General features: G+C 57.6%; 52 protein-coding genes and 1 pseudogene (1 of these 53 running past the window's edge). 32 read left to right on the top strand and 21 right to left on the bottom strand.

From position 1 onward, the window contains the following. Positions 1 to 147: 147 nt before the first annotated feature. On the bottom strand, positions 148 to 1,158 hold the full coding sequence (locus Q1B13_RS08450; RefSeq protein WP_298934123.1) for a LacI family DNA-binding transcriptional regulator: 1,011 nt from the start codon (positions 1,156 to 1,158) through the stop codon (positions 148 to 150). A 212-nt stretch (positions 1,159 to 1,370) separates the two neighbouring features. On the opposite strand from Q1B13_RS08450, the gene Q1B13_RS08445 reads away from it, so the two are divergent. The 7 genes from Q1B13_RS08445 (at position 1,371) to Q1B13_RS08415 (ending at position 7,844) form a co-directional block, all read left to right on the top strand. Continuing rightward, positions 1,371 to 2,639: an ABC transporter substrate-binding protein gene (locus Q1B13_RS08445; protein ID WP_299079433.1), complete on the top strand. Its 1,269-nt coding sequence runs from the start codon at positions 1,371 to 1,373 to the stop codon at positions 2,637 to 2,639. A gap of 76 nt (positions 2,640 to 2,715) precedes the next feature. Further along, positions 2,716 to 3,561, top strand: a complete 846-nt coding sequence (locus Q1B13_RS08440; RefSeq protein ID WP_299079430.1) for a carbohydrate ABC transporter permease — start codon at positions 2,716 to 2,718, stop codon at positions 3,559 to 3,561. Further along, positions 3,558 to 4,394, top strand: a complete 837-nt coding sequence (locus tag Q1B13_RS08435; RefSeq protein WP_170411550.1) for a carbohydrate ABC transporter permease — start codon at positions 3,558 to 3,560, stop codon at positions 4,392 to 4,394. Before Q1B13_RS08440 ends, Q1B13_RS08435 begins: the two co-directional genes overlap by 4 nt. 23 nt (positions 4,395 to 4,417) lie before the next feature. Next, complete coding sequence (locus tag Q1B13_RS08430) at positions 4,418 to 5,458, top strand: ABC transporter ATP-binding protein (RefSeq protein ID WP_298934130.1); 1,041 nt, start codon at positions 4,418 to 4,420, stop codon at positions 5,456 to 5,458. 12 nt (positions 5,459 to 5,470) lie between these two features. Next, positions 5,471 to 6,748 (top strand): trehalase family glycosidase, encoded by a 1,278-nt coding sequence (locus Q1B13_RS08425; protein ID WP_298934132.1) that lies wholly within the window; start codon positions 5,471 to 5,473, stop codon positions 6,746 to 6,748. Beyond that, positions 6,745 to 7,431, top strand: coding sequence for a D-lyxose/D-mannose family sugar isomerase (locus tag Q1B13_RS08420; RefSeq protein ID WP_299079418.1), 687 nt, complete (start codon positions 6,745 to 6,747; stop codon positions 7,429 to 7,431). The genes Q1B13_RS08425 and Q1B13_RS08420 overlap by 4 nt, the downstream gene beginning before the upstream one ends. Continuing rightward, positions 7,419 to 7,844 (top strand): N-acetyltransferase, encoded by a 426-nt coding sequence (locus tag Q1B13_RS08415; RefSeq protein ID WP_299079415.1) that lies wholly within the window; start codon positions 7,419 to 7,421, stop codon positions 7,842 to 7,844. Before Q1B13_RS08420 ends, Q1B13_RS08415 begins: the two co-directional genes overlap by 13 nt. A 58-nt stretch (positions 7,845 to 7,902) precedes the next feature. On the opposite strand, the pseudogene Q1B13_RS08410 reads toward Q1B13_RS08415, so the two are convergent. Continuing rightward, positions 7,903 to 8,082, bottom strand: a pseudogene (locus Q1B13_RS08410) (DDE-type integrase/transposase/recombinase); the annotation flags it as partial. A 59-nt stretch (positions 8,083 to 8,141) separates the two neighbouring features. Here Q1B13_RS08410 and Q1B13_RS08405 point away from each other — a divergent pair. The 5 genes from Q1B13_RS08405 to Q1B13_RS08385 all read left to right on the top strand — a co-directional run bounded on the left by Q1B13_RS08405 (position 8,142) and on the right by Q1B13_RS08385 (position 12,770). Beyond that, positions 8,142 to 8,438, top strand: a complete 297-nt coding sequence (locus tag Q1B13_RS08405; protein WP_299079412.1) for an FtsX-like permease family protein — start codon at positions 8,142 to 8,144, stop codon at positions 8,436 to 8,438. Positions 8,439 to 8,449: 11 nt separating this feature from the next. Beyond that, on the top strand, positions 8,450 to 9,199 hold the full coding sequence (locus Q1B13_RS08400) for a L,D-transpeptidase family protein (RefSeq protein ID WP_299079409.1): 750 nt from the start codon (positions 8,450 to 8,452) through the stop codon (positions 9,197 to 9,199). Positions 9,200 to 9,241: 42 nt separating this feature from the next. Continuing rightward, complete coding sequence (locus tag Q1B13_RS08395; protein WP_299079406.1) at positions 9,242 to 10,546, top strand: ferredoxin reductase family protein; 1,305 nt, start codon at positions 9,242 to 9,244, stop codon at positions 10,544 to 10,546. 151 nt (positions 10,547 to 10,697) lie between these two features. Beyond that, entirely contained in the window at positions 10,698 to 12,101 is a 1,404-nt protein-coding gene (locus Q1B13_RS08390) for a DASS family sodium-coupled anion symporter (RefSeq protein ID WP_299079403.1), read from the top strand. 174 nt (positions 12,102 to 12,275) lie between these two features. Further along, positions 12,276 to 12,770, top strand: coding sequence for a hypothetical protein (locus Q1B13_RS08385; protein WP_299079400.1), 495 nt, complete (start codon positions 12,276 to 12,278; stop codon positions 12,768 to 12,770). Between the two features lie 911 nt (positions 12,771 to 13,681). Here the strand turns inward: Q1B13_RS08385 and Q1B13_RS08380 are convergent. Next, the gene (locus tag Q1B13_RS08380) at positions 13,682 to 13,843 is read right to left on the bottom strand and encodes a hypothetical protein (protein ID WP_299799768.1); all 162 of its coding nucleotides are present in this window, start codon (positions 13,841 to 13,843) and stop codon (positions 13,682 to 13,684) included. A 375-nt stretch (positions 13,844 to 14,218) separates the two neighbouring features. Between Q1B13_RS08380 and Q1B13_RS08375 the strand changes: the two genes are divergently transcribed. Continuing rightward, on the top strand, positions 14,219 to 14,404 hold the full coding sequence (locus Q1B13_RS08375) for a hypothetical protein (protein WP_299799767.1): 186 nt from the start codon (positions 14,219 to 14,221) through the stop codon (positions 14,402 to 14,404). A 92-nt stretch (positions 14,405 to 14,496) separates the two neighbouring features. On the opposite strand, the gene Q1B13_RS08370 is transcribed toward Q1B13_RS08375, so the two are convergent. The 5 genes from Q1B13_RS08370 to Q1B13_RS08350 are packed head-to-tail and all read right to left on the bottom strand — an operon-like array spanning position 14,497 to position 18,703. Beyond that, complete coding sequence (locus Q1B13_RS08370) at positions 14,497 to 15,039, bottom strand: DUF3833 domain-containing protein (RefSeq protein WP_299079397.1); 543 nt, start codon at positions 15,037 to 15,039, stop codon at positions 14,497 to 14,499. Beyond that, positions 15,036 to 15,653: a DUF3833 domain-containing protein gene (locus Q1B13_RS08365; protein WP_299079394.1), complete on the bottom strand. Its 618-nt coding sequence runs from the start codon at positions 15,651 to 15,653 to the stop codon at positions 15,036 to 15,038. The genes Q1B13_RS08370 and Q1B13_RS08365 overlap by 4 nt, the downstream gene beginning before the upstream one ends. Next, positions 15,650 to 16,873: an MFS transporter gene (locus Q1B13_RS08360; RefSeq protein ID WP_299079529.1), complete on the bottom strand. Its 1,224-nt coding sequence runs from the start codon at positions 16,871 to 16,873 to the stop codon at positions 15,650 to 15,652. Before Q1B13_RS08360 ends, Q1B13_RS08365 begins: the two co-directional genes overlap by 4 nt. Continuing rightward, entirely contained in the window at positions 16,873 to 17,418 is a 546-nt protein-coding gene (locus tag Q1B13_RS08355; protein ID WP_299079391.1) for a hypothetical protein, read from the bottom strand. Before Q1B13_RS08355 ends, Q1B13_RS08360 begins: the two co-directional genes overlap by 1 nt. Then, on the bottom strand, positions 17,372 to 18,703 hold the full coding sequence (locus tag Q1B13_RS08350) for an NAD(P)/FAD-dependent oxidoreductase (protein ID WP_299079389.1): 1,332 nt from the start codon (positions 18,701 to 18,703) through the stop codon (positions 17,372 to 17,374). The genes Q1B13_RS08355 and Q1B13_RS08350 overlap by 47 nt, the downstream gene beginning before the upstream one ends. Before the next feature lie 230 nt (positions 18,704 to 18,933). Here Q1B13_RS08350 and Q1B13_RS08345 point away from each other — a divergent pair, with 230 nt between their 5' ends. Then, a complete protein-coding gene (locus Q1B13_RS08345) occupies positions 18,934 to 19,659 on the top strand; it encodes an SDR family oxidoreductase (RefSeq protein WP_299079386.1) in 726 nt (241 codons plus the stop codon). 60 nt (positions 19,660 to 19,719) lie between these two features. Here the strand turns inward: Q1B13_RS08345 and Q1B13_RS08340 are convergent, their stop codons facing one another. Next, a complete protein-coding gene (locus tag Q1B13_RS08340; protein WP_299079382.1) occupies positions 19,720 to 20,007 on the bottom strand; it encodes an I78 family peptidase inhibitor in 288 nt (95 codons plus the stop codon). Positions 20,008 to 20,136: 129 nt separating this feature from the next. Between Q1B13_RS08340 and Q1B13_RS08335 the strand changes: the two genes are divergently transcribed. Beyond that, entirely contained in the window at positions 20,137 to 21,249 is a 1,113-nt protein-coding gene (locus Q1B13_RS08335; RefSeq protein ID WP_299079379.1) for an S-(hydroxymethyl)glutathione dehydrogenase/class III alcohol dehydrogenase, read from the top strand. A 78-nt stretch (positions 21,250 to 21,327) separates the two neighbouring features. Here the strand turns inward: Q1B13_RS08335 and Q1B13_RS08330 are convergent, their stop codons facing one another. Both Q1B13_RS08330 and Q1B13_RS08325 read right to left on the bottom strand, forming a co-directional pair. Next, on the bottom strand, positions 21,328 to 22,263 hold the full coding sequence (locus Q1B13_RS08330) for a DMT family transporter (RefSeq protein WP_298934164.1): 936 nt from the start codon (positions 22,261 to 22,263) through the stop codon (positions 21,328 to 21,330). 155 nt (positions 22,264 to 22,418) lie between these two features. Then, positions 22,419 to 22,832, bottom strand: a complete 414-nt coding sequence (locus tag Q1B13_RS08325) for a group III truncated hemoglobin (RefSeq protein WP_298934166.1) — start codon at positions 22,830 to 22,832, stop codon at positions 22,419 to 22,421. A gap of 234 nt (positions 22,833 to 23,066) precedes the next feature. Between Q1B13_RS08325 and Q1B13_RS08320 the strand changes: the two genes are divergently transcribed. After that, on the top strand, positions 23,067 to 23,534 hold the full coding sequence (locus Q1B13_RS08320) for a DUF1203 domain-containing protein (protein ID WP_299079376.1): 468 nt from the start codon (positions 23,067 to 23,069) through the stop codon (positions 23,532 to 23,534). Here the strand turns inward: Q1B13_RS08320 and Q1B13_RS08315 are convergent. Beyond that, on the bottom strand, positions 23,531 to 24,523 hold the full coding sequence (locus tag Q1B13_RS08315; protein ID WP_299079373.1) for an ABC transporter ATP-binding protein: 993 nt from the start codon (positions 24,521 to 24,523) through the stop codon (positions 23,531 to 23,533). The two genes, Q1B13_RS08320 and Q1B13_RS08315, sit on opposite strands and share 4 nt — an antisense overlap. Before the next feature lie 89 nt (positions 24,524 to 24,612). Here Q1B13_RS08315 and Q1B13_RS08310 point away from each other — a divergent pair, with 89 nt between their 5' ends. The 3 genes from Q1B13_RS08310 to polA all read left to right on the top strand — a co-directional run bounded on the left by Q1B13_RS08310 (position 24,613) and on the right by polA (position 28,199). After that, positions 24,613 to 24,789 carry a zinc-finger domain-containing protein gene (locus Q1B13_RS08310; RefSeq protein ID WP_299079370.1) on the top strand — a complete coding sequence of 59 codons (177 nt, stop codon included), beginning with the start codon at positions 24,613 to 24,615 and terminating at the stop codon, positions 24,787 to 24,789. A gap of 70 nt (positions 24,790 to 24,859) precedes the next feature. Continuing rightward, positions 24,860 to 25,330: a hypothetical protein gene (locus Q1B13_RS08305; protein ID WP_299079367.1), complete on the top strand. Its 471-nt coding sequence runs from the start codon at positions 24,860 to 24,862 to the stop codon at positions 25,328 to 25,330. Between the two features lie 70 nt (positions 25,331 to 25,400). Continuing rightward, complete coding sequence (polA, locus tag Q1B13_RS08300) at positions 25,401 to 28,199, top strand: DNA polymerase I (RefSeq protein ID WP_299079364.1); 2,799 nt, start codon at positions 25,401 to 25,403, stop codon at positions 28,197 to 28,199. Positions 28,200 to 28,244: 45 nt separating this feature from the next. On the opposite strand, the gene Q1B13_RS08295 is transcribed toward polA, so the two are convergent. Both Q1B13_RS08295 and Q1B13_RS08290 read right to left on the bottom strand, forming a co-directional pair. Next, on the bottom strand, positions 28,245 to 28,475 hold the full coding sequence (locus tag Q1B13_RS08295) for a DUF2798 domain-containing protein (protein WP_298934178.1): 231 nt from the start codon (positions 28,473 to 28,475) through the stop codon (positions 28,245 to 28,247). 74 nt (positions 28,476 to 28,549) lie between these two features. Beyond that, on the bottom strand, positions 28,550 to 28,963 hold the full coding sequence (locus Q1B13_RS08290) for a TIM barrel protein (protein ID WP_299079361.1): 414 nt from the start codon (positions 28,961 to 28,963) through the stop codon (positions 28,550 to 28,552). Between the two features lie 180 nt (positions 28,964 to 29,143). On the opposite strand from Q1B13_RS08290, the gene Q1B13_RS08285 reads away from it, so the two are divergent. Beyond that, the gene (locus tag Q1B13_RS08285) at positions 29,144 to 30,082 is read left to right on the top strand and encodes a DMT family transporter (protein ID WP_299079358.1); all 939 of its coding nucleotides are present in this window, start codon (positions 29,144 to 29,146) and stop codon (positions 30,080 to 30,082) included. Here the strand turns inward: Q1B13_RS08285 and Q1B13_RS08280 are convergent. After that, entirely contained in the window at positions 30,079 to 30,657 is a 579-nt protein-coding gene (locus tag Q1B13_RS08280) for a DUF1285 domain-containing protein (protein WP_299079355.1), read from the bottom strand. The genes Q1B13_RS08285 and Q1B13_RS08280 overlap by 4 nt on opposite strands. Positions 30,658 to 30,721: 64 nt before the next feature. On the opposite strand from Q1B13_RS08280, the gene Q1B13_RS08275 reads away from it, so the two are divergent. From Q1B13_RS08275 to Q1B13_RS08260, 4 genes are read left to right on the top strand one after another with little or no spacing between them, the layout of a single operon-like run. Beyond that, positions 30,722 to 31,729 (top strand): MoxR family ATPase, encoded by a 1,008-nt coding sequence (locus tag Q1B13_RS08275; protein ID WP_299079353.1) that lies wholly within the window; start codon positions 30,722 to 30,724, stop codon positions 31,727 to 31,729. Continuing rightward, positions 31,726 to 32,601: a DUF58 domain-containing protein gene (locus Q1B13_RS08270; RefSeq protein WP_299079350.1), complete on the top strand. Its 876-nt coding sequence runs from the start codon at positions 31,726 to 31,728 to the stop codon at positions 32,599 to 32,601. The genes Q1B13_RS08275 and Q1B13_RS08270 overlap by 4 nt, the downstream gene beginning before the upstream one ends. Beyond that, entirely contained in the window at positions 32,598 to 35,360 is a 2,763-nt protein-coding gene (locus Q1B13_RS08265) for a DUF4159 domain-containing protein (protein ID WP_299079347.1), read from the top strand. Before Q1B13_RS08270 ends, Q1B13_RS08265 begins: the two co-directional genes overlap by 4 nt. Further along, complete coding sequence (locus Q1B13_RS08260; RefSeq protein WP_299079344.1) at positions 35,357 to 37,399, top strand: hypothetical protein; 2,043 nt, start codon at positions 35,357 to 35,359, stop codon at positions 37,397 to 37,399. Before Q1B13_RS08265 ends, Q1B13_RS08260 begins: the two co-directional genes overlap by 4 nt. A gap of 9 nt (positions 37,400 to 37,408) precedes the next feature. Here the strand turns inward: Q1B13_RS08260 and pbpC are convergent, their stop codons facing one another. From pbpC to Q1B13_RS08245, 3 genes are read right to left on the bottom strand one after another with little or no spacing between them, the layout of a single operon-like run. Beyond that, positions 37,409 to 39,445 (bottom strand): penicillin-binding protein 1C, encoded by a 2,037-nt coding sequence (gene pbpC, locus Q1B13_RS08255; RefSeq protein ID WP_299079341.1) that lies wholly within the window; start codon positions 39,443 to 39,445, stop codon positions 37,409 to 37,411. After that, positions 39,438 to 40,001: a putative glycolipid-binding domain-containing protein gene (locus Q1B13_RS08250; protein ID WP_299079338.1), complete on the bottom strand. Its 564-nt coding sequence runs from the start codon at positions 39,999 to 40,001 to the stop codon at positions 39,438 to 39,440. Before Q1B13_RS08250 ends, pbpC begins: the two co-directional genes overlap by 8 nt. Continuing rightward, positions 39,998 to 45,424 carry an alpha-2-macroglobulin family protein gene (locus Q1B13_RS08245; RefSeq protein ID WP_299079336.1) on the bottom strand — a complete coding sequence of 1,809 codons (5,427 nt, stop codon included), beginning with the start codon at positions 45,422 to 45,424 and terminating at the stop codon, positions 39,998 to 40,000. Before Q1B13_RS08245 ends, Q1B13_RS08250 begins: the two co-directional genes overlap by 4 nt. A gap of 116 nt (positions 45,425 to 45,540) precedes the next feature. On the opposite strand from Q1B13_RS08245, the gene Q1B13_RS08240 reads away from it, so the two are divergent. Beyond that, positions 45,541 to 47,754, top strand: a complete 2,214-nt coding sequence (locus tag Q1B13_RS08240; protein ID WP_299079333.1) for a response regulator — start codon at positions 45,541 to 45,543, stop codon at positions 47,752 to 47,754. Positions 47,755 to 47,763: 9 nt separating this feature from the next. Continuing rightward, positions 47,764 to 48,225 carry a VOC family protein gene (locus tag Q1B13_RS08235; RefSeq protein ID WP_299079331.1) on the top strand — a complete coding sequence of 154 codons (462 nt, stop codon included), beginning with the start codon at positions 47,764 to 47,766 and terminating at the stop codon, positions 48,223 to 48,225. On the opposite strand, the gene yaaA is transcribed toward Q1B13_RS08235, so the two are convergent. From yaaA to Q1B13_RS08220, 3 genes are all read right to left on the bottom strand, one after another. After that, a complete protein-coding gene (gene yaaA, locus Q1B13_RS08230) occupies positions 48,216 to 48,986 on the bottom strand; it encodes a peroxide stress protein YaaA (protein WP_299079328.1) in 771 nt (256 codons plus the stop codon). The genes Q1B13_RS08235 and yaaA overlap by 10 nt on opposite strands. A gap of 33 nt (positions 48,987 to 49,019) precedes the next feature. Further along, positions 49,020 to 51,059 carry a DNA helicase RecQ gene (recQ, locus tag Q1B13_RS08225; protein ID WP_299079325.1) on the bottom strand — a complete coding sequence of 680 codons (2,040 nt, stop codon included), beginning with the start codon at positions 51,057 to 51,059 and terminating at the stop codon, positions 49,020 to 49,022. A gap of 90 nt (positions 51,060 to 51,149) precedes the next feature. Beyond that, entirely contained in the window at positions 51,150 to 51,434 is a 285-nt protein-coding gene (locus Q1B13_RS08220) for a YggT family protein (RefSeq protein WP_367180703.1), read from the bottom strand. Positions 51,435 to 51,569: 135 nt separating this feature from the next. Here Q1B13_RS08220 and Q1B13_RS08215 point away from each other — a divergent pair, with 135 nt between their 5' ends. The 6 genes from Q1B13_RS08215 to Q1B13_RS08190 all read left to right on the top strand — a co-directional run. After that, positions 51,570 to 52,937, top strand: a complete 1,368-nt coding sequence (locus tag Q1B13_RS08215) for an MFS transporter (RefSeq protein ID WP_299079323.1) — start codon at positions 51,570 to 51,572, stop codon at positions 52,935 to 52,937. After that, positions 52,934 to 53,797: a penicillin-insensitive murein endopeptidase gene (gene mepA, locus Q1B13_RS08210; protein ID WP_299079321.1), complete on the top strand. Its 864-nt coding sequence runs from the start codon at positions 52,934 to 52,936 to the stop codon at positions 53,795 to 53,797. The genes Q1B13_RS08215 and mepA overlap by 4 nt, the downstream gene beginning before the upstream one ends. Beyond that, positions 53,770 to 54,654, top strand: coding sequence for an esterase-like activity of phytase family protein (locus Q1B13_RS08205; RefSeq protein ID WP_299079319.1), 885 nt, complete (start codon positions 53,770 to 53,772; stop codon positions 54,652 to 54,654). The genes mepA and Q1B13_RS08205 overlap by 28 nt, the downstream gene beginning before the upstream one ends. Positions 54,655 to 54,750: 96 nt before the next feature. Next, positions 54,751 to 55,395, top strand: a complete 645-nt coding sequence (locus Q1B13_RS08200) for a queuosine precursor transporter (protein ID WP_299079316.1) — start codon at positions 54,751 to 54,753, stop codon at positions 55,393 to 55,395. Positions 55,396 to 55,658: 263 nt separating this feature from the next. Further along, positions 55,659 to 56,078, top strand: a complete 420-nt coding sequence (gene arfB, locus Q1B13_RS08195; RefSeq protein WP_299079313.1) for an alternative ribosome rescue aminoacyl-tRNA hydrolase ArfB — start codon at positions 55,659 to 55,661, stop codon at positions 56,076 to 56,078. 60 nt (positions 56,079 to 56,138) lie between these two features. Continuing rightward, positions 56,139 to 56,579: the 5' portion of an SDR family oxidoreductase gene (locus Q1B13_RS08190; protein ID WP_299079310.1), read on the top strand. Its footprint extends 306 nt past the window's final position; the window shows 441 of its 747 coding nt (coding positions 1–441); it begins with the start codon at positions 56,139 to 56,141; the stop codon falls past the right edge of the window.

Here is a 56,579-nt window from a genome sequence, read left to right as displayed (position 1 = left end):
AAACGATGTTTAGTTTCCAAGTTTCCAAGTTTCCAAGTTTCCAAGTTTCCAACTTGCCAAAAAGCAAAATAGCTCTTTGTTCTAGACACGCAAAGATCAGAGATTTGTTGTGACCAGAGACATGGGCAATTTCTGAGCCGGAACGACTTAGTGATCAGGCGCGACTCCTGATGTTCCCCGAACTTTCAGGGTCGCAGAATACTCAACATGTCGAATCGGGAGATCTGGTGTTCGCATTCGGTCCAGAAGGATCTCGGCCAGTCTTGCGCCCAACTTCTTAGGGTTAACTGCCAAGGTTGTCAGGCCAGGAGTTGAAACGGCGGCATCTTCAATGTCATCGAAACCCACTACCGAAAAATCATGCCCTGGTTTCAAACCGGACTGGATCAAGCCGAAGCATGCGCCAAGCGCCACAACGTCTCCGTTGCATACAACGCCCGTCACCTCGGGGTGTTGATGGCGGAGTGCCGCAATGGCATCAACACCGGCGCGCTTGTTTTCATCGCATGGCCAGACAATTGGCTGCGCGGCACCCAGTTGCTTTAGAGTGTCAAGATAGCCAGCAATGCGTTCCTCACGAACGGACGATTGCTCGGTGCCGCCCAAATACGCGATGTGCCTGTGCCCCAAGTCAATCAGGTGCTGCGTGGCTTGTGCGAGAGCTTCGGTGTTGAGTATACCGACATGGTCAAGAGACAGTGACACTTTTCGCATGAATGTCACGGCGGGAACACCGTGAGCATTCAGGAGCTCCATAGATACTTCGCTTGTGTCGAGTGCCGGAACCCAGATCAAACCACGGCGACCGAATCTGATGCAAGCTTCCAGAAGGCGGTCCTGGCGCTGAAGATCTCCTTGTGCATCGAGGATTGATACCATGAAACCTTCGGTCTCGAGCAAGTCGACGGCGCCACTGACAACTTCTGCGTTAAACGGATTAGCCAATTTGTTAATGATGAAACCGATTTCGCGATTGTCACCCGAACGCATTGTGGCCGCTGCTTGATTTGGGACGTAGCGCAGACGCTTGGCTGCGCTCAGGACTTTCTGACGTGTCTTCTCTGAAATTCGGCCGGTGTCACGCATAACTTGGCTGACGGTTGGAACCGACACGCCCGCTTCTTTGGCAACGCTGGATAAGGTGGGTTTTTTCGTCATGGGTCACTGTTGAGGTATAACGTTTGCATAAGATCGCAAGTGATTTTGCAAATGACAAGCAAATTATGGCGAATACTTGACGGCAACATACTTGACTCAAGATACAACGATATATCATATTAACTGCATTCGCCCGCGGACTGACCCAAAGGTGTCGGCGAGGGAGAGAGGTTGCCTGTTTCTTTGTCAGCCTCAGACATAGGGAGGAAAACATGTCTATTCATTCGAAGCTAGCGGGAGCCGTGTCCGGTGTGGCCATGCTTGTCGGCGCTGTCGCCGTCCAAGCTGAAACTCTGTTCTGGTCAACCCAGGCCCGGCCTGCCGAAGAAGCGCAGGCTATGCGGACCGAGGTTCTTGGTGGCTTCGATGGCGGAGTGGATTACCAGCCGAACGAAGATGGCCCTTGGCTGACCCGTTTGCAAGCTGAACTACAAGCGGGCTCGGGCAGTATTGACTTGCTGGGTTCTTTGCACGGCAACTTCTCGGCGATGAACCCTGATGACCTAATGGATCTCAGTGATCTTGGCGTCATGTCGGCCTCAGACACTTTCAATGATCTGGCCAAATTGGGAACTGACAGCCTGCACTACATGCCGTGGATGCAAGCGAGCTACATCATGGCCGCCAACACTGAAGCGCTGCAGTACCTGCCTGAAGGCGCGGACATCAATGCACTGACGTATGACCAGTTGATCGCGTGGGCGGCGAATGTGGAAGAAGCAACTGGACAGAAGAAATTCGGCTTTCCTGCAGGTCCCAAGGGCCTGAAACACCGCTTCTTCCAGGGCTACCTCTACCCGTCCTACACTGACGGTGTTGTGCGGACATTTGCATCGCCCGAGGCCGTGACTGCATGGGAGAAGTTCAAAGAGCTTTGGAGCCATACGAACCCCGCATCGACCAACTTCTCATTCATGCAAGAGCAGCTGTTGAACGGCGATGCCTGGATTGTCTTTGACCACACCTCGCGTCTTGCGCAGGCGTTTAATGAGCGCCCCGACGATTTCGTCGCCTTCCCAGCGCCTGCTGGTCCGACCGGCCGCGGCTTCATGCCTGTTCTGGCAGGTGTTGCCATACCGCGGACCGCGCCAGATGCTGAAGGTGCCAAAGCATTGCTGACTTATCTGATGCAACCCGAAACGCAGATCGCGACCCTTAAAGCCACAAACTTCTTCCCTGTGGTTGAAGTCGAACTGCCAGACGATCTGCCGCCTTCGGTCAAAGCCGCCGGTGAAGCGGTTGCCACGATGAGCGGATCACCAGATGCTAATCCTGGCCTGCTGCCTGCAGGTCTGGGTAGCATGGGTGGGGATTTCAATCGTGTTTACGTAGATTCGTTCGAACGCATTGTTTTGGCTGGTCAGCCTATTGAGCAGGTTCTGGAAGATCAAAAGAAACAGCTGGAAAAGATCATGAACGAAACTGGCGCGCCTTGCTGGGCACCAGATGCACCTTCGGAAGGTGCTTGCCCGGTCGAGTAAGACCTTCCCTGACTGCCGGGCTACCGAAGCGGTGGCCCGGTTCCCCAGCAAAATCCCAACTCAAAGGAGCGGTCCGATGGAAGCGCGGCTATTGCCTTACTTTCTGATCCTCCCGGTGACGCTATTTCTCTGCCTGTTTTTCCTCTACCCGTTTGCGCTGGTTGCGCAGCAGGCTTTTGGAACAGGGAACGGCTTTTCACTGGATAACTTTCGCGAAGTTGTGAGCTACTGGAAGTTCCCGATTTCTATGAAGAACACCTTTCTTCTGGCCGCGGCCGTGGTGCCGATTCAGTTGGCGCTGTCACTTCTGATGGCCACGATGGTCACGAAGATGCAAAAGGGCCGCGATCTGGTTCTGTATATTTGGACCATTCCGCTGGGTATCTCTGATCTAGCAGCCGGTATCATCTGGCTGGCGATCTTCGAGCAGTCGGGTTTTCTGAACTCGATGATGGTCGGGCTTGGTGTCACCGACCAACCTGTAAGTTTGCTGAGCTATCAAACTCCCTGGATTGTGTTCCTGGCGATCATGTTGGCCGAGATTTGGCGCGCTACAGCGATAATGCTTGTGATCCTTGTGGCGGGCATCGGCCTGATCCCCAAGGAATACTACGAGGCTGCGGATGTGTTTGGGGCCTCGCGCTGGAAACAGTTCACCCGGATCACCCTGCCGCTTTTGCGCCCGTCGCTGCAAACGGCCCTGGTCCTGCGCGTCATCCTGGCCTTCGAGGTCTTCGCCGTGGTTGCTGCTCTTGGAGGCACGATCTTCCCGGTACTAATGGGCGAAATTTACGCCTATCAGTTTGACCTGCAAAATGGTGGGGCAGCAGCAGCGCTGGCGATCATCGTTCTGATTATCTCGATCGTCTTCACTCTGATCATCATGCGCGCTCTGCGCGTCCCGAAAGGAGCTACGATATGACGGCTGTAGCAGACGTTGTAGCCCCTGACACCCGCAAGGCGGGTAGGGGGCTCTACCGAGCAGGAGTGATCTTGTTGTGTGCCTGGGTGATCATACCGCTTTACCTGCTGTTCGTGAACACAATGTCCTCACCGGATACGGTGAACAGTTTCCCCAAGAGCTTCATCCCGGAGTTCAATATGGGATCCCTGGAATTCTTTATGGGGTTCCAGGGGATGCTGAGGGCGCTGTGGAACTCGGTTGTGGTGGCTTTGATGACGATGGTGATGTCCATCGCCATCGGAGCGCCCGCGGGCTACGCCCTATCGCGGTTCGACTTCCGTGGGAAAGAGCTGTTCCGGCTGCTGATCCTGCTGACCCGGGCCTTTCCGCTGCCCTTGCTGGCACTACCCCTTGCGGTTCTCTTTATCCGCACAGGTCTGGATGACACGGCCTTCGGTCTGGCGCTGGTCCACACGACCCTGGCGATCCCATTCGCGGTGCTCATCACCTTTTCGCTCTTCTCTGGTATCCCGCTGGAGCTTGAGGAAGCAGCGTGGACGCTGGGCTGCACACGGCTGACCGCCTTCACCAAAGTGATCTTGCCTCTGGTACTGCCTGGGATCACGGCCTCGGCGATCTTCGCCTTCGTCATTTCGTGGAACGAGGTGTTCGCGGCCGCCGTGCTGACCATCGAGAACCGCACGTTGCCCGCATTCCTGTTGCAAACCCTGGGCGAGGCCCCTTTGCACCTGAAATTTGCGGGCGGCTTCATCCTCGTGGTGCCTGCGCTGATCTTTATCTTCGCTGTGCGCAAATACCTCTTTGCCATGTGGGGCATTGCCAACCGCTGAACGGTGGCTGAAAGGAAACTGTTATGGCTGAAATACAGATCAAAAACGTTGCCAAGAATTTTGGGTCTTATCAGGCTCTGCACGACATTAACCTGACCATCGCAGATCAGGAATTCATGGTCCTTCTGGGGGCATCGGGCTGCGGTAAATCCACGCTTCTGCGCATCATCGCAGGGCTTGAGACAGCAACGACCGGCGAAATCTGGATCGGAGGCCGCCGGGTGGATCACCTGTCACCCAAGGATCGCGGCATCTCGATGGTGTTCCAGAACTATGCGGTGTTTCCGCACCTGACAGTGTTTGAAAACATCGGCTTTGGTTTGCGGATGCAAAAACTGCCGGATGATGAGGTCAAACGCCGGGTCGAACGCACCGCAGGGTTAATGCATATTGAGCAGCTTCTGAAGCGCTATTCGGGAGAATTGTCAGGCGGTCAACGTCAACGGGTCGCTGTTGCCCGTGCATTGGCAATGGAGCCGGACGTGATCCTGATGGATGAACCGTTATCGAACCTTGACGCATTGTTGCGGATGGAGATGCGGGCCGAGCTGAAGGGTGTTCTGGCAGAAAGCAAGACTACCGCCATCTATGTGACCCACGATCAGGTCGAAGCTATGTCCATGGCCGACCGGATCAGCGTTATGCATCAGGGCAAAATTGTTCAGGCAGCCTCGCCCATCGAGGTGTACAGGGATCCAGCGGCCGAGTTTGTGGCCAGTTTCATCGGCAATCCGCCTATGAATTTCCTTCCCGCTGAAGCTGCGGGCTCTGGTCGCTGGACAGTTGCCGGGCAGAACCTTGACGGTCCTGCAAATGGCAAGGATCTGAAATGGGCTATTCGCCCGGAAGATTTGAGCATTGCGGATCAGGGGTTTGGAGCACGAGCCAAGGTTGTTGAGCCTTTGGGCGCACATTTGCTGGTGACTTGCGATGTAGACGGACACCAGTTCCGCGCAGTCCTGGACAGTGAGCTCAGCGTGAAACCTGGTGACGTACTTACCCTGGCACCGCAAGAGGGACGGGGGCGTTGGTTTGACCCCGAAACCACTCTGGCCGTCGCTTAAGGGAGAAACAGGATGAGCCAAGCTCTGATCGACCAGGCCCGAGGCGTCATGGAAGGAAATGATAGGGGCACCTACACCGTTCCTACCCATGGCCTCTATCCTTTCCAATGGAACTGGGACAGTGCTTTGTCCGCGCTTGGCTTTTCGCATTTCGACATGGATCGGGCCTGGGTCGAGGTCGAGACTCTTATGGCCCATCAATGGGACGATGGTATGGTGCCACATATCATTTTCCACGAACCAGATGATGGATATTTCCCAGGTCCTAACGTCTGGCAAACAAGGCGAGTAGTGCCCACGACTGGAATCACCCAGCCAGCGGTTGCGGGTTTCGCGCTGCGCAAGTTGTATGATCGGACTGAAGACAAAGCAGTCGCACGCGAGCGTCTTGCCAGGCTCCTGCCCCAGGTCCATGCATGGCACAGATGGTTCTACCGCGATCGCGATCCCAAAAGCACGGGACTGGTCGCAATCATTCACCCGTGGGAGTCTGGCAGAGACAACTCGGTGGATTGGGATGAAGGGTTGGACGCCGTGCCGATCGAGGGTGTCGCGCCATTCACTCGGCGCGATACGACACACGCCAACCCAGATCACCGCCCGTCGGACGAGCAATACAAGTGCTATATCTGGCTGGTCGAGTACTTCCGAGGGCTTGGGTGGGATAATGCGAAGCTCCACGATGCCTCACCCTTTTGCCTCGTTGATCCGGGCTTTAACGGCATCCTGATACGGTCTTGCGATGATGTCGCGGAATTAGCTGAGTTCTTAGGCGAATCTTCGATGGCTTCCGAGGCGCGTAAGATGGCCGCCAATGGCCGCTCGGCGCTGGAAAGCCTGTGGAACCCTGCTCTGGGGCAATATACGTGTTACAACCGCGCCGCAGGTCATCTGCAAGACACACCTTCGATTGGTGGGTTGCTCGCGGCAATTGCCCATGTCCCTCATGCTCGAGCTGATGCGCTCGCACGGAGGATCGCTTTGTTGGCTGAGCGATGCGGCTATCTGGTGCCCAGTCATGACCCGGCAGATGGCGCTTTTGACAGCCTGCGCTACTGGCGCGGACCGACATGGCTAATCGTGAATTATTTGATTGCTGAAGGCCTGATTCGGTCAGGGCAGGGGGCCATGGCGCAGCGTATCCTGGCTGACAGTTTGCGCCTCATCGAGAAAAGTGGCTTTGCAGAATACTATGACCCAAACAGCGGCGAGCCCTGTGGTGGTGGAGATTTTACATGGACCGCAGCCATGGTGATCGAAATCCTCAAGACCCAAAAAGTGTCAGCATGAAACGTTCGCGCATCAATGAGATCATGGACCAAGCAGCTGAGTTCATTTGCTCTCATGGCTTTGCTTTGCCGGCCTTCGCCTATTGGAGTCCAGAGGAATTCAAGGCTCGTGAAAGTGCTGCGCGTCATGTGATTGACGCACGTTGCGGTTGGGACATCACTGATTACGGTGACGGTGATTTTGAAAGGATGGGCCTGTTCCTATTCACTCTGCGCAACGGGCTGCAGAGTGATTTAGCCAAGGGCGGCGGCATGTGTTACGCCGAGAAACTGTTGATTTCGAGGCGGGACCAGCTGTCGCCAATGCACACGCATGTTCTGAAAGCTGAGGATATCATCAACCGCGGTGGCGCAACTCTGATTGTTGAGCTTTTTGGCTCAGACGACGCGGGTGGTTTTGCAGAGGATCGCGGCGGTGAGGTCTGGCTGGACGGCATCCGACATCATTACCAACCGGGCGAGAAGCTGCGCCTGGCGCCCGGGGAAAGCGTTACCCTGCGTCCTGGTGATTGGCACGCGTTCTGGGGCGAAGGAGGGGATGTGTTGATCGGTGAGGTCTCAACCATCAATGACGACGAGACCGACAACATCTTTCGTGAACCCATCGGCCGTTTTGCCGAGGTTGAGGAGGATGTTGCGCCGACGCATCTTTTGGTCAGCGACTATTCCAAATGGCTTGGTTGATTGATGAAGCCTGTGAAGACCAACTGGCGCTGGCGTTGGAACAATACTTGCTGGACGAACTGCGTTGCCAACGACCGCAAGGAGTTAACAGCACAATTCATTTGGTCTGCCAAAAGGATGGCACCCTGAAGGGCGGGCTTCTGGGCACAACATCTTATGGTTGGTTGTTGCTCAAAGTCTTGTGGGTGGCCCCGCCTTTCCGGCGTCAGGGGTTGGCACGCGCGTTGTTCGACCGCGCTTCTACCTTGGCCGTAGCGAGGGGTTGTCACAGCGTCTGGCTCGACACCTCCGATCCCAAGGCACGCGAGATTTATTTCCGCTGGAGGTTTGTACAGTTCGGCAAGCTAGAAAACGGACCGGATCGTGGGCCGTCAGAACACAGCCGTTGGTTCTTGCAACGGCCCATCGCCTGATCCGCAATAGGAACCCTATGATTGACCACGTCAACAACCCTCGAAGCTTTCTAGAACACCTCTTTAGCATCTTGTTGATCGCCTTGATCCTAGTCATATTCGCTCCGCTTTTGTTGATCGCAATTCTGAGCGGCAACCCGTTCGTCTCGAGCGCGCGGGCGAAAAACTTCGTTGCGGCAGCCTTGTTTCGGCGCCTGGATAGCATGAACTCGAGTGTCTTGCCGTATTTGCCGATAGACCAAAGGCCGGTCATGCACTAACAATCAAACTGGACCACTCAAGTGGGGCTGATCAATTATGTTGGTCTCAGTCACCAAACGAACCCGTGAGATCGGCATTCGGCTGGCGATCGGCGCAAAGTCCGGGCAGGTTTTGCTGCAGTTTCTGGTCGAAGCCATTGTCCTGTCGCTCATTGGTGGTTTGATCGGGGTCTTTTCGGGACTGGTTCTGGCCTATTTCGGTGCACGAATTCTGTCCGTCCCCTTTACCTCGGACCCCGGGGATCATCCTGATCGCTTTTGGGGTCTCGGCAGCTGTTGGCGTGGTTTTCGGCTGTTTTCCTGCCCGGCGCGCGGCCAGAATGGATCCCACTGAGGCACTCAGGCATGAATAAGACCAACGCTAAAAACCTACAGTTGACCCTCACCTGCACAGTGTTTTTCTGTTGCTTGTTTGTCGGCGTTTTATTGGCCAAGCCCATCGAATTTGATAACCGGTTTCAGACTGTGCTCGACCGATACGACATCGATTACCAAATACCGCGCGAGGGTAAAGCTATCCTTGTGCATATTCCTTCATACGAAATGATCGCGCTCGAGCGTGGCCGTCCAGTTTTGCGTAGCCGGATTATCCTTGGAACGCCGTGGCACCCGACCCCATTGCTTGAGACGTACACGCCCATCGTACGCTTCCGCCCTTCGTGGCGGCCGCCCCCTTCGATGGTGGCAAGCGGAGAGTACCTGGATCGGATCTGGCCACCAGGTGAGAGCAATCCGCTGGGGCTGGCAGCGGTGCACCTACGCGACGGGCGGAGTGGCTACCTTCATGACACCAATTGCCCAGAGTTGTTCCAGCGGCCAGATCGCGCTCCTTCGCATGGCTGCATCCGCGTGCAAGATTGGGGCGATTTGGTTGCGTTTGTGCTTGATACACCATTGGAGCAAGTTCACCGTCTGGCAAATGGGCGTCAGACCATGGACATCGAAACCCCATGCATCCCGTTTAGTGTGCGGTATCTGCGCAATTTCATGGACATCACTGGGCAGTTGGTTTCGTCCCGCGATATCTACCGGCGCGACCCCTTTTCCAATGCTTGGGAACAACCAGTTAAGGTGACTTGTGATGCCGCGGAATAACTCTGTTCTTCACGTTTCCGGTGACTGGGACACTCTCCTGAAATGAGAGCCTTGTTCCTCATATTGGCCTATCTGATGGTCCTTTTGCTTCCACTTGGGCTAAGCTGGAGCTTGGGCGGACCGCCGCGCCCATGGCATCAGGAAATTGCCTCAGGTCTGGGCATGGTGGCCTACTCCATCATTCTTGTTGAGTTCGTCCTGTCAGGGCGGTTTAGATCTATTTCAGCCGGTATTGGTATGGATGTAACGATGCGAGTGCATCAGGTCATGGCACGCGTGGCTTTGGTATTCGCGTTGCTGCATCCCTTATTCTACCAAGGCTCGAATTCTGGTGGGCCGCGCCCTTGGGACGGAACCCGGCAACTGACGCTCACAACCGATTTGTCGGTGCTAGTGACCGGAATCATCGCCTATCTTCTTCTGCCTGTTCTCGTCCTGTCAGCGATCGCACGGACAAAGCAGAACTACCGCTACGAAGCATGGCGCTTGATGCACGGAGCTATCGCTCTGGCGATTGCGGCCCTATTGCTGCATCACACGATCACGGCGGGGCGTTACGGATCACAGCTGGCCCTGACAACGATCTGGTCCATTATGGCGGCAGTCGCAGTTGGGTCGCTGCTATTTGTGTATCTGATTGAACCGATGCGGCAGCACCGCCAACCTTGGATAGTTGAATCGGTGCGCAGGCTCACACCCAGACAATGGGAGCTTAAGCTCAGACCAGACGGGCACGACGGGCTGGCCTTTCAGGCGGGCCAGTTCGCGTGGCTGAATATCGGGAACAGTGCGTTTTCGGTATATGAGAACCCCTTTTCGATAAGCTCGGCGCCGGCGGCAGGACCCGAGATATCCTTCGTGATCAAAGAGCTTGGCGATCTTACCAGCGCGCTTGAGCACATTAAACAAGATACGCGCGCATTTCTGGATGGTCCTCATGGCGGCCTTATGGTGGATGATCGAACAGAGGCCGGAATTGTACTTGTCGCAGGTGGTGTCGGAATAGCGCCAATGCTCAGCATCTTTTTCCAGAACCGGCTGACAAGTGATCCTCGGCCCGTCAAGCTTATCTATGGAAACCGTGAAGAAAGTCAGATCGTTTATCGCGAGGAACTGGCCGCGGAAGACGTGGTGTTCACCCTGTCGGAGCCCAAAGAAGATTGGAACGGTGAGACCGGAGTAATAGATGGGGCGCTATTGGATCGCGTCCTGTCGCCAGAGCAGTATTCGCAATGGCTTTTCGTGCTTTGTGGGCCTGCAATCATGATGGACATCGTTGAAGATCACCTGATTGCGCGCGGTACTCCTTCGCACCGCATTCTTTCGGAAAGGTTTGACTATGACTGATCTATTCAGGCGTATTTCCCTGCGCCGCCGAGTTTCGCTGGCGATTTGGATTGTGGTCATTGCTTTAAATGTCGCCATACTTGGCTTCGCGCTTCGGTAGGGGGGAGTAAGTGGCCCGTCAGGTGCTGGAAAATCCTTGTTGGTGGATAAGATGAACCTAAGCACGCTTGCGATTGCAATAGGCGTGATGTGCCTGGCTGGGCCTGTCATACTGGATCCACCCGAAGGCATGCTCGCCAGTGCTTGGCAGGCCGCTGGCCTTGCGGCCCTCATGGCGTTGTGGTGGCTGACTGAACCCATACCTTTGGCGGCAACCGCGCTTCTGCCGCTTGCGGCTGCACCGGTTCTTGGCCTCATACCGTTTGCGAATGTTGCTTCCTATTACAGCCACCCGATCATCATTCTGTTTCTCGGGGGTTTCCTGCTGGCCAAGGCAATCGAGAAATGGGGCCTGCATCAAAGGCTGGCTCAAAGAATGCTCGGCATTGCAGGCCAGAGTCAGCGAGGTATTTTGGCTGCGGTAATGATGACAACCGCATTCCTAAGTCTTTGGATCAGCAACACCGCCTCCGCTATGGTCATCGCACCGATCGTGGCAGCAATTGCCGGATCGCAGAAATCACACGAAAAATTCGGGACCGCCCTAATGCTGGGCGTTGCCTTTTCTGCCACCATCGGCGGCATGGGGTCCTTGATCGGGACCCCTCCAAACGCAATTTTCGCGGCCTATGTCGGAACGACGTATGGGATCGAGATCGGATTTGCGCAATGGGCCGCTATTGGATTGCCTGTTTCTGCAGTCTTGCTGGTCATCACCTGGCTTGTTTTGGTGTGTGTGACACCAGGCGTCTCTGCTGATATGCCGCATATGTCCTTTGACCCTCCCGACACCGGCATGTCGGTCGCAGAGCGACGAACGGCGGTGGTTGCAGTTCTTACCGCGTTGGCGTGGATCATGCGCCCTGTGGTCGATTGGTTGATCCCTGGGCTTAGCCTGACCGATGCGGGTATCGCTATGATAGCCGCAGTGGCCCTATTCCTTTTGCCCGCAGGGCGGGGTGAAAGGCTACTCGATTGGGATATGGCGGCATCATTGCGCTGGGATGTTCTTGTGTTGTTTGGCGGCGGGTTGGCGTTGGCCGGAATAATGGAGCGATCTGGTTTGGCAAGCTGGATTGGGGGTCAGACCGAGGCATTGCATTCGATGCCGACCTTGTTGCTGATCTTTCTGATAGCCGCACTGATCGTTTATGTTGGCGAATTGGCTAGTAACACCGCCATGGCTGCGGTTTTCCTGCCGGTCGCCAGCGCTGCGGCAGTTGCTCTGGGCAGGGATCCCATAGGCTTCCTGCTTCCGGTGGCTCTTGCCGCATCGGTCGGGTTCATGCTTCCTGTTGCTACCCCGCCAAATGCAATTGTGTTTGGCACATCCTATGTCACCCGGACGGACATGTTGCGCGCCGGGGTCCCGTTGGACGTGATTGGCATCGTTGCGGCTGTCCTTGTGAGTGTTTTCCTTGGGCCGATGGTGTTCAGCCCTGACGCGGCCTGGTGATCCACCGTCTTTGTACCAGCATTATTGCGCAGGTGCTTCGGGGTCATTTGTGGCACTCTTTTCCTATAGGCCTATTGATGATGATCAAATCCATATCGTTTGAATTTGAATAAACTACTGACTGCATAGGGCGAGTACAACTGCGCTTTCTCCCGGATTGGGATCAGAATGAACATGACACATATCGCAATATTTTTTTGGGCAATAAGTCTACAGTTCTTCTGCTTTCCCGCAGCCGCGCAAGGTATCGACCCGCATCTTGTTTACGAACAAAACTGTGCGGGCTGTCACGTTCCGCATGCCGGGGAATTTGTTGCAGAAAATCTTACGATCTCCGTCGGAGAACTTGTGGGTAAGGGGTCAAAGCGGCCTGTTTCTGATCTGCTGGCAACCGGGCACGGAAAGCTGTCAGAGCCTGAAATAGAAGTGCTTCTACAGCACTTTTCGACCATACAGGAAACCGGCAATCTGTTTAGGGAAAGATGTATTTACTGCCACGATCGCGCCGTTGCTTTTGCGCGCGGGGACCTGATCCTTCGCGATGGAACACTGTTCGGGCGCTATTCGAAAAGGAACGTCGAGGAGTTTCTTCCGGGCCACGGTCGACTCGACAACCCGCAAGCCGAGATGATGGTTGACGTTCTCAAACGCCAGTTGAATACACCTTAGCGACATGCGATTTGGACCGCGACAGATAGTTCTACTCGAGCCGAGGTCCGGGACAACACATGGGAGATTCCGGCACTTCACACAAACCGGATGTTATCGCACCGACGCCTCGAAACGACAAAATCCTTTAGGGTGACGGAGAACGCGTGCTTGGAAACGGTGGGGAACAAGCGGTGCTTGCCTCCAATCTGCTGGTCTGGCTGCTCTCAGATCCAGCGCCGCCGCTGAGCGTTCCAGTTCGTTCAACAGGCGATCCGTACGAGGTCGACCAAGGACAAGGTGTAGCTTCACAACACCTGCCCTGCCGGACATTTCCTTGACAAGTTGCATTGCCTCACGGGTGTCCGTGTTTGGATTTGTGATGGTGCGGCGAACGTTGGACAGGTTTTCTCATTGCTCTCCTGCACACATTGTCTGACCGCCTGACGCGCTTCGTTGGACAGGCCATGATTCAGGTAGTGTTCCGTTGACGCCAATATAGCTGTCCAATGTTTTGTTCGAAATTGGAGAACTCCCGCACCGAGCAGGTTTAACAAAACCGCCATATTCCGGACACGGGTCGCGTCTAATCAAAAAATTGCGACGCGCCCAGATGGGTTTGCGATTTCCATGAGGGGGTACGAGTTCGGCGCGTCGCACCGCTACCTCCCCGTTAGAAACTCGCCTGTCTTTTATCGACAGGTGAAATTTGGCTGACTGGGCCTCTTGGCTTTGAATGACTTTGAGAGCTGCAGGGACTCTACACAGGCAAAACTGACAACACTTTGAGCGCAATCGCGGTTTTCGAATGCTTTTTGTTAGAAGCATCTGGGCGACCTTCCAAGAGAACAAACTTCTAAAAACGTTTAGGCTGTGTGAACGGCGTCACTGATAAGCTCATCAAAACCTTTCATGTTGAATGTATTAACGAGTTAGCGCTTATGTTGTGTTTCAAGCGCGAAATTTAATTCTCCCCATGGATCGGGCGCGCTGGTGGTGGCGCGCCCTTTTTCATTCTTAAATGAAGATGCACGGCCCTTTATATCTCCATGACTGTTTCCGCGGGTCATGGTTTTAGAGAATTGACTGCTCATGCCGTAAGTTTGAAATTCAACAAGGGGCTATGTGCGGGCGAATTCCATGGGATTCGCTGATTGAAAGCTCCTGATCATCGAATTTTTTTCAGCAACTGAATTTGACGTAACGTCGCAAAAACCAGTCTCTTTGTTGAGGTAGTTGACGTAAACGTAAGCTTTTCCTCTTTTTTTTGACTGGCCAGTCAAAAAGTGACGCAAAACCACGATTTCTTCCCCCTTACGACAGGCGGCGTTCCTCCTACATGGGCCGTGTCGCTGCGGACCAAAGGAACCACTCACGAAATTCCTTGAGCCCACTCTCCCTCGGGGTTCGGATCAGGTCCGCAGCGACAGCGCCGTGAAGCTTAACTGTTGTTGGAGTCGACTATGCCGATGAAGTCATTTTTGAGCTACCTGATGGACAACAAGGTCGTCAGGGTTTCAACGTCCGACGAGTCCCTTCAGGGCAATTCGGTATTCGAGGACGGCAAACAAGCGCTTGAGAAGGCCGAGGTCGAGATGCTGTTCCAGAACATTCTGAAGGAAAAGCAAAACGATCTGCTGACCGATCGTAAATGACAACCGCCCACGTCCGCAGGCTAGACGCCCAAATCTAGCAGTGAGCCAAGGGAGTTTGGCGGCATTTCGCGATGCTGGTCGAGTGCCACGGGCTACTTCTTTTCGAAGAACAAGATGACCTCACCCAGCCGAACCCCAAAGCGTGAGACATAGGCGCGATTAAGAAGGCGGTCATCTTCCAACAGCCACATCCAGTCGTCGAACTTTACACGCATGGTGCCGTCCTTGATGGGCAGGTCGATTTTGTATTTCCAGTTAAAGGTATCCCCGCGTTCGATCCCGCTGGCGGTTCCCAACACACCGGGGGCCGTCCCGGTCCAGGTGTCATCGCCGGTTTTGGTCAGAGTCCAGATGCGTTGTTCGGTTGCGCCATCATCGTAAACGAAATCTTCCACCAACGTCAGGGTCTCGCCATCCCATGTGCCGTCGATATCTACCGTGAAGCGCCGTGGAACGTTCCCTAGAATATCCTGAAACTGACCATAGGCGACGGTTTTGCCTTCGAAGAACTCTTCAAGATTCAGTTGCCGGTCTGACAGAAAGGTTTTTGGCACGCGCGGCTTGCTTGAGCACGCGGCCAATAAAGCCAGGCCGGCGACAGCGACAAAGGCAACAAAAGACCGATAGGATATCATTGCAGTGGCTTTCCCTCGGATGCGGAATCATACCCATTCGTGCCGTTTACATAAACGTGTTTGGTTCTTGGGGCCGGGCGCATGGTGGCCACCAGTTCCGCAACCTTGATGCCGAACTTTCGCATCTCTGAGCGGTTCATGATCGCTCCGTTCTCGGTCAGATACATCCAGTCAGTGACATCCAGCGTGTGCCCTCCAGCATCTTCGGGTAAAATGATCTTGTACGTGAGTTTGACAGTCGAGCCGGAGACGGTGCCTTTTCCTTCGCCCACGATATCGTCTGCGGTGGCGGTGAAACTGTTGCCGGTGCCCATGGTCAGGTACCACTTGCGCGTCATCTGTTTCCCGTTCGAATAGGTGAAATACTCAGACAGCGTGCCTGAGTTTCCCGTCCATTCGCCAACCATACGCGCGACGAAGCTGTTCGACATTTTACCGTTGGGACCATAGATCAGGCCTTCGGACAGGATTTCCCCGTTCAGATTGTCTCTCAGTGAAAACACCGGCCCGGTGCCAGTGTAATCCGACGGCGATTGGGCGCGAAAGCTCAGCAGGCGGCTTCTTACGATGATTGCGACAAGAAGCGACAACAGGGTGATGGCGATGGCGTTCATTTGCTTGTGACCTCTGTGGGCAGTGTCAAAACCATACCGAATGCTCCGAGTTTCAGGATGCAGGGCAGGACCGCGTAGGCGAGGTTGAGTGTATTCAGCGCCTGCGCGGAATTGGTTTGACCAGGATTGAAACCGCTGCGCTCCAGCAGCGGCAGGGTGAAAAAGGCAGCCAGAGCGAGGCCCAGCTTGCCTGCGAATGACCAGATGCCAAACGCGGCGGATGCATTCAGACCTGCGCGGGTCAGAACGACCGAGAACATGGCGGGCAGCACCACCATATCGGCCCCAAGGGCCGCGCCCGATGCCAGGCAGATCACGGCAAACCCGGTAAGGTTTCCCGCCGATAAGGTTGCTGCACCGATGAAGCCTGCGATCGATAGGGGCATCGCGATCATCAGAGTTCGTTTCGGACCAATTCGGTTGCTGAGCTTTGCCCAGAGCGGAACGCTGGCACCGGCACTGAGGAAAAACAGGATGAGCAACGGACCCGCCTTGCCGGGCAGCTGTAACCGATCTTCGACAAAGAACAGAAACAGCGTAGACGTGATCGCCACAGGCAGGCTGTTGACCAGCGCAAGTGCCAACAACCGCAACCCACCGGCTTGACCAAGGCCTGAGAAGGACAGGCCTTGTCCCGTGATTGGAGTGCGGCGCCACATTGGCAGCGTCAGGATCATGGTCAAAATTGCGAGCAGCCCCAAAAACATACCAAATGCAGGATACCCCTGCGCTTGCGCTCCAAGGGCAAAAAACAGGGCCGGGGCACTGGCGGCGATGACAACGCCAGTGAGTTGTCCTCCCTCACGGAACGCGGCCAGCGTCATCAGCTCTTTCGGGTCGGTGCTTTTGGCAAGCGTCGCACTGCGCCCATAAAGCAGGATGGTTCCAAGGCTGTAGGCCGAAAACAACAGTACGAGTATGGCGATCAGGGCTGTCACACTTGCGCCTTCTGGTAGAGAAAACAGCAAGGGAAACCCAATCGCCAAACCAATTGCGGCCAGAGAGGCAAACAGAATCTGTCCGCCCGGCCATCGGTCAATGGCCCAGCCGATAAGCGGATCCTGCACCAAGTCCACTAGTCTGATCACCAGCAGAAGGGTTCCGATCACCCCCAGGCTGATGCCCAGATTGACTGCGGCAAATCGCGGCAAATGGATATAAAGCGGGATACCCGCCGCTGCGAGCATCAGCGCATACAGGCTGACACGGGGATACAGCATCATTGCCCCTTCAATTGCCGCGTAAAGCTTGCGGATCGCGTGTCGTCGCCAAGAAAGATAGACATGAAAGCGCGCTTGATGCCGGGATAGGATAGCGTGCAGGTCTTGGTCCCGTTTCGCCAGAACCCGACCTTGTCAGGACCCTGCGACACAGCAAGATAAGTATCGCCTTTGCTGACCGCCTGAAAGCACTGTTCCAACTGGCTTTGAACGGGCGCGCCGTTGCCTTGCCGATCCATTTCTTCAAGCGTCGATTCAACCAGCGCCTTTTGCTTCAGATTCTTGCGATAGGTCAGTAGCAGACCGAAATCCTGATTCCAGCTGAAGGGCGCGCCCTGAGGCGTATAAAGTTTGGCGTCATAAAGCGGCAGGCCTAGAAACCGAAAAGTTGCATCGCCGCGCAATTGGGCATTGTTCAATACGTCGGTCACCGTTGAGGCCGCCAGCCCGCCCGGGGCCAGCAACACAAGCGCAAGTAGCGCGGTACGCCAGCTTCGGTTATTCGACCGCAACAGGGATGGCCGGATCTTTTTCAAGAATGCCATTGTCAGCTCCAATGGTTTGCGGGGCGCCATTCAAGCGGTCGACGACGTGCATCGCACTGGCTATCCCGTCTTCGTGGAACCCGTGCCGGTTATAAGCTCCGGCGAACCAGGTTCGGTTTTGTCCCTGCATTTCACGGATTTGCCCTTGTGCCTTCAGGGCCGCCTTGTCGAACACCGGATGGGCGAATTCGACCTGATCATATATTTTGTCTGCGGGAATCTCCGACGTCGCGTTCAGGGACACAAACAGCGGATCGCTGTCCGGGATGTTCTGAAGGCGGTTCATCCAATATGTCACACTCACGTTTCCGCCCTGCGACCGATAGGTCCAACTGGACCAGCACCCGCGCCGTTTGGGCATCTGCGACGGGTCGCAATGCAAAACGGCCGAGTTCGGCTGATACCGGATTGCGCCAAGCGCGGCGGCCTCGTCGGCGGTCGCGTTTTCACCCAGAATGGCCAGTGATTGGTCGGAATGAGTGGCCAGAATGATCTCGTCGAACTGATCAGACTGTCCCTGACTGGTGACCGTCACGCCAGTTTCGTCGCGTCGAACGTTTTCAACTGGGCTGGCCAACCGGATATCGCAACCCCGGGCGCGCAGGGCGGCATCGACCCGGCGGACATATTCGATACTGCCGCCTTTGACCGTCCACCATTGGTGCTGATTGGCCCGGCCGCTGGCCAGCAGTGCGTGATTGCGGAAGAACTGCACCAGCGAGCGGGCAGGGAACTGGTCTACGAACTCGGTCGGAGTGGACCAGATCGCGCCGCACATGGGCATCAGGTAGTTGTGGCGGAACCAATGACCGAGGCGGAGCTGATCAACCAGTTCGCCAATCGTGGTGTCATCGTCCTTGGCGGCCTCGGGCGCTTCTTTGCCAAAGCGCAGGATGTCCGCGATCATCTTGTAGTAGGCGGGTCGCACCAGATTGCGTTTTTGCGCTGTCAGGGTGCGTAACGTATTCAGCCCGTATTCAATGCGACCGTTATCGATTGTAGCGCCAAAGCTCATCTCGCTTTTGGTGACCGGGACGTTCAGTTCTTCGAACAGCTTTGTAAGATAGGGATAGGTCGCATAGTTGAAAACGATGAACCCGGTATCCACCGGCTGGTCCCCGTTTTTACCAGCCATCACTGTGCGGGCATGTCCGCCCAGCCTGGGTTCAGCTTCGAATAGAGTGATATCGTGGTCTTCTGATAAGTAGTAAGCTGCGGAAAGACCTGAAATGCCTGCACCTACAACCGCGATTTTTTTGCGTACGCCCCGTGTCTCGTCGAACATATGATCCTCTTTGTGCGACTTTTTACAAAGGGATACGTAGCAGATCTGGTGCTGGATCAATCAGGTTAGATTATTTTCCCAAGTGCTCTAGGTTATGATGTCTTGCCGGATTTTCATGCGCATCCACGTGATCCAGCTGTATTCCGCGCCCGTATGACCATTAACATGGTTCAAATAAAATAAACTCAATGCCCGGGACTGCTGTCCCCGGTATCCCGGATGGCCCACGCATGAGCAGTTTTGCAGGAAAGACCTATTGGATTATTGGCGCGAGCGAGGGCCTGGGTCGTGCATTGGCGGAAAAGCTAAGCGATCAGGGCGCTCATCTGGTTTTGTCGGCGCGCAATGCCGAACGTTTGACCGAGATCTGCGATAGTCTGCCCAACGCGCGGGCAGTACCGTTCGATGTGACCGATCTGACCGCCGTGCGCCGTGCGGTGGCCTATGTCGGAGACGTGGATGGGTTGGTCTATAACGCCGGGGTGTATGATCCGATGCGATCAGCGGATTGGGATACCGAGGCAGCGCTGGCCATGAACGACGTGAATTTTGTCGGGGCGTTGCGAGTGCTGGGTGAAACGATTCCGGGGTTTGTTCAGGCGGGGCGGGGGGAAATAACCCTGATTGGCTCGCTTGCAGGCTATCACGGCTTGCCTGCTGCCATCGGATATGGGTCCAGCAAGGCGGCGCTGATCTCGCTGGCGGAAACGATGCGGCATGATTTGGCCGATACGGGTGTGACTGTGCGCGTCGTCAATCCGGGGTTTATCAAGACTCGTCTGACCGAGAAGAATAACTTCAAGATGCCGATGTTGATGACGCCCGAAGATGCTGCGGACCGGGTGGTAAAGGCGATGTGTCGTCGTCGCTTCCGCACCGATTTTCCAGCACCGTTTTCATGGGCGATCCGACTGATCGATTATCTGCCGGATCTGCTGGTCTACCGCGGAAAATAGACCCTAACAAAACCAGCCCGCCGACATGGCGGTGCCAGTCCGGTCTGCGCTGTCTTGCCCTTATCCGCAGGTCAGTCGCTGAATGACACCCGCATCGTTCACGAACACATTCAGACGGTCGATGCGATAGTCTTGCGTTGCAATGTCATTTGGGCCCAGCACGCGGGATCGTTCGGGTAGATTGGCCTGAATTGTCGAAACGGGCTGGCCGACCGAAGCCGCAAAAGCCTCGCCTTTGCAGAAAGCCAGATCAACTGGGGCATCCTCGGACGCGGTTGAGGTTTGTTCGGGCGGGGGCGTCTCGGTGCAGGCCGCCAGAAGGATCAGGATCGGGATAAAACGGTACATTGGCGTTCCTCGTTCTGGCTATGTCGTTTCTGCAATAACAAACAATTGGCCAGCCTGCCATGAAAGCGCAGTTGAAAACACCCTGTAATTCACGCAGTGTCAGGGGAAATGGACAGGGAGAAGTGCACTATGCGTACCCGCGCCGCCGTTGCCGTTCAGGCCGGTAAACCTTTGGAAGTGATGGATGTAAACCTTGAAGGCCCCAAAGCCGGAGAGGTTCTGGTTGAGATCAAAGCAACTGGCATTTGCCACACCGATGAATTCACCCTGTCGGGTGCCGACCCCGAAGGCCTGTTTCCAGCCATTCTGGGGCACGAGGGCGCAGGTGTTGTGGTCGAGGTCGGCCCAGGTGTGACCAGCCTGAAGCCGGGTGATCATGTGATCCCGCTATACACACCGGAATGCCGGGAATGCGAATACTGTCTGCACCCCAAGACCAACCTGTGTCAGGCAATCCGGACAACTCAGGGCCAGGGCCTGATGCCCGATGGCACCTCGCGCTTTTCGACCTTGGATGGCGATCCGATCCTGCATTACATGGGGTGTTCGACCTTTGCCAATCACACCGTTCTGCCAGAAATCGCGCTGGCCAAGGTGCGCCCGGACGCGCCCTTCGACAAGATTTGCTATATCGGCTGTGGCGTAACAACCGGCATCGGGGCGGTGATCAACACCGCCAAGGTAGAGATCGGCAGCCGCGCGATCGTCTTTGGTCTGGGCGGTATCGGATTGAACGTGATCCAAGGTCTGCGACTGGCCGGAGCTGACCAGATCGTCGGCGTTGACCTGAACCCGTCCAAGGTGGAAATGGCCACCCGGTTTGGTATGACCGATTTCGTCAACCCGGCTGAGGTCGAGGGCGACCTGGTGCCCTATCTGGTTGACCTGACCAAAGGCGGCGCGGATTACACATTCGATGCCACCGGCAATGTTGGGGTGATGCGCACAGCACTGGAATCGGCGCACAAGGGTTGGGGTGAATCGATCATCATCGGCGTTGCACCTGCCGGAGCCGAAATTTCAACCCGCCCCTTCCAGCTGGTCACAGGCCGGTCGTGGCGCGGTACCGCTTTTGGCGGCGCCCGTGGTCGCACCGACGTGCCCAAGATCGTTGACTGGTACATGGAAGGAAAGATCGAGATCGACCCGATGATCACCCACAGCATGGGTCTGGACGATATCAACCAAGGCTTTGACCTGATGCACAAGGGTGAAAGCATCCGATCGGTTGTCGTTTACTAAGTCTGCAACACAATTGAAGTCACTCAGCGATGGCCAAAGCGGCGTGCAAAAAGCGCGCCGCTTTTGCTTTCCTGAGGGTTACTCCCCCGGCCGCGTTGCACCTGTATCCGACCGTGGCGAGCGTACCCTCAGAACTGGCGTATTGGCCGAGGCGTTTGTGCGCGTTTCGCGCCAGACGACAAAAACACCCGACGCAATGATGACGCTGGCGCCAACCGCAACCCAGACATCCGGTCTTTCGCCAAAGAAGATCATGCCGAACAATGTGGCCCATATGATCTGACTGTACTGGCTGGGGGCAATAACCCCGGCGGGTGCTGCGCGGTAGGCCAGAATGATCAGGTGTTGCGCGATGACGGAAAACACGCCCACCAAAGCCATCATCGCCAGATGCAGCAATGAGGGCGGCTGGTAGACAGCGGGCTGGGCAAGGCTCATCACCACGATGGCCAGTAGCATTGGATACAGGATCAGCACGGCCGAGCGTTCCTCATTCCCGATCTTACGCACCAGAACGGATGCAAAGGCGCTGCAAAAGGCGGCCATCAGGGCGGCGAGGTGGCCCAGCGTGATATCGGTTGTACCGGGTCTCAAGACTATCAGAACGCCGATAAGCCCGACGCCTACAGCGGCCCAGCGCTGGGCGCGAACCACTTCGCCAAGGATCGGGATCGACAATACCGTGACGATCAAGGGGAAGGAGAACAACAGCGAGTAGACCTCGGCCAGCGGCAGAACGGAAAAGGAATAGAACGCGCAGGACATGCCTGTCACCATCAACGCCGAACGTAGCAAAACCAGCCACGGATGATGCGGCACGAAGTTGCCTGTTGCCCGGTCCGTCAGGATTGTGACGGCCATCGGGACAAAGGAAAACAAGGTGGCAAAGAAGATGATCTGCAGCACCGAATATGTGCCGCCCAATACCTTGATCAGCGCGTCATGGCTGGCAAAAACGGCAAAGCCCAGAAAGGCAAAGCCAAGTCCCTGAAGGGTCGTGTTCTGAGCGCTCATCAATTTGGCCTCGGATACATGTTAGGTGTTTAGTAGTCTGTCATCGCAGCTTGCGGAGATTCGGCAGCTGTCGTTTGATGTTGATTAAACCCATTTGACAGAGTCTGATAGCCCCCAATTTACCGCTAACATGTCATAGCCGACATGATCTGAGCTCATCGCAGGATGGGTGGTGCATCCTTCGGTTGGCGCGCGGATTGCACCCCCGCTTTCATCCCCACACCGATGCGCCGTGCCAGCGCAACCCACGGGGTGGCGGTTTCCGGTGACAGCGTTTGGGTGGCGACCTCTTCGAACAGGTTCAGCCAGTGAGCAAACATTTCGGGCTGGACGTCGGGCCGCTGGATATGAACCCGCTGCGGGTTTCCGTCATAGCAGCGCTCGAACAGAATGGCGTTGCGCCAGAAGGCCGCTATCTTTTCCTCGTGCGCGGGCCAGTCGGTGACATGGTTTGCAAAGACAGGACCCAGCACTTTGTCCTGCCGGACACGGGCGTAAAAAACAGCAACTTGAACGTTGATCTGTTCGGGTGTGGCTGGAAAACGCGGGGGCAGGGTTGGTCTGGACATGGGTGTGCGGCCTGATTTCGACTCTGTACAGGGCCATATCCTGAACAGCTTTCAAACCACAGGGGTGGTTTTGTCGCGCGTGTGGCGCCAGCGGGTTCGGCAGCAAAGTAATCGGATTCAATTGCGGGCGGCGACGTATCCCCAAGCCGTCAGCATACCAAGCGCCTTTGCGCAGGAAACGGGTCGCTCGACCGCGGACAGCTAGGCATGTTCGGGACAGAAAAGGAGATAATCATGCATAGAATATCAGCTCTCCCGACCGATCAGGTTCAGGCCTATCGCGACGGTGCGCCAGACGGGTACGGCAATCCACCCGAACGTGCAATTTCAAACGGGCAGGGGAATCCATGCCGACACTGCCTGACCTATATTCCGGAAGGTCATGAGATGCTGGTCCTGGCGCACCGTCCTTTTCCAGGCACTCAGCCTTTTGCCGAAACGGGACCCATTTACCTCTGTGCAGAGCCTTGTAAGCGGTACGAAGATGCTGCGGAGCTGCCCGAGGCGCTGACCTCTTCGCCCAACTATCTGATCAAGGGATACGGACCGGATGATCGGATTGTCTATGGGACAGGGGTCATCGCCCCGCAAAGCCAGCTGCACGATGCGGCACAGACCATCTTTGCGCGCGAGGATGTCGCCTATATCCACATTCGATCCGCGCTCAACAATTGCTATCATGCGCGGATCGACCGGGCCTAAAGCTTGACGCGGTGTAGTCCCCGGCGCGGCTGGTTCTGATCATCGGCCGGGGGATCATCTGCGCGCGAAGATGTGAGGGAGAGGAACACATCTTCCAGATCAGCCTCTTCTGTGCGCACATCGCGGATTCGGATGTCCGCGGAACGGACTGCTTCCAAGACCTGCTCGGCGCTGGTGTGAGTGCTGCGGTACTGCATGATCAGACTGCCATCGTCGCGCAGCGTGGCGTCGACACCTTCGGCCACAGGCAGATCAGACACAGGGTTGTCCGGCACAATGACCATGGTGCGGCTGTCCATACGACCCAGCAGGTTGGCAGTACTGTCCTGAGCAACCTTTTCGCCATGGTTGATTATGGCGATTTCGTCACACATTTCCTGCGCTTCTTCCAGATAATGCGTGGTCAGGATGATGGTCATACCCTGTTCATTCAGCTTACGTACATTGGCCCAAAGCATCTGGCGCAGCTCGATATCGACACCAGCTGTGGGTTCGTCCAGTACCAATATTTTCGGATGATGCACCAGCGCCTTGGCCAGCAACAGCCGGCGACGCATCCCGCCGGACAAAGTACGGGCATAGGCCTCGGCCTTGTCGCTGAGGCCGACAAGTTCGAGGATCTCATCACTGCGCCGTTCTGACTTTGGTACGCCATATAGCCCCGCTTGAACTTCCAGCGCACCGCGCGGGCTGAAGAAGGGGTCCAGATTCAGCTCTTGTGGCATCACGCCAATGGCGGCACGGGATTGGCGCGGGTTTTGATCCTGATCGAAGCCCCAGATCGACACATGGCCTGCAGATTTCACGACCAACCCAGCCAGAATGTTGATCAGTGTTGATTTTCCGGCCCCGTTCGGCCCGAGCAGCCCAAAAACCGACCCGCGAGGAACGGTCAGGTCAATCCCTTTCAGAGCCTGCTTTTCCGGCTGTCCTTTGCTGCCACGATAGGTTTTGCGCAACCCTTCGATCCTGATTGCTGCCTGGCTCATTTGTGGCACTTGCCCCTCAATTGCTCATCGCCCATAAACGCACCTAAAGCATGCCCGCGAGGCCGACAACCAGTGAAGGATCGCCAGCCGTGACAATGGAAGCGCCGGAAACCAAGATCGTTGAAAAAAGCCGCATAGCCTGTGACGGCGGTGAAGGTGCATTGGGCCATCCACGTGTATGGCTACAGATTCCGGAAGACACCGGCTGGGTCGAGTGCCCCTATTGCGACTGTAAATACGTGCTGAAAGGGTCGGAGCACGCCTGAGCATATCAGGTGCCTAAGTCTTGCCGCCTTTCTTTGGTATCCAGCGGGCGCAACGTTAAGAGAGAGCGCAATGACCGACGTGACCGCAAGTGACAATCATAGCCCTGTTTTAGGTTGGCTTGGCTTTGTTGTGGCATCGATAACCCTGCTAGCTGCTTTGTTTGTCTTTTGGGCGGGACCATTTGCGCCGCAGCAAACGGCGGGCGTGTCGCTGGGGGAACTTGCGGCTGAAATTGGCAAATCCACGTTGCGCTCGGCGGCCGGCATCGATCAGCCAGACCCTGTGGTGCCCACGCGCGATCTGGATGACTACCTGCAAATCGGCGTTGCCATGCTGGGTGGGATCGCGATTATTCTCGCCGCTGTCGGCCTGTTGCGTCATGAAAGAAGGCGCCCAGCAATTGCTGGCATCGTGGTCGGAACTGGTGCGATCCTGTTTCAGTTCTTCGCAATGGCGTTTTTCGCCCTTTTGGGGGTGTTGGTTATCATGGCGTTGCTGAACAGCTTTTCGGATGTCTTCTCGGGCCTCTTTGGTGGATAGTTAACCATCTTAGCTGGCCACCCGCGCGGCCCTGTGGCAGAACCGTTTCTAACCAGAACGGAGAGAGCGCATGAGCGAGTTCGGAAAAGGGTGTCACCTGCATCTGATCGATGGATCAGCGTTTATTTTTCGGGCCTATCACGCGCTTCCACCGCTGACGCGGAAATCGGATGGCTTGCCGATTGGCGCGGTCTCGGGCTTTTGCAACATGCTGCAAAAATATGTCGAGGATAACGCCGGTCCGGATGCACCGACCCATGTTGCGGTGATCTTCGATAAGGGATCGCATACGTTTCGAAACGACATGTATGACCTCTACAAGGCCAATCGCGAGGCGATGCCCGAGGATTTGCGCCCGCAGATGCCGCTGACACGTGAGGCAACCAAAGCCTTCAACATCGCCTGCAAAGAACTTGAGGGATACGAGGCTGACGATATCATCGCAACGCTTGCCGTTCAGGCGCGCGAGGCCGGTGGTCGGGTGACCATCGTCAGCTCCGACAAGGATCTGATGCAACTGGTTGGCGACGGGGTCGAGATGCTGGATGCGATGAAGAACAAGCGCATTGATCGCGATGGTGTGATCGAGAAATTCGGCGTCGGCCCCGAACGGGTTGTTGACGTGCAGGCGCTGGCTGGGGACAGCGTAGACAATGTGCCCGGTGCGCCCGGCATCGGGATCAAAACCGCCGCGCTGTTGATCAACGAATATGGCGATCTGGAATCGCTGCTGGACCGCGCTGAGGAGATCAAACAACCCAAGCGACGCCAAACCCTGATCGAAAAGCGTGACCAGATTGAACTGTCGAAAAGGCTAGTTCAACTGGACGAGCAGACGCCGCTGGATTTCACTTTGGCGGATCTTGAGGTGAAGGATCCTGATCCCGAAACTTTGCTTGGTTTTCTGGCCGAGATGGAGTTCCGCACTCTGACCAAGCGTATCGCTGATAAGCTGGGAGCCGAAGCCCCGGTTATCGTCGATGCGCCTGCGCCAGCCGTTGAAGAGGCTGAGGTCGAAGCCATCCCATTTGACGCGTCGAAATACGAATGTGTGCGCGACGCGGCAGCTTTGCAGAAATGGATCGATCAAGCTTATGAGCGCGGCTGGGTTGCGGTGGATACCGAAACCACAGGCCTGAACGAAATGATCGCAGATCTGGTGGGAATTTCACTTTGCATCGAGCAGGGTGAGGCTTGCTACATCCCGCTCATCCACCGCGAAAGCGCAAGCGACGATCTGTTTGGATCAGACGCACTGGCCGAGGGGCAAATGCCCGTGGATGAGGCTCTATCCCTGCTGAAACCGATGTTCGAAGATCCGTCGATCCTGAAAATCGGGCAGAACATGAAGTATGATGCCAAGATCTTTGCGCGGTATGGCGTGAACGTCGCGCCCATCGATGACACGATGTTGATGTCTTATGCGATGCATGGTGGTGAGCACGGGCACGGTATGGATACCCTGTCTGAACGGTACCTGAGTCACACGCCGATTCCGATCAAGCCACTGCTGGGGTCGGGAAAGTCGGCGATCACCTTCGACAAGGTGCCGATTGACGAGGCCACTGCTTATGCCGCTGAGGATGCGGATATCACGCTGCGTCTGTGGCAGCTGTTCAAGCCGCAACTGCATCAGGTGCAGGTGACGACAGTCTACGAGACGTTGGAACGCCCCTTGGTACCGGTTCTGGCCGAAATGGAGATGCACGGCACCAAGGTCGATCGCGATGTGCTGTCGCGCATGTCCAACGCCTTTGCCCAGAAAATGGCAGGGTTAGAGGCTGAAATCCACGACTTGGCGGGTGAAAATTTCAACGTTGGCTCACCCGCGCAACTGGGTGAGATTCTGTTCGACAAGATGGGCTTGGAAGGCGGTAAGAAGGGAAAAACCGGAAAATACTCGACCGGGGCGGATATTCTGGAAGATCTGGCGACCGAGCATGAATTGCCACGCCGGGTGCTGGATTGGCGTCAGCTGTCCAAATTGAAATCGACCTATACGGACGCGCTGCAGACCCATATCAACCCGGACACGGGCCGGGTACATACCTCCTATTCGATCACCGGGGCCAATACGGGTCGTCTGGCCTCGACCGATCCGAACCTGCAGAACATCCCGGTGCGCACCGAAGAAGGACGACGTATCCGCGAGGCATTTATTGCCGAGCCGGGCAATGTGTTGGTCAGCCTCGACTACAGCCAGATCGAGCTGCGTATTTTGGCGCATATTGCAGAGATTCCGGCTCTGAAGCAGGCGTTTTCGGATGGTTTGGACATTCACGCCATGACCGCGTCCGAGATGTTCGATGTGCCGCTGGATGAGATGACGCCGGACATTCGCCGTCAGGCCAAAGCAATCAATTTTGGAGTGATCTACGGCATTTCAGGCTTTGGTTTGGCGCGCAACCTGCGCATCCCGCGGGCCGAGGCGCAGGGCTTTATCGACCGGTATTTCGAGCGGTTCCCCGGTATTCGTCAATACATGGACGACACGATCGCCTTCGCCAAAGAGCATGGCTATATCCAGACGTTGTTTGGCCGCAAAATCCATACGCCCGAGATCAATGCCAAGGGTCCACATGCTGGATTCTCGCGCCGTGCGGCCATCAATGCGCCGATTCAAGGGACGGCTGCCGATGTGATCCGGCGCGCTATGGTGCGAATGCCGGGCGCGATCAACGGGTTGCCCGCCAAGATGTTGCTGCAGGTTCACGACGAGTTATTGTTCGAAGTGGCTGAGGACTCTGTTGACGATCTGGTCGCGGTGGCGCGAGACGTTATGGAAGGGGCGTCGGATCCAGCGGTCAAACTGGCGGTGAAGCTGGATGTCGATGCCGGGCAGGGTGCCAACTGGGCCGAGGCACACTAAGGGCGGCGCTGCTTATCAGGCCCCGCGGGCCATCTTCGCATCGGATCAGTCCTGTGGACTGATCAGGCGGTTGACCAGACGTTGTACGGTGGGGCCTAGAAGCAGGATGACGGTAAAGGCGATGGGCCAGCAAAAGGCCCAGGATGCCATCCAGTCGCCGGCGGTGCCCGGGCCAAACCCGATGGCTTTGACCGTAGCGATGCCGGTCACGATGCAGGACATCAGCCCGGACATGATCAGGCTGAATACGGCGCGGGCATAGCGGGCAGGCAACATTCACTGCATCCTTTTGAGTGCACCGCAAAGATGTGCGGCAGTTTGACGAAAAATACCAGCGTTGTTCGGCGGCGTTATTGCCACATCCAGTCCAGCGACTCGGAGGTTTGCGCTGTGGATGGGGTGTATTCGGCGCTGACCCAACCGGAATAACCACTGCTGTCAATGGTGTCGAACAGGCGGCGAAAATCCGTTGGTCCGCGTCCGGGTTCTGATCGGTTAGGTGCAGCGCCAATTTGTGCGTGAACCACGCGATCATGAAACCTGTCCCAGATGGTCAGCGTATCCCTATGACTCGTCTGCGCATGAAAGCTGTCAAAATGCAGGCCGACATTGGGGCGGCTTACCCGGTCCAGCACATCTGCGGCCAGGTCGTAGGGGAACAGTATCTCAACTGCTTTGAACCCTGCCTGAGCGGCGGTCTGAAAGCGATCAAGATATGGCAGCTCGGTAAAAAGCAAAGAAAGATTGGCAGCAAATTTGGGCATGAGTGGTCCCCGCGTTTGGTGAGCCGAACCTAGCGTTTGGGTGATTTTCTGGAAAGGGACTGAAAACGACAGATTGTCGAAAATCAGCCAGAACGCCCAGCGCTTTTCAGAGAGGGTCAGCCTAACGCGGCGAATCATTTCAACGGCGCCGTGCCAACAGAAGGTGTCCAAGTGATGGCCATGAGCCCTGACCCCGCGCGCGGGAACACTGCCTTTGTGTCTGGCGGACGGAACTCCGCATTGTCTGGCAATGGCTTGGCGGTTGCTTCGATGTTGACCTGGGCGGCAGGGTTTCCAGCGGCGGAAGTCCTGTTGCAAAGCTGGCCACCCGTCGCCCTGCTGGCTGCAAGGCTGGCGCTTGCGGTTGTCTTCATGGTGCCGCTCTGGCTTCTGATTGATGGGCCGCGCCGAGTTCTTAACGCCCGTTGGGGTCATGCGATGGTCGTTGGCGGTGTCGGCATTGGGACGGGTATGTTCCTGATCATTCTGGCGCAAAAGCTGACGGATCCGGTCACAGTGGCCATCATTGCGTCCTGCGCGCCGCTGTCGGCCACGTTGCTTGAACTGGCCGCTGGTGAAAGGCGTCTGAGGTGGAACTTTGCAGCTGGGGTCTCGTTGTCCATAATCGGGGGCCTGATTGCGACCAGCGCCGTTGCTCCGGCGCAATTGGGGTTGGGGGCTGCTTGTGCCGTCGCCTCGACTGCGTTGTTTTGCTGGGCCAGTATGGCAACGTCGCGGGATTTCCCGGATCTCAGCCAGACCGGGCGCACAACGATCACTTTTGTGGGTGGGCTGATTACGGCGTCACTTTTGATGTTCGGATCCCACATGCTGAATCTGGACATTGTACCATCGACCCCATTTGACACTCAGCAAGCTGGTATGCTTGTCATCTATGCGCTGATATCGATGGCCCTCAGTCAGGTTCTGTTCGTCGGGTCGATCGGAAAGCTGGGGGTCGCGCTGGCGTCGTTTCACATCAACATCGCGCCCTTCTATGTCATGGTGATCATGGTGGTCCTGGGGGATGACTGGAATTGGACGCGCGCGCTGGGCGCCGGGATCGTCGCCCTGGCCGTAGTGTTGGCCCAAGATCGCAAAACACGGCAGCCAGCTTAAACATCCAATGTGTCGGATGAGACAAGAGGGAAAAACTGCCCCGCAGACCAGACGCCGAACCATCCGTCGCGATGCACTCCGATATCGACGAGGCGATAAAAACTTTTGCGGTCGATACGTGCCTCTAAGTTCGCGCGCACCATTATGTAGGGTGACGGTTCCTGCGAATCCGGATCAATGACGATGCGGATCGGATGATCCGGTCCTGCCTCAACAGAATCGCCGACTTTCGTAACAAATGTCAGCGTTCTTGCGTCCCCGTCATCGGATTGATCGAAATCGACAGCAATGAACGGCGCGTCCTCTACGGTGATTCCCACCTTTTCGACCGGGGTCACGAGGTAGTATTTGCCATCTTCTTTCTTAAGAATTGAGGAAAATAGCTTCACAAGCTCGAACCTGTTGATGGGCGACCCTAAGTAAGACCAAGTGCCATCTTTTGCGATCTTGATGTCCAGATCGCCGCAAAACGGAGGATTCCACAGGTGAACGGGCGGTAAACCCCTGGTTTTGGCGGCTTTGACTGATGCAGCCAGGCCATCGGGCGAGGGTTTCACAGGTTTTTGTCCGCTCATTGCTTTTGCCATTTCCTATTAGCGAGATACACTTCAACCATAATAGTCCACGGAAGGGAAAGTCATGACCGAACCCGCCGACCTCGTCGCCGAGATCGAAGCGCTGGAAAACAAGCTACAAGAGGCCAAGTCCTCGATCACCCGTCGCTTTATCGGACAGGAGCGGGTTGTGGATCTGACCCTGACCGCTCTTTTGTGCGGTGGTCACGCGCTGCTGATCGGGCTTCCCGGGCTCGGCAAGACGCGATTGGTTGAAACATTGTCGACCGTCATGGGGCTGCATGGCAACCGTATTCAGTTCACTCCTGACCTGATGCCAGCCGATATTCTGGGGTCCGAGGTTCTGGATACGGCCGAGGATGGCAGCCGCCATTTCCGGTTTATTTCCGGTCCAATTTTTTGTGAGCTGCTGATGGCAGATGAGATCAACCGCGCCAGTCCCCGGACTCAATCGGCGCTGCTGCAGGCGATGCAGGAACAGACTGTTACAGTTGCAGGCGAAGATCGCGCGCTGGGTGTTCCCTTCCATGTGCTGGCCACACAGAACCCGATCGAGCAAGAGGGCACCTATCCATTGCCCGAGGCACAGCTGGACCGGTTCCTGGTGCAGATCGATGTAGATTACCCCGACCGTCAGACTGAACGGGATATCCTGCTGGCCACCACAGGTATTGAAGAGGATGAGTCGGCTCAGGTTTTCACCAAAGAAGACTTGTTGGCGGCGCAAACCTTGCTGCGGCGAATGCCGGTTGGGGAGTCTGTGGTCGAACTGATCCTGGATCTGGTTCGCGCGTTCCGTCCCGAAGAACAAGGTGTTTCAGATCGGGTGGCTGAAACCGTTGCCTGGGGCCCCGGTCCGCGGGCGGCGCAGGCGCTGATGATGACAGTTCGGGCCAACGCGATGTTGCAGGGGCGTCTGGCACCCAATGCCGAAGATGTTCTGGACATGGCGCGTCCTGTACTCAGCCACCGCATGGCGCTGAACTTTGCGGCACGCGCGCGGGGCGACAGCCTTGCTGATCTGATTGACACGACCGCCGCTGGTTTGATCCGGACAGAGGCTGCGGCGTGAATGCGGCGCTGACCCTTCGCGAAAGATCCGAAGCCGAGGCATCGCGGTTACCGCCCCTGTTGGCGCGGGCCGAGCATTTGGCCGGAACCGTTCTGTTGGGAGATCACGGGCGGCGACGCTCAGGTATGGGTGATGATTTCTGGCAGTACCGCCCAGCGCAGATTGGCGACAGTCGTCGGATGATCGATCACCGCCGTTCGGCCAGAGGCGATCAGCAATTCGTGCGCGAAAGGGAATGGCAAATTGCGCAATCCATCATGCTGTGGGTGGATCAGGGGTCTTCGATGCGCTTTGCATCCGAAAAGACCCTGCCTACAAAGGCCGACCGAGCTCGGTTGCTGGGCCTTGCCACAGCGATCCTGCTGGCACGCGGCGGCGAACGGGTCGGTTTGACTGGAACTACATTGCCGCCACGGCGAGGCAATGCTCAGATCATTCGGCTGGCGCAGGCCTGGTCCAAAGACGAACAAACCGACTATGCCCCGCCGGAACATCGCGCAATGATCCCCCATGCGCGTGCCGTGTTCATCTCGGATTTCCTTGGCCCAATGGATGAGGTCCAACTTGCCCTGACCAAAGCCGCTGATCGAGGCGTCCGGGGCGTTGTATTGCAAATCCTTGACCCCAGCGAAGAGACTTTTCCGTATCAGGGACGCACCATTTTCGAAAGCGTAGCCGGATCGGTTCGGCACGAGACGCTGAAGGCAGGGGAACTGCGCGAGCGGTATTTGGATCGGCTGGTCCGGCGAAAGGATGCGCTGACGCAGCTGTGTCGCGCGACCGGTTGGCGATTGGGCTTGCATCATACCAGTGACAGTCCTCAGGCCGCCCTGTTGTGGCTCTATCGGGCGCTGGACGGGGGAACGCGATGACGATTCTGGCGAGCATTGGCTTCACTGCCCCTTGGATTTTGTTGGGTCTTTTGACCCTTCCAATCCTGTGGGTGATCCTGCGTGCCGTGCCACCGGCACCGATCCGCAGGCTGTTCCCGGCTGTGACACTGTTGCTGGGCCTGAGGGATGACGAAAGCGTTTCGGATCGGACGCCGTGGTGGCTGTTGTTGCTGCGCATGCTGGCTGCGGCTGCGATCATCATCGGGCTCGCCGGTCCGGTTCTGAACCCGTCGCGCGATCAAGCGGGATCTGGGCCATTGCTGTTGGTGCTGGACGCGACCTGGGCTGGTGCGTCGCGCTGGTCGTCGACGTTAGATCAGATCGACGCACAATTGGCCGAGGCTGGGCGGGCCGGACGCCCGGTTTCCATCCTGCGTTTGTCAGAACCGGAACCCCCCGTGTTTCAGGCGGCAGAAGCGTGGCGCGGTCGCTTGCCGGGCCTGACCCCAAACCCCTGGCAGCCAACAGAGCCGCAGCTTGAACAGGTTCTGGGTGTATTGAACGAGGTTGAAGGCGGCTTTGATACCCATTGGTTCAGCGACCGGCTAGACTATGATGGCCACGACCAAATGGTATCAGCGCTGCAAGCGCGTGGTGGGGTCACTGTCTATCGCGGGCCTGCGCCAGCCAAGGCAGTTTTGCCTGCGTCTTATCAGGATGGTCTCATTCAACTGACCGTTCTGCGTGGGGAGCCGGGGCCGATGGAAACGGTGACGGTGTTGGCGCAGGGCCGGGACCCTGCAGGCACGGCCCGGGTTCTGCACGCGGCTGAACTGACCTTTGAAAGCGGCGCCACTGAGGCGCAAATAGAATTGGCGTTGCCCTCAGAGCTGCGTGCCCGGATCACCCGGTTCGAGATTCAGGGACAGCGTTCTGCCGGTGCGGTGACCCTGACCGATGACAGCCTGCGGCGGCGCGAAGTTGCGTTGATTGCAGGAACAGTGAATCGCGAAGGGTTGGAGTTGCTTTCGCCCCTGCACTATCTGACCCAGGTTTTGATCCCGACAGCAGACTTTGTCGATGGTGGTTTGCTGGAGGTGCTGCCCGCGAACCCGGACGTCATCGTCTTGTCCGACGTTGCGCAAATGTCTGACACGGAACAAGCTGGCTTGATTGAGTGGGTCGAACAAGGCGGTCTACTGCTGCGCTTCGCTGGCCCTCGGATGGCGGCAAGTGATCTAGGGCGCGATGAAGAAGACACATTGTTACCCGCACGATTGCGCAGCGGCGGCAGGTCGGTTGGCGGCGCGATGAGTTGGGGCGAGGCCAAGACCTTGGCCCCCTTCCCGGAAAACTCGCCCTTCTTTGGATTGCAGATACCGGACGATGTCGTTGTCACAACTCAGGTCATGGCGCAACCAGACCCTAATCTGGCGGATCGGGTGATTGCGTCGCTGTCGGATGGCACACCTTTGGTGACACGCAAGGCGCTGGGCTTGGGGCAGGTGGTCCTGTTCCATGTCACGGCGGATGCCGAATGGTCCAGCCTGCCTTTGTCGGGTCTGTTTGTTGAAATGCTGGATCGTCTTGCCGTGGCCTCGGCTGCGAAGTCGCGGCAAGTGGCACAGTTGCAGGGCACCACGTGGGAGCCGATCCAAACCCTGGATGGGTTCGGAACATTGTCGGATGCAGGTACTTTGGCCGGGGTTGACGGGGTTCAGCTGGTTTCCGGCCAGATCGGCCCTGACCTGCGCCCGGGGCTGTATGAAAGCGGCAAACAGAAACTGGCGCTGAATGTTTTGTCCGAAGATGCTGCGCTAAGCCCAGCCAAATGGCCCGCAGATGTTCCTATCAAGGGGCAAGAAGTGACCGTTGAGACACCGCTTGGAGGCATCTTATTGAGCCTGGCATTGATGTTGCTGACGGTGGACGTGATTGCCTCGCTGGCGCTTTCGGGTCGGTTGGGGCTGGCTCGTGCCGCTGCAATCGGACTTGGCGCTTTGCTGATTGTGCCGGAAGCCCAGGCGCAGACTGCCGAGGAAACTGATTATGCCCTTGCAGCCACGCACGAACTGGTGCTGGCACATGTGCTGACAGGCGACAGGCAAGTGGATGATATTGCACAGGCCGGGTTGCGTGGACTTGGCCAGACGCTGTACTTTCGGACATCGGTTGAACCGGCCGACCCTATCGGCGTGGACCTAGAGCGGGATGAACTGGCGTTCTTCCCATTGCTCTATTGGCCTATTACGCCGGACCAGTCACAACCTTCGACCGAAGCTTATGCCAAGCTCAACGCCTATCTGCGATCGGGTGGTATGATCCTGTTCGACACGCGTGATGCGGATATAGCTGGTTTTGGCTCCTCCAGCCCCAACGGACGAAAACTGCAGCAACTGGCTGGTCCGCTGAACATCCCGTCATTAGAGCCGATTCCGCGCGACCATGTTCTGACGCGGACGTTTTACCTGCTGCAGGACTTTCCCGGCCGGTATTCCGGGACCGAGGTTTGGGTCGAAGCGGCGCCCCAAGATGCCGAGCAAATTGAAGGCATGCCCTTCCGCAACCTCAACGACAACGTGACGCCGGTGGTGATCGGCGGCAATGATTGGGCCGGAGCATGGGCCGTAGACCGCAACGGACAGGCCTTGTTGCCTGTCGGGCGCGGGTATGCGGGTGAGCGGCAGCGCGAGCTTGCCAATCGGTTTGGAGTCAATCTGGTGATGCATGTGCTGACCGGCAATTACAAATCTGATCAGGTTCATGTGCCCGCCCTTCTGGACAGGTTGGGACAATGACCGGAACCGTCATATTCGACCCGCTGATTCCGTGGCCCATTCTGGCGGCTGTTGCCGCGATTGCCGTTGCGGGGATCGTGCTGGCCGTATGGCGCGGCCTATCGGGTTGGGCCCTGCGCGGATTGGCAGCTTTGGTGGTGATCGCAGCCCTGTCCGGCCCGGTCTATCAGGCTGAAGATCGTGCGCCGCTGACGGATATTGTGCTGATGATCGAGGATGAGAGCGCCAGTCAAACGCTATCAGACCGAGCAGAGCAGACAGCACAGGCAGCCGAGGATCTTTCCGCAGAAATTGAATCGCGTGACAACACCGAACTGCGCCGCATTCGAATTGGCGATAGTGACGGAGACGAAGGCACGCAGGTGATGGCGGCGCTGAACGCGGCGCTGGCAGAAGAACCCCGGGCGCGCATTGCAGGGATTCTTGTTGTCTCAGATGGTATCGTTCACGACGTCGATCAGGCGCCTGACCTGCCTGCGCCCATGCATTTGCTGCAAACCGGCCGCGAAGGCGATTGGGATCGTCGGTTGATCGTCCGCAATGCCCCTGCCTTTGCCATTATCGGTGAGCCGGTGACTCTGACATTGCGCGTAGAAGACAGTGGCGCGTACCCCGCCGGTGCAACCACTGCACTGCTGGAGATTTCAGTGGATGGAGGGGAACCCGAGGAGTTCAGCATTCCTATCGGACTGGATGTTGAGCTGCCGGTGACACTTCCACATGGTGGGCGCAACGTCATTCAATTCTCGGTTCCGCAGGCCGAGGGCGAGCTGACCGACCGCAACAACACTGCGCTGATCCAGATGAACGGCGTTCGTGACCGTCTGCGTGTGCTGCTGGTTTCAGGTGAGCCGCATCCCGGCGGGCGCACCTGGCGCAACTTGTTGAAATCAGACAGTTCTGTTGATCTGGTGCATTTCACAATCCTGCGCCCACCAGAAAAGCAGGACGGCGTACCTGTGGACGAGCTTTCGCTGATCGCTTTTCCGACACGCGAGCTGTTTCTGGAAAAGATCAACGATTTTGATCTGATCATTTTTGATCGCTACAAGCGACGCGGTATCCTTCCGGCAATTTATCTGGATAACGTCACAAATTATATCAACGATGGTGGTGCCGTCCTGATTGCCGCCGGTCCCGATTTTGCTACTGCTGACAGTATCTTCCGGTCTCCTCTTGCTCCGATCCTGCCTGCGCAGCCGACGGCACGGGTAATCGAAGAACGCTTTGTTCCGATGGTCAGCGATTTGGGCCACCGTCACCCGGTGACCACCAATCTGGGTGATTCCGAAGACTGGGGTGCATGGTTGCGTCAGATCGATGTGAACCAACGCCGGGGTGAGGTTTTGATGACCGGCGTCGATGAACGCCCGCTTCTGGTGCTGGACCGCGTGGGCGAAGGCCGCGTCGCCATGCTTGCGTCAGACCATGCCTGGCTGTGGAGCCGGGGATTCGAGGGTGGTGGGCCGCAGCTGGAGATGCTGCGGCGGTTGGCGCATTGGATGATGAAGGAACCCGAGCTTGAGGAAGAGGCCCTGTGGGCTGAGGCCAATGGGCAGTCTATGCGGATCATTCGGCAGACCCTTGAAGATGAAGTCGGGTCAGTGACCGTCACTCGTCCAAACGGGGAAACGCTCGAGATCACTTTGGACGAGGTCTCTCCGGGTCGTTTTGAGGCGCAGTATTTTGGCCCTGAGATTGGTCTCTATCGCCTTGAAGAAGGTGACCATATGGCGGTGATCGGCCTCGGCCCTGCGGCGCCGCGTGAATTTGAACGTACGATTGCCACAGGCGAAATCCTGGACCCGGTTCTAAGCAGCTTGCGTGGCGGCGTGGTGCGGTTGGAAGATGGTCTGCCGTCGATCCGCAATGTGCGCGCGGGCCGACCTGCTGCAGGGCGTGGTTGGATTGGGCTGACCCCGCGTGAGGCGTATGAAACCCGTGATGTCACGCAAGCCGGATTGCTGCCGCCTTGGCTGGTCCTGCTTTTGGCTGGTGGGTTTTTGCTGGGTGGCTGGCTGCGCGAAGGGCGGCGCTGACGCCTTAGATCAGTCGATACGCACAGTGACCCGATCAGATTGCCCTTCGGCGTCGACAACCACCAGCGCGGCGTGGCCTGGGCCAGGGTTAGGTATGTCGAATTCGTGATGATACTTGCCTGTTGCGACGGGTGTCCCATTTGCCAGCACAGAAAAAGGGCCGACCCCACCACGCAGCTTTATGGTCAAGGCAGTTCCGTCAGTCTCTAGCACAGCATTTTCTGGGGGAAACAAAAGGCGGGGCGCAGATACGTCGTCCTGAAACACAGCCGCGCGCGGGCGAAAGCGCTGCAAGGGTGGTGGCAACTGAGCCGCGCCCACCATCAGGGTCGCAGGTGGGGGCGGGCGCAATGGCGTGAATTCGGGCGTCAGGTGCCCAAACGCCTCGAACAGCAGAGGTGCGGCCAGATCGCCGCCAAACGCACCCGGAACCGGGGTTCCATCGGCACGACCCAACCAGACGCCGATGACATGCTGGCCGTCAAACCCGATAGCCCAGGCATCCCGGTGGCCGTAAGATGTGCCGGTCTTGTAGGCCAGTCCCTTCGATGGCGCGCCTTGTGGCGGTGTCAGACCCGCGAGAATATCACCAATCTGCCAGGCGGATGTGTCTGACAGGATGCGCTCGGTTTGCCCCGGCTGGCTTAAAACCCCGTGGTGCAGCACCGGCCCTTGCCCACCAGCCGCCAATGCGGCGTAGAGTTGGACCAGATCAATCAGGCTCAGCCCGACACCACCCAGCGAGATGGCAAGGCCCGGTCTACCACCCTTAAGTTCAGGATTGGTTCCGGCCTTTCGCAGGGCTGCCATCACGCGGACAGGGCCAAGCTCATGCGTCAGCCGGACAACGGGAATATTAAGCGACATTTGCAGCGCATCACGAACCCGTACCTCGCCCCGGAATACACCGTCGAAATTGCGCGGTGCGTAGCGACCGAACATCACGGGGCTGTCGCTGATCAGAGTTTCGGGATGTACCAGCCCCTGATCAAAGGCAAGCCCGTAAACCAGTGGCTTCAGTGTCGACCCCGGGGAGCGAAGCGCGCGTGTCATGTCCACAAAACCCTGACGGGCATCCCGATATCCGGACGATCCGACGGAGGCCAGAACCTCACCACTGCGGTGATCTGCAACCACAAGTGCCCCGGACACGCTGGACCCGGCGCGCGCAGCTGCTTTAGCAACCAAGGGTTCCAACTGCGCTTGCAGCTGGGCGTCCAAGGTCAGGTCATGCGTTTCGGCTCCAGGCGACTGACGGCGGGCACGTTCGGTCAAATGGGGGGCCAGCCGGGGAAACGGTCTCATCTCCAAGGGAACCGCTTCGGTCAAGGCGCTGCGCAACTCAGGGTCTGACAGGGCGCCGTAGCGGTGCATCCGGCGCAGAACGCGATCGCGCGCGTTACGGGCGGCTTCGCGGTTTCGATCAGGCCTGCGGGCTTCGGGTGACTGCGGCAAGGCGACCAGAAGGGCAGCCTGCGCTGGTGTCAGCCGGTTAGGGTCTTTCCCGAACCACGCGCGCGCGCCCGCGCGAATGCCTTCCAGATTGCCCCCGTACGGTGCATGGGTCAGATACAGGTTCAGGATCTGCTGCTTGTTCAGACGCTGCTCCAGCGCCAAGGCAACTCTCATCTGGCGGATTTTACCGCTCCACCGTCCGGTTGATCCGTCCTCGATTAACCGCGCGACCTGCATCGTCAGGGTCGAGCCCCCGGACACGGCGCGCCCATTCCACAACGTCTGCGTCGCAGCGCGAACCATGGCCAGCGGGTCAACACCGGCATGGGACCAGAACCGCTTATCTTCATACCGTATCAGCATAGCCGCAAAGGCCGGGTCGACCGGACCAGGGCGCATGCGCCAGATCCCATCTTCGACCGGGAAACTGCGCAGAAGTGATCCGTTGCGGTCACGCATCTCGACCGAGGTTTCGGCTAGCACGGGTGGTAACACGGTGGCGTCTATCCAGCTCTCGACCCGATCCCGCGCGAATGCTGACAGGTACAGCACGCCAGCGAGTGCAAGCAAAAGGCGGCTGGATCTAGGCATCGATCCATCCTTCCCACACGCCGGGATAGTGGGTGACGAACCCAGATGGATGGACAGACAAGTCCGCCTGATGATTGGTCGAGCCATATCGGATCAGACCAGGCGATAGCCAAGTATAGACCTGATCGAGCCTTTCCATCGAAGCCAGGTCCGGCTTCAACCAAGCCGCTTTGATGCGGGCGCTTTGGGCCTTAGCGATCTCTTCCCGCCGCAGGGGCAAAAGGTTGGTCGCAGGGGTGAAGCTCAGGTCAAGATCAAGACACTCTGCGTCGCACTCCTGTAACGCATCGTTCAAAGCCCAACCCTGATCGGTGCATCGCAGTCGCAGGGCCACATCGCACCCTTCAACCTCGCCACTGACATCCGCTGACAGGCTGCGCCAGTTCATGGCGCAACGCACGTCATAGGTCAGGATATTGTCAGTGCCATCATCATGCCATGTGGCCTGACCGACCAACATCCAGCCACTGTCGAGCCGCGACAGCGTGCAGCGATCCGTGCCCTGCACGTCCAACCGACGCCAATGGGCAGTGGCTATGGCGGTTCTGCCGGTCACTTCACCACGACCCGGTCCGTATCGGTGCGCGCACGGTTTTGCGGGCGGTACATGTCTTCGACCGACGCCGCCGGGTGATGGAAGTCACCCGGTGTGATCGCGCGGGCTACGTAGGCCAGTGTCACGGTCTCGCGGCCTGACAGATCAACTGCCGCCAGAAACCGATCTGAACGGAATTCCGTGTGTATCGCCTCGGACAGGTTCAGCCAGTCCAGCGATCGGACATCGCCGGACCGCAACAGGCTGGGGTTGTCGATCTCTATCCCTGCCGCCAGCGGATCGTCTATGATCAGTCGTGCGCCACCGTTTTCAAACGGCGTGACGGTCAGAACAGTCACAAAACGATCCCCCGCCGCGAAGGTCGAAGGGTCCAGCGGGTCACCCTCCATCGAATAATACTGGCGTTCGATGGCGTAACCGGTGCCGCCAGCCTCGGGTGGCACATCGGGAATACCGGTGACAGTCAGGGTGATATCGGTGGGTTGGCCGTCTGTGGCTGTGATGTTCAGTTCTTCATCTTGACCCGTCTCCAGAACCTCAACGAACGGGCCTGAGACAGGCGCACCATTGACCAATAGGCCTGCGCCGTCCGGATCGGTGATCAGTGCATGCGCGGCCAGCAGCGACCAAGCGGCTTCTTGTGTCGAACGGTGGGACCGCCCGGCGCTGACCCGTTGGATCAGGGCGCTGCGATCAACGGCTTCGCTGCCCGCATCCACGGCCAATGTCAGCAAACCGGCCGCGTCTCGTAAGGTGCTGCCGTAATCTGCGCGCCAATATGTTTGGCTTTGTGCCGGTCGCTGGGCCAGCATTTGCGCGGCGCGGGCAAACATCGCATCGGCGCGGGTCTGATCCCCATAAGATGCCAGCGCAGCGCCAAGCTGTGCCGCAGCCAGAGGCGTGTCGAATGCCTCGCCTTTGACATCGGCATAATACCTGAGGTCGCCCATCGAGGCTGCACCTTCGCGTGCGAGAACCATCAAGGCATAGGCGATGTCCTGTCCGCCCTCGTCGAAATCCGGGGCATAGTTGATGCGATTGCGCAAGTTATCCATCGCTTGGGCAAAGGCGCGGTCTGGCACGACATATCCTTGCGCGCGCGCGCGCGACAGGAAGTCGGTGACATAGGCGTCCAGCCAGAAGTCACCGCTGCCAGCCCGCCACAGGCCAAAGGCCCCGTTGGCCGCCTGCCTCGTCAGGACGCTGCGGATCGAGTCGGCAATGCGTCGGTCAACCACCGGACCGTCGCCCAACCCCGTAGCCTTTGCGACAGATGACAAATACAGCAGCGGCAGCGCTTGACTGGTGATTTGTTCGGTGCAGCCGTAAGGATAGCGGTTCAGCTGATCCAACAGGCCAGGCGTGTCGAATTTTGCCAGTGCCCCGGCCGATAGAATGGCTTTGGCCGAGCCGGGCTGAAGCCCGTCGAACACATCCTGCGAGAACAGGAAGCTGTCATCCGAGCCGAGCGCAAAACGCCGTGTCAGAGCCACAACTGGATCATTGGCGCGCACCGGCATGCGCAATGTCTGCGACAGGTCGCGGCCATCTGGTGTGGTGATGGACACGTTGATTTCGGGGTCTCCCATTGCGTTGGCGCGGATCGGAACCTCGAACACGGCTTTGCCGCCTTCGTCGAGCGTGAAGGTGGCGGGCGCGGCACCAAGCTCCAGTTCTGAAGAGGTCGCCAGCCCCAGCGTCATCTCACCGGCTGTCCCATCAGCGTGAACGATCTCCAGCAGCATCCGGCTTTGATCACCGGGGGCGAGAAAACGGGGCAGGCTGGCGGTGACCACCACCGGATCGCGCACGATCATGTCCGCCTCGGCCTGTCCGACTGCTGCGCGCGACCATGCGACGGCCATCAGGCGGACAGTGCCGTTGAAGGCGAGAAGGGGGATGTCGATCTCGACCTCGCCGTTCGCGCCAACCTCAACCGGGCCGCTGAACACTGCCATCAGGTCCTGTGTCGGCGGCGGCGACTGCCGGCGCATGCCGCTGTCATTGTCTCCACCAGACCGAACAGTGCCCATTGCACCGTTCATCCCGTCGATCAAACGCCCATAAACATCGCGCAGCTCCACGCCAAGGCGACGCTGGCCAAAATAGTAATTCTGCGGGTCCGGGCTTTCGAACCCGGTCAGATTGAGAATGCCGACATCAACCGCCGCCAGGGTCAGCCAAACAGCATCGCCTTCAGTCGCGTTTTCGACCCTGACAAGGGCTTTTTGTATCTGACGAGGCGTACTGACTTCGGGCACGTCGATGGATACGTCTAGCTTGCGGCCCACCGGATCAACAGCGGTATGGGCCACGCCCATAGCCCGCGCCGGGTTCTGGCCGGCGGCGACGTCCATGGGGCGGATCACCGTCGCGGTGACATAGGCACCTGCACCCCAATCCTGCGTGACCTCAATGGGAATGATGGTCTCGCCCTCTGGCACTTCAACCATCTGGCGGTGGATCAGCCGGTTCGACAGCACGTCGATCTGCGCCACGCCTGCCATGCGGGGTACGATGCGCAGCTGCGCTGTGTCGCCAGCCAGGTAAGTGTCGCGGTCCAGCGACATCTCAAGCCGGTCTGGTGTGGTCGACGCATCGGCCGCCTGAAACCAGCCAGCATAGAAATCAACCGCTGTCTCGGTATAGGTGCCGTCGATACGTTGTACGACCAGCTCGTACCGACCCCAACCGACCGGTTGGGTCAGCGTCAACGGTTCCGAGGTGAAATCGACCTCTCCTGTTGCCACGCGGGTGCGTCTCGTGGTCGGCTCCCAATTCCAGTTGCCATAGAGCTGATACCATTGATAGCGCGTCTCGACCCGGTTCAGCGTCCAGCGCAGGCGCATGGGACTGAGCATAAGATCCGAGGACAGGCCAACAACCTGAAACGCGGCCTCGGTGCCTTCGGGGATCACGTCGTCAAACATCGGTTTGATCCCGATTACTGGTTGGGGCGGTTGCACGGCAGCCGTCAAACGCCGTTCGACCGGGCGGCCCGATCCATCAGCCAGACGTGCGATGACAGTCGCTTCGATAGGTCGTCCGCCTGTCTTCAGTACCGGGATTTCGATTGCAATTGTGGCTTGCCCGGACGCGTCCGTTCGGGCGTCACCGAAATACGTGCTTTTTGTCGAAACCTCGGCATCGTAACGTCCAAAGCGATAACCTTCAAAGCCAGCTACCGTTTCCGACGGGCGCGCGATGACTTGTCCGTCGATCGTCAGATCCGAGCCGGGCGCCCCGAATAGGTAACGAGCGTCGATCTGCAGCGGGGGGCTGTCGCCGGGGCGCAGAGGCGCATCCGGCAGCGACAGTTCGAAATCGATCCGTTCCGGCAGAAAATCTTCAACCAGAACCGACTGACGCGACAGCGCGCCTCCTTTTGGGTCTGACTTGATTTCAATGTTCCAGGTGCCCCGTGGAGCATCAACCGCGACAGGTAGGGCAAAGACGTGACCCCCTGCGACACCCCCGTCTGAAACGAGGCGTCGGTACTCAACCCCATCGGGACGATACAGAATAGCAGTCAGAGGGAGGTCTTCGATGGCTAGTGCTTCATCATTACGGGACAGCGCCGTGATATAGATTGCCTCTCCGGCGCGATAGGCCCCGCGGTCGGTGGTCATGAAAACATCAACCGGACCTGCGGGTGCACGCCCTTCGACGCCGCGATCAGACAGATCAAAGGCGGGGTCGGTCAGGGACAGAAAGCTGAAATCAACCTCGCCGTCCGAGGCCATGACCAAGGCAGGGGCGCTGGCCCCGGTGCCGCGTGTCAGGCCAGGCTCAAACCGGGCGTAGCCTCTGGCATCTGTCTGCGCCGTGGCAATGACCGCGTTGGCATTCGACACCAGCGAGACCTCGATCCCATCACGTGGCTGGGCATCGTGTAGCCCGCGCACCGTGACGTGCAGCCCGTCAGTGCCCAGGGCGGTGCTGATGCCTAGATCGGACAGCACAAACCATTGTGTTGCGCCGGGATCGTCATAGGGGTCTGCGCCGGGCACACGCGCCGTCAGCGCATAGATGCCCGCTGGCTGATCCGCAATCGCATCGGCCATGGGCAAGCGCGCGGCCATGCTCTGGTTCAGCTGGTTTGAAACGTCGGCAGTACCTGTCCAGATATCCTCGGCAATCTCGTCAGAAAATGCACGTTCCTGCCATTCAGAAAGCGGACGGCCAAAGAAGTCCTGTTGGACGGCCCGCAGCAGGTTGCGGTCGCTGACACGTCGCAGGGTCAGGTCCAGTTCAGAGACATTGACCGTTTCCACCGGCAAAGCCGCATCGGCTGACTTTGGCAATACATAACTGCGCCCTGGAAACCGGACCGAGGGTGCGCGATCACGCACGTAGTGGGTTAGCTCCACATTGCGATTCAGCGTTTCGCCGGAGGCCGCTGGCAGGCCCTCGCGCAGGGTCAGGCGATACCGTTGGCCGTGCGCGACACCATCTATGCAAAGCTGAGCGTCATCGACCTGCACAACAAGCCCGTCATCGCCGCGCTGCACAAATGGATCATAGTCGACACCGGCTTGGACCAGCGGTTCAGAGAATTCGACGCAGATCCGGGGTTGGGCCGCGTCGCTTTCAACGGTGCTGTCCATAACACGAAAGCCGTATTTTCCAATCGCGTCATCCAGCGCGGCCAGCACATCTTCGCGCGGTTGCACCTGTTCAGCCAGCCTGAGGACCGAGATCATGTCGCGCCCGCGCTCGACCTCTTCCAGTGCGGTGGCAAGTGTCATCAGGGCAGCAATTTGTGTGCCCGGTGTCTCGGCCCGCAGATATCCGTTCAGCGCAGCATTCATCGCCCGTTGGCGCAGATCGCGTTTTTCGGTCCAGCCAGGTGGGTTCAGGGCCAACAACAGCCGCGCGTATTCGACCCACAGATCTGGCGCGTCGCTCAGAGATACCGCGACGCCCATCCATTGCATCGCCTGCGTCACGTTGCTGGCATTGCGCGCCGCGTCCAGAACCGCATTCAGGTCGCGCCCGCTGGCATTGTGCAAAAAGCCCAGATCGCGAGCCTGTTGTGCTGCGCGATCAAAATCCGCAGCGCTTAAATTGTCTAGCGCAGCTGCGCGCGATTTGGTCAGTGTCAGGGTCTGGTCCGTGGTCGGAACCTTCTGTGCAGACAACGCGCCTTCGTAAGGGTCTTGCCGGGTTACACCGCTTTTGGGAAAGCATGCTTCCGAGCGCGTATTGTAGGTAAACGCCGTACAGCGCGCATTGGCCGAACACGCCCGAATGCAGGATTTTAGATCCGTATCAAACAACGCATCTAGGTCCGAGCCATAGAAATCCTTATCCCGTGTGGTGATGTATCGAAAGTCCGGCGCCACACTTTGCGCCGAAACAGCCGCGGGCAAAATGAAAAGCGAAATTATGTAAGTAATTGAAATCAATACAAAGCGGTGCATGACGCCCTCCTCTTTGCGGTCAGCCTTGCATGTCGCAAGCCCGTTGCGCAACGGCTTAAACACTTTTTCACGGTCTGTCGGGATGCTGGGCGGAAACTGTCCCGGAATTGATCGATATGAGTCTTGCAAGCAAACTGGCACAGGAACGGCGCGCGCGTCTGGCGGCCGAGCGGTTGCTAGATCTGAAACAGGCAGAACTGTCCGCCGCGAACCGCGAATTGGGGCGCTACGCCATGGCGCTGACCAGGCGTATCGACGAAACCCAGGCCGAGGTTGAGACGGTTCGGGGGGAGAACGAAAAGGTCAAATCTGACCTGACCGTTGCCAACGCCAAGATCGAGGTGGCAGAACGTCGCCTTTGGCATTCGATCCAAACCATTCAGGACGGGTTTGCCTTTTTTGACGGTGACAGCAGGCTGATCAGTGCCAACGCGGCCTACCTGAGCGTGTTTGAGGGGTTGGATGACGTCGCGCCGGGTGTGTCTTACTCGCGGATTCTCGAGCTTTTGATGACCGAAGGGATCGTGGATACCGGACCTGAACCGGCTGAGGCATGGCGCGCCAGAATGCAGGATCGGTGGGCGCGCGCAAACCCGCCGCCGGTGGTGATCCAGCTTTGGAACGGGCACTACATTCGCCTCATCGATCAGCGCGGCAGTGGTGGTGACGTCGTGAGCCTGGCGCTCAACATCACCGCCACGGTCCGACACGAGACCGAGCTTAAGGCCGCGCGCGAACGCGCCGAGGCTGCGAACCGGGCAAAATCGGCATTTCTGGCCAATATGAGCCATGAAATACGAACGCCGATGAACGGTATTGTCGGAATGACCGAACTGCTGAGCGAAACGCCTATGGACGAAGAACAGCGGCTGTATGTCAAGACGATCCGCAACTCGGGCGAAGCATTGCTGGTCATCATCAACGATGTTCTGGACTATTCCAAGATCGAGGCTGATAAGCTGACCTTACATCCCGAAAAATTCGATCTGGAACGGTGCATCCTTGAGGTGGCGATGTTGTTGCAGCCCAGTGTGCGGGACAAAGGACTGACGCTGCTGGTGGATTACGATCTGTTCCTGCCGACGTTGTTTGTGGGCGATCCGGGCCGGGTGCGGCAGGTCTTGACTAATCTGGTGGGCAACGCTGTGAAGTTTACCGCCGAAGGCCATGTGCTGATCAGGGTGACTGGTGTGCCGGATGCCAGTGATCAGACCTGTGACATCCATATTGCAATCGAAGACACAGGCATTGGCATCGATGCGGACAAGGTTGGGCACATCTTTGGGGAATTCAATCAGATCGAGGATGAACGCAACCGTCAGTTCGAAGGCACCGGGCTGGGTCTGGCGATCACCAAGCGTCTGATCACGATAATGGGCGGTTCGGTTTGGGTCGAAAGTGAGTCGGGTCAGGGGTCGTGTTTTGGCTTTCGTATGTCTTTGCCGGCTGCCGAAGGCCCGCAGCCTGCGCCGCCGGATCTGGCTGATCGCTTGAAGCACGTCATGGTGGTCGAAGATATGGCTGTCAACCGCGCCATTCTGGCCAAACAGCTGGGTCGTCTTGGAACCGATGTCACGGTCTGCGCGTCAGGGGATGAGGCGCTTGCAAAGCTCGATACTTCGATTGACCTTGTACTTTGCGATCACGACCTGCCGGACATGGATGGGGTCGAGCTGGCAACGCACCTGAAAGAACGGGGCTGGGGCGACCTGCCGGTGGTAGTGATGTCCACCAACCCCGGTGCCATTCACGCCGACCCTGCACGCCATCTGATCGAAGGTGTTTTGCAAAAACCAATCCCCCGGTCCGAGCTGTATTCCCGACTAATGGCCCTTGGAAGCCCGGCGTTGACGTCAGTCGCGTCAACCGGTCCAGAAACCGTCGATGCAGAGCCTGCAGGGCTGCTCAAGGGGCGAAGGCTCATGCGGGTTCTGGCGGCTGAGGACAACCGAACCAATCAGTTGATCCTGAAAAAGATGGTCAAGGATCTGAACATCGACCTGCGCTTTGCCGCCAACGGGATAGAGGCCGTTGATGCCTTTGAGGACTTTGATCCTGATCTGATCTTCATGGACATCTCAATGCCCAAAATGGACGGAAAGCAAGCCACCGGGGAAATTCGTCGGTTCGAGATTGAAACAGGTCGTCATGTCCCGATTGTTGCCCTGACTGCCCATGCGATGACGGGAGACGATCAGGGAATTCTGTCCGCTGGTCTGGATCATTATCTGACCAAGCCGCTGCATAAAAAGCTGATCCATCAAATGATCCTGAAACACTGCCCCCAAAATGCTATTCCAATCATTGCTGAATCAGAACAGGCTGACTAGGCTGAGCACATGTCAAAGGATCGAGGCTTTCGCGCACGCGCCTTGGGCGAGATTGCCATTCGCTGCGCAGATATGAACGCCATGGTTGCGTTTTATGAAACTGTGATTGGTCTGGAACGGCTGCACGGGGACTATAACAGCGCAATCGTGTTTTTTCGCATTGCCGAAGGATTTGGCGGGCATACACAGGTGCTTGCCCTGTTTCACCACTCTGTCTCACTACGCCCCGGTCTGCATCCGTCAGCTACGGCCCGGCCCGTCACAGGCGCTGGCTCAGCGTTGCATCACATAGCACTTTCCCTGCCGTTTGAAGAACAGGATGCCGTGTTGCGCTGGTATGATGAGATCGGACAGCCTTATAGGATCGAGGAGTTCGGCTGGATCGGCTGGCGCGGCATTTTCACCGAAGACCCCGAGGGGAACACAGTTGAACTGGTGGCCTATGACTCTTCGATGTTGGATCAAGCCTGATAGGGTCGCACGAAGACGGGCTTGTCGTTTTCGGACAGGTCCGGGCGATATGCATAGCCCCCGATATCAAAATCAAGCAGCCCTTTTGGATCGGTTAGACGATGCTGGATGACAAAGCGGGCCATGGCCCCACGCGCTTTCTTGGCAAAGAAACTGACAATCTTGGGTCTGCCTGCTTTGTCTTCCATAAAGACCGGCGTTATGGTGCGCAGTTTTAAGGCTTTGGGGTCGACTGCGCCAAAGTATTCCTGACTGGCGCAGTTCACCAATGTTTCGCTGCCCACTTCTTCGGCCTGCACGTTCAGCGCTTTGCTCAGCTGGTCGCGCCAGTATTCGTACAGGTTCTTGCCGCGTCGGGTTTTCAACCTGCTGCCCATCTCCAACCGGTAGGCCTGAATGGCGTCCAAGGGGCGCAAGACGCCATAGAGCCCTGACAGGATGCGCAAATGGTCCTGGGCCCACGCCATTTCATCGGCATCCAGCGACGCGGCCTCAAGACCTTGGTAGGTGTCTCCTGCAAAGGCCAGAGCAGCGGGTCGCGTTTTGTCAGACCCGGGATCATCGGAAAAGGCACGATAGCGATCCCGATTTAGGCGGGCCAGATCATCACTGAGGTCCATCAGCTTTTTAAGATCGCCAAGCGTCAGGTTGCGCGCGGTTTTGGACAAACGGATGGCGTCGTCCTGAAAAGCGGGGTCTGTCGCTGTCACATCTCGCTCTGCCCAGTCCAGCCGCTTGGCCGGGGAAATCACTACCAGCATATCCGCCCTCGTTTTTGCCTGTCAGACCCGTATCTAGCCTGCTGTCTGCAACACGTCCAGAAAGGCCGCGCCAAACCTTTCGTGACGACGGTCGCCCAGAAGTTGTTCCAGTGCACGCGCATCACAGCTGCGCAATTGCGCCACCTTGGCCAGTTGCGCAGCCGAGCAGGTCAGCGGCTTGTCAATCCCGTCCAGACCGCGGGACAATTGGTTCTGTACGGCCAGCAATTGATCATAGATGTCGCCTTGTTCGCGCCCAGCCAGTTTGCGGCGCGCAGGGTGCACGGCCTCAGTTGCTCCAGCGACAACTTCCAGAAACGTATCCCCGTAGCGCTCCAGCTTTTTTGCGCCCACGCCGCCGATCCGGGCCATGTCATCCAGAGTCGTCGGGCGTTTCTCGGCCATTTCGATCAGGGTGCGGTCCGGGAAGATCACATAGGCCGGCACCCGCGCGGCCTCGGCCAGGGCGCGGCGTTTGGCTTTGAGGGCGGACAACATCGGGGCGTCTTCTTCCGAAACCATCATTTTGACGGCTGGGCGCCGCGTGGCTTTGCGCAGCGTGTCCTTCCGCAGGTTGATCTGGGCTTCACCTTTCAGGATCGGCTTTGCCGCTTCGGTCATGCGCAGTGCGCCGTGGCGTTCGGGGTCAGGCCGGACCAGATCATGCCCCATCATCTGCCGAAAGATCGCCTGCCATTGCGGGCGCGACCAGTCCTTGCCAATGCCATACGTGGACAGGGCATCGTGACGACGATCCCGGATTTTGTCCGTTTCATTCGCAAGAAGGATGTCGATCAGGTGGCCTGTGCCAAACCATTCGTCTGTGCGCAAAATCGCAGACAGAGCCATACGGACCGGCGTGGTCCCGTCAAAAACCTCGGGCGGGGTATCGCAGAGATCGCATTTGCCACAGGGTTCAGCCTGTTCGCCAAAGTAGCTCAACAACGCTTTTCGACGGCACTCTAAGGCCTCGGCCAAACCCAGCAGAGCATTCAATCGCGCGTGATCAGCCATGCGACGTTCCGGTGGGGCAAGTCCTTCGTCAATTTGTGTTCGGCGCAGGCGAATGTCGTCGGGACCGAACAAAGTCAGTGTTTCGGCGGGGCCACCGTCGCGGCCCGCGCGGCCGATCTCTTGGTAATAGGCTTCGATGGATTTCGGCAGGTCCGCATGGGCGACCCAGCGTATGTCGGGTTTATCGATCCCCATGCCGAAAGCGACAGTCGCTACAACGATCAAACCGTCCTCGCGGGCAAACCGGGTTTCGACGATGCGGCGATCCTCGGCCTCCATCCCGCCATGATAGTGACACGCGGTGTGACCTTCGGCGCGAAGCGCTTGGGCTAAAACCTCGGTCTTGTTACGAGTGCCACAATAGACAATACCAGATTGAGTTTTACGGGCTTCGGCGAAATCGAGGATCTGCTTTCGCGGCCCATCCTTGGCGGCAAACGCCAGATGGATATTGGGTCGATCGAACCCACGCAGGAACTTGCGCGGGGCAGTGCCGTCGAACAGCTTCTCGACAATCTCGTCCTGTGTCTCTGCATCCGCGGTGGCAGTGAAGGCCGCCAGTGGGACATCCAGCGCGCGTCGCAGCTCTCCGATCCGCAGATAATCGGGTCGGAAATCGTGACCCCATTGGCTGACGCAATGGGCCTCGTCCACGGCGATCAGGCTGACATTGATCCGGCGTAGCATTCCCATCGCGGACCCTGCGGCCAGTCGTTCTGGCGCCATGTATAGCAGCTTGAGCCGACCGGCTTCCAGCGCCTCCCACACGGCATCGGTTTCTTCGGGGGTGTTTCCGGATGTAAGTGCGCCGGCCTCAACCCCGGCCTCTTGCAGCCCGCGCACCTGATCGCGCATCAGGGCGATCAGCGGGGAAATCACCACCGTGACCCCATCGCGTAGCAAGGCAGGCAATTGGAAACACAGGGATTTACCGCCACCCGTAGGCATAATGGCCAGCACGTTTTCGCCCGCCGTCACGGCATCGACGATCTCTTCCTGCCCGGGGCGGAAATCATCGAATCCAAAGACATCTCGCAGCAACGGTGCGGCGTCGAACATGTGCGGGGTTGCCCTGTTTTTAGGTTTGTCTGCTCTTTAGACAGGACAATCACATACTAAGATTCAGTGAACAAGGGGGAATAGGTACGCCTATATCAGCCCAAACAATGTCGGAAGGATGTAGCTTCGGAGCGAGATAATTATGATGAACACGACTAAGGGTGTCAGATCAATGCCGCCCAGGTCTGGCATGACGTTTCGGATCGGGCGATAGATCGGTTCCAACAGCTTGTTCAAACCATACCAGAGTTGCGCAACAAATTGCTGGTTTAGATTCAAAACTTGGAAGTTGATCAGCCAGCTCATGATGACATGAACAATGACAAACCAATAAGCAATGCTCAGAATTAGGTCCAATGGACCGTATATTGCCATCATGTTTGCGAACTCCGATCTTGTTTGGCGAGAGGTAGTTGTTTGTTCGGCAAAGAGCAAGACTGCCGCAACAGAACGCTTGCGAAATGCAGCAAACATTCGTCTTATTAAAACAACAATAAAACAGAGGCAGGTATGGCGGATATTTCCAAGCGCAAGCGCATCTGGGGCTGGTGGTTTTTTGATTGGGCCAGTCAGCCGTATCACACCTTGCTCGTCACATTTGTGTTTGGCCCCTATTTTGCGGGGATTGCTGCCGAGTTTTTCGTAAACTCGGGTCTGGATTCTGATGCCGCAGACGCCCGTGCGCAGACGGTATGGGCCAACTGCATGACCATCATTGGATTGATCATCGCATTTGGCGCGCCGTTGATGGGTGCGATGGCGGATGTATCGGGCCGTCGCATGCCATGGATTTTCGCCTTTTCGGTGATGTACGCGGTGGGCTCAGCTGCATTGTGGTACACGTTGCCGGATGGCTCGAACATGTGGTTGATGTTGTCGGCGTTTGGTCTGGGCTTTGTCGGTGCCGAATATGCGCTGATCTTCATCAATTCGCAGCTTCCGGATCTTGGCGATGACAGCGAAGTGGGTGAGATTTCTGGGTCAGGGTTTGCTTTTGGCTATTTCGGTGGGCTGATCTCGCTTGCCATCATGCTGGCTTTGTTTGTCGAGCAGGCCAATGGCAAGACATTGATCGGGATGGACCCGATGTTTGGTCTGAACGCGGCTGAACGCGAGGGCACCCGCTTTGTCGGGCCCTTTACGGCCGGCTGGTTCATCCTTTTCATGGTTCCCTACTTCCTGTGGGTTCGCGACGATCCCGAACCGGACAAAAAAGGCAGTATCGGCGAGGCATTGCGATTGCTAGGCCATTCCATTTCCGCCTTACGCCACCGGGTCAGCCTTGCCTCTTACCTTGGCTCGTCCATGCTGTATCGCGATGCCTTGAACGGGCTTTATACGTTTGGCGGCGTTTATGCGCGGCTGGTGCTGGAATGGGATCTGATCAAGATCGGTGTGTTTGGCATTGTCAGTGTGCTGGCGGCGGCGGCTTTTGCCTGGATCGGCGGTAAGCTGGACAGGAAGTACGGTCCCAAGCCGGTCATTATCGTGGCCATCTGGGTACTGATTTTCGTCTGCGCGACCATCGTACTGATGGATCGGACACAGATCTATGGCATCACATTGCCCGAAGGATCAGGCCTTCCTGATCTGGTCTTTTTTGGCTGCGGTGTCCTGATCGGTGGCATGGGTGGGATTTTGCAATCGGCCAGCCGCTCGATGATGGTGCGCCACACTGATCCCAAAGCCCCGGTTGAAAGCTTTGGTCTTTACGGGCTTTCAGGCCGCGCCACGGCGTTTGCAGCGCCCATGCTGATCGGGATTGCAACAACTGTAACGGGGAGTGCACGTTTGGGGGTGTCACCCATCGTTCTGTTGTTTATTCTGGGTCTAGTCCTGATGCGCTGGGTCAGACCGGAAGGGGATCAGAGCAGATGATTTTACTACGTTTTTTGGCGATATTGGCCACGATAACTTTGGCAGGCACGGCTGGAGCACAGCCGTTGGCCAAACAGTTGTTCGGGGCCCAAAAGCAAAGCTCACAACAAAAACCGGCCGCGTTCGGCAGTTACTCGCGCGGATGTGCTGCCGGGTCGGTGCAATTGCCCGAGACGGGGCCGACATGGCAAGCTATGCGTTTGTCGCGCAATCGCAATTGGGGACACCCCGAGGCGGTTGATTATGTACAGGACCTCAGCAAGTTTGCCGCCAAACAACCGGGATGGAACGGTCTCTATGTTGGGGATATCAGCCAGCCGCGCGGCGGACCGATGACATCCGGGCACCGCAGTCACCAGTTGGGTTTGGACATCGATATCTGGATGCTGCCGGGCGACAACATGCGCCTGTCACGCAAAGCGCGCGAAAACCTCTCGTCCATTTCTTTGCGCCGGGCCAATGGCGCCTATGTGAACGGCAACTGGACCAAGCAACACCATGCGGTTTTGAAAGAGGCTGCCAAGGATAAGCGCGTGGCACGAATATTCGTATTCCCCGGCGCCAAAGTTCAGATGTGCAATGATGAGAAAGGCAACCGCGCCTATCTGCGCAAGATCAGGCCATGGTGGGGGCACCACTATCACTTCCACGTGCGGCTCAAATGCCCGCGCGGGTCCCGCGGATGCGTGAACCAGGACGCGCCACCCAAAGGGGATGGGTGCGCTGAGGCGCAACAATGGGTGCAAAACATACTGAACCCGCCGCCGCCGGATCCAAACGCGCCAGCGCCCAAGAAGCGCAGGGAATACCGTTTGGCAGATCTGCCCCAGCAATGCGCCGCAGTTTTACAATCCAACTAGTCGCGGCGCTGCTTCTGGCCGGATCGGTTTGGGCCGTTGACGTCAAGATGGCCTCTCATCTGGGCAGCTTTGCATGGCGGCACAATGCCGAATGGTTTGGCGGGTTTTCGGCCATCCATGTCTCGGATGACGGTGGCAGTGCAATCGTTCTGAGCGACCGTGCCACGGTGTTGTCGGTCAGGTTCCAGCGAGACGGGGTCGAGATCAAAGATGTTCAGATCCTTGGTCGATGGCCGGTTCTGTCCAGCACTGGCCGCATCATGCTGGGCTATGCAGGTGATTCCGAAGGCATAGCGGTCGCGCCGGATGGCAGCTTTTTTGTGTCTTTCGAAGGTGTACATCGGGTGGCTTATTACTCAGCACCGGGGACCAATGCGCGGGTCTTACCACGCCCACAGGTGTTTAATGAGCTTGATCGCAATGGCTCGTTCGAAGGCCTAGCGATTGATGGACAGGGGCGCCTTTATACGCTGACCGAGAAAAACAGGACGGTTCAGGGAAACATCCCAGTGTATCGCTGGGACGGACAATCCTGGTCCACACCGTTCGTCCTGCCGCCGCGGGATGGGTTTTTGCCTGTTGCCGCCGATTTTGACCCGGATGGTCGGTTCTATGTTCTGGAGCGTAAGGTCACTCTGACCGGATTCCGCACGCGCTTGCGTCGGTGGCAGATCGAAAGTGATACGCCCGTCGCCGAAGAAACATTGTTTGAGACCGGCACAGGCACACATGACAATCTGGAAGGCCTGTCCGTCTGGCGTGACAATCAGGGGGTCCTGCGCGCAACCATGGTGTCGGATGACAATTTCATTGGCCTGCAGCGGACAGAGATTGTCGAATACGCCTTGCCTGATTGACTTGCCAAACGCATTCCGACCCGCTAGAAGCGCGGCTTGCCTTGGGATGAGCCCTTGGCCAAGTCGCCGCTACCTTGTCAAAACGGGCATCAAAATATGCAACGCGCTTACATTCCCGGCATTATTGCCATGGCCACCATTGTTGTGGCCTCGAACTTTCTGGTCCAGTTCCTGATCCTTGACGGGCTGTTGACCTGGGGAGCTTTCACCTATCCGCTGGCCTTTCTGGTCACCGACATCATGAACCGCGTCTATGGCGTGGGTCCGGCCCGCAAGGTCGTGTTCGCCGGGTTTGTCACCGGTATCATCTGCTCGCTGATTGGCAGCCAGATCATGTTGCAAGGTGATGGGTTCACCTATGCCGCCGTGCCGCTGCGGATCGCCGTCGCGTCCGGTACCGCCTTTCTGATCGCTCAGTTGACCGATGTCACCGTGTTTAATTCGCTGCGTGGTGGCCGTTGGTGGCGGGCGCCGCTGGTGTCGACCCTCGTAGGATCGGCGCTCGATACGGCGATCTTTTTCACCATCGCCTTCTCGGCGTCGGTTGCGATCTTTGGTGCCAATGCAGACGCCGCGATCAGCTGGGCGTGGGAGCCTGTGCCCTTCATGCTGTCCGGTCCGATGGCCCCGCTTTGGGTGACCTTGGCGTTCGCTGACTGGCTGGTGAAACTGTCGCTGGCGCTGATCGCGTTGATCCCATTCAAGGTGATTGTTGCAAGAATGACCGCGCAGCCCGCGTAAAAAAACGCTTTGAGAATGGCACAACTTGTGGCACGCTTCTTTTCAACCGCAACAGATAGAAAAGGAGGTGATCCAGTGTCGAGAAAGAGATTGGAGAGAGGTGTCGGAACAACCGGGGGGATCGCCTGTTAGGGCAGCCCTTGGCGGAGCGCTCGCTCCGGCTGGTCGATTGATCTAACCGACCCAACCTCCTGAACTTTCGAAGGGCCGTCCCGCAGGGGCGGCCCTTTTTGTTTCTGGCCAGCGCCTATAAGGTTCGCAGTATGTTGCGCATCAATGATGATATCGCTTTACAAGACTGGGAACTGACGGAGAGCTTTGTCCGCTCTTCGGGGCCCGGGGGGCAAAACGTCAACAAAGTCTCAACGGCGGTTGAGCTGCGCTTTGAGGCTGCGCGTTCTCCTTCTTTGCCTGATCCCATCAAGGCGCGATTGAAGCGGCTTGCCGGGCGGCGTTGGACCAAAGAAGGCGCGATCATCATCCAGTGTGAAGAGACGCGGTCGCAGGCGCGCAACCGCGAAATCGCACGCACGCGCCTGACCGAACTGATCGCCCGAGCATTGGTCAAACCCAAGCGGCGTATTGCGACCAAACCCACCTACGGTTCCGTCAAACGTCGGTTGGCAACAAAAAAAGCGCGATCAGACGTCAAAGCCTTGCGCGGCAAGGTGGCCGAAGATTGATCTGGTAACTTCTTCGGGCGTTGCTACTCTGCTTCTCAAAGGCGTCAGGGAGGCAAAGCCATGAGGTTGGAGGGAAAAACCGCGATCGTAACAGGCGGCGCATCCGGTTTTGGTGCAGGCATCGTTCAAAAATTCCTGGCCGAAGGGGCCCGTGTCATGATTGCCGACATTAATGAGGATGCGGCCAGAGATATGGCGGATCAGCTTGGCGTGAATGCAGTTGCCCAAGCGGTCGATGTGGCCGATGCGACCTCGGTTCAAACCATGGCTGATGAAGCTCTTGGCCGTTTCGGACACCTCGATATTCTGGTGAACAATGCGGGGGTCACGCATCTTCCCACCCCGCTGGAGGATGTCAGCGAAGAGGATTTTGACCGCGTCTTCGCCGTGAATATGAAATCGGTTTACCTCACGGCGCGGGCATTGGTGCCGCATATGAAGTCTCGCAGCGCCGGGGCCATTCTGAATGTGGCGTCTACCGCCGGTCTGTCCCCGCGCCCG

The sequence above is a fragment of the uncultured Ruegeria sp. genome (assembly GCF_947489545.1).
GTDB lineage: Bacteria > Pseudomonadota > Alphaproteobacteria > Rhodobacterales > Rhodobacteraceae > Ruegeria.
Note: the sequence above shows the minus strand (reverse complement) of the source record. Positions and strands in the feature narration are given on the sequence as shown.

Coding starts and splice junctions, on each gene's coding strand:
- Q1B13_RS08450 (WP_298934123.1), bottom strand. CDS start 1,158: ATGACGAAAAAACCCACCTTATCCAGCGTTGCCAAAGAAGCGGGCGTG.
- Q1B13_RS08445 (WP_299079433.1), top strand. CDS start 1,371: ATGTCTATTCATTCGAAGCTAGCGGGAGCCGTGTCCGGTGTGGCCATG.
- Q1B13_RS08440 (WP_299079430.1), top strand. CDS start 2,716: ATGGAAGCGCGGCTATTGCCTTACTTTCTGATCCTCCCGGTGACGCTA.
- Q1B13_RS08435 (WP_170411550.1), top strand. CDS start 3,558: ATGACGGCTGTAGCAGACGTTGTAGCCCCTGACACCCGCAAGGCGGGT.
- Q1B13_RS08430 (WP_298934130.1), top strand. CDS start 4,418: ATGGCTGAAATACAGATCAAAAACGTTGCCAAGAATTTTGGGTCTTAT.
- Q1B13_RS08425 (WP_298934132.1), top strand. CDS start 5,471: ATGAGCCAAGCTCTGATCGACCAGGCCCGAGGCGTCATGGAAGGAAAT.
- Q1B13_RS08420 (WP_299079418.1), top strand. CDS start 6,745: ATGAAACGTTCGCGCATCAATGAGATCATGGACCAAGCAGCTGAGTTC.
- Q1B13_RS08415 (WP_299079415.1), top strand. CDS start 7,419: ATGGCTTGGTTGATTGATGAAGCCTGTGAAGACCAACTGGCGCTGGCG.
- Q1B13_RS08405 (WP_299079412.1), top strand. CDS start 8,142: ATGTTGGTCTCAGTCACCAAACGAACCCGTGAGATCGGCATTCGGCTG.
- Q1B13_RS08400 (WP_299079409.1), top strand. CDS start 8,450: ATGAATAAGACCAACGCTAAAAACCTACAGTTGACCCTCACCTGCACA.
- Q1B13_RS08395 (WP_299079406.1), top strand. CDS start 9,242: ATGAGAGCCTTGTTCCTCATATTGGCCTATCTGATGGTCCTTTTGCTT.
- Q1B13_RS08390 (WP_299079403.1), top strand. CDS start 10,698: ATGAACCTAAGCACGCTTGCGATTGCAATAGGCGTGATGTGCCTGGCT.
- Q1B13_RS08385 (WP_299079400.1), top strand. CDS start 12,276: ATGACACATATCGCAATATTTTTTTGGGCAATAAGTCTACAGTTCTTC.
- Q1B13_RS08380 (WP_299799768.1), bottom strand. CDS start 13,843: ATGAGCAGTCAATTCTCTAAAACCATGACCCGCGGAAACAGTCATGGA.
- Q1B13_RS08375 (WP_299799767.1), top strand. CDS start 14,219: ATGAAGTCATTTTTGAGCTACCTGATGGACAACAAGGTCGTCAGGGTT.
- Q1B13_RS08370 (WP_299079397.1), bottom strand. CDS start 15,039: ATGATATCCTATCGGTCTTTTGTTGCCTTTGTCGCTGTCGCCGGCCTG.
- Q1B13_RS08365 (WP_299079394.1), bottom strand. CDS start 15,653: ATGAACGCCATCGCCATCACCCTGTTGTCGCTTCTTGTCGCAATCATC.
- Q1B13_RS08360 (WP_299079529.1), bottom strand. CDS start 16,873: ATGCTGTATCCCCGTGTCAGCCTGTATGCGCTGATGCTCGCAGCGGCG.
- Q1B13_RS08355 (WP_299079391.1), bottom strand. CDS start 17,418: ATGGCATTCTTGAAAAAGATCCGGCCATCCCTGTTGCGGTCGAATAAC.
- Q1B13_RS08350 (WP_299079389.1), bottom strand. CDS start 18,703: ATGTTCGACGAGACACGGGGCGTACGCAAAAAAATCGCGGTTGTAGGT.
- Q1B13_RS08345 (WP_299079386.1), top strand. CDS start 18,934: ATGAGCAGTTTTGCAGGAAAGACCTATTGGATTATTGGCGCGAGCGAG.
- Q1B13_RS08340 (WP_299079382.1), bottom strand. CDS start 20,007: ATGTACCGTTTTATCCCGATCCTGATCCTTCTGGCGGCCTGCACCGAG.
- Q1B13_RS08335 (WP_299079379.1), top strand. CDS start 20,137: ATGCGTACCCGCGCCGCCGTTGCCGTTCAGGCCGGTAAACCTTTGGAA.
- Q1B13_RS08330 (WP_298934164.1), bottom strand. CDS start 22,263: ATGAGCGCTCAGAACACGACCCTTCAGGGACTTGGCTTTGCCTTTCTG.
- Q1B13_RS08325 (WP_298934166.1), bottom strand. CDS start 22,832: ATGTCCAGACCAACCCTGCCCCCGCGTTTTCCAGCCACACCCGAACAG.
- Q1B13_RS08320 (WP_299079376.1), top strand. CDS start 23,067: ATGCATAGAATATCAGCTCTCCCGACCGATCAGGTTCAGGCCTATCGC.
- Q1B13_RS08315 (WP_299079373.1), bottom strand. CDS start 24,523: ATGAGCCAGGCAGCAATCAGGATCGAAGGGTTGCGCAAAACCTATCGT.
- Q1B13_RS08305 (WP_299079367.1), top strand. CDS start 24,860: ATGACCGACGTGACCGCAAGTGACAATCATAGCCCTGTTTTAGGTTGG.
- polA (WP_299079364.1), top strand. CDS start 25,401: ATGAGCGAGTTCGGAAAAGGGTGTCACCTGCATCTGATCGATGGATCA.
- Q1B13_RS08295 (WP_298934178.1), bottom strand. CDS start 28,475: ATGTTGCCTGCCCGCTATGCCCGCGCCGTATTCAGCCTGATCATGTCC.
- Q1B13_RS08290 (WP_299079361.1), bottom strand. CDS start 28,963: ATGCCCAAATTTGCTGCCAATCTTTCTTTGCTTTTTACCGAGCTGCCA.
- Q1B13_RS08285 (WP_299079358.1), top strand. CDS start 29,144: ATGAGCCCTGACCCCGCGCGCGGGAACACTGCCTTTGTGTCTGGCGGA.
- Q1B13_RS08280 (WP_299079355.1), bottom strand. CDS start 30,657: ATGAGCGGACAAAAACCTGTGAAACCCTCGCCCGATGGCCTGGCTGCA.
- Q1B13_RS08275 (WP_299079353.1), top strand. CDS start 30,722: ATGACCGAACCCGCCGACCTCGTCGCCGAGATCGAAGCGCTGGAAAAC.
- Q1B13_RS08265 (WP_299079347.1), top strand. CDS start 32,598: ATGACGATTCTGGCGAGCATTGGCTTCACTGCCCCTTGGATTTTGTTG.
- Q1B13_RS08260 (WP_299079344.1), top strand. CDS start 35,357: ATGACCGGAACCGTCATATTCGACCCGCTGATTCCGTGGCCCATTCTG.
- pbpC (WP_299079341.1), bottom strand. CDS start 39,445: ATGCCTAGATCCAGCCGCCTTTTGCTTGCACTCGCTGGCGTGCTGTAC.
- Q1B13_RS08245 (WP_299079336.1), bottom strand. CDS start 45,424: ATGCACCGCTTTGTATTGATTTCAATTACTTACATAATTTCGCTTTTC.
- Q1B13_RS08240 (WP_299079333.1), top strand. CDS start 45,541: ATGAGTCTTGCAAGCAAACTGGCACAGGAACGGCGCGCGCGTCTGGCG.
- Q1B13_RS08235 (WP_299079331.1), top strand. CDS start 47,764: ATGTCAAAGGATCGAGGCTTTCGCGCACGCGCCTTGGGCGAGATTGCC.
- yaaA (WP_299079328.1), bottom strand. CDS start 48,986: ATGCTGGTAGTGATTTCCCCGGCCAAGCGGCTGGACTGGGCAGAGCGA.
- recQ (WP_299079325.1), bottom strand. CDS start 51,059: ATGTTCGACGCCGCACCGTTGCTGCGAGATGTCTTTGGATTCGATGAT.
- Q1B13_RS08220 (WP_367180703.1), bottom strand. CDS start 51,434: ATGGCAATATACGGTCCATTGGACCTAATTCTGAGCATTGCTTATTGG.
- Q1B13_RS08215 (WP_299079323.1), top strand. CDS start 51,570: ATGGCGGATATTTCCAAGCGCAAGCGCATCTGGGGCTGGTGGTTTTTT.
- mepA (WP_299079321.1), top strand. CDS start 52,934: ATGATTTTACTACGTTTTTTGGCGATATTGGCCACGATAACTTTGGCA.
- Q1B13_RS08205 (WP_299079319.1), top strand. CDS start 53,770: ATGCGCCGCAGTTTTACAATCCAACTAGTCGCGGCGCTGCTTCTGGCC.
- Q1B13_RS08200 (WP_299079316.1), top strand. CDS start 54,751: ATGCAACGCGCTTACATTCCCGGCATTATTGCCATGGCCACCATTGTT.
- arfB (WP_299079313.1), top strand. CDS start 55,659: ATGTTGCGCATCAATGATGATATCGCTTTACAAGACTGGGAACTGACG.